The sequence below is a fragment of the Nitrospiria bacterium genome (assembly GCA_035498035.1).
Lineage (GTDB): Bacteria > Nitrospirota > Nitrospiria > JACQBZ01 > JACQBZ01 > JACQBZ01.
On record DATKAN010000044.1, the window covers coordinates 1 to 45,886 of the forward strand.

The 45,886-nt window shown below is 55.5% G+C and carries 42 protein-coding genes and 3 tRNA genes; 11 read left to right on the forward strand and 34 right to left on the reverse strand.

The features are described 5' to 3' along the window. On the reverse strand, positions 1 to 288 hold a 288-nt coding region (locus VMN77_09210; protein ID HTN43958.1), incomplete at its 3' end, for a protease pro-enzyme activation domain-containing protein. Between the two features lie 132 nt (positions 289 to 420). Here VMN77_09210 and VMN77_09215 point away from each other — a divergent pair. After that, positions 421 to 855, forward strand: a complete 435-nt coding sequence (locus tag VMN77_09215; protein HTN43959.1) for a DUF192 domain-containing protein — start codon at positions 421 to 423, stop codon at positions 853 to 855. Here the strand turns inward: VMN77_09215 and VMN77_09220 are convergent. From VMN77_09220 to VMN77_09295, 16 genes are all read right to left on the reverse strand, one after another. Next, positions 852 to 3,029 (reverse strand): bifunctional (p)ppGpp synthetase/guanosine-3',5'-bis(diphosphate) 3'-pyrophosphohydrolase, encoded by a 2,178-nt coding sequence (locus VMN77_09220; GenBank protein ID HTN43960.1) that lies wholly within the window; start codon positions 3,027 to 3,029, stop codon positions 852 to 854. The two genes, VMN77_09215 and VMN77_09220, sit on opposite strands and share 4 nt — an antisense overlap. A 1-nt stretch (position 3,030) precedes the next feature. Then, a complete protein-coding gene (gene recJ, locus VMN77_09225) occupies positions 3,031 to 4,800 on the reverse strand; it encodes a single-stranded-DNA-specific exonuclease RecJ (protein HTN43961.1) in 1,770 nt (589 codons plus the stop codon). 173 nt (positions 4,801 to 4,973) lie between these two features. Next, positions 4,974 to 6,581: a DUF4388 domain-containing protein gene (locus tag VMN77_09230; protein HTN43962.1), complete on the reverse strand. Its 1,608-nt coding sequence runs from the start codon at positions 6,579 to 6,581 to the stop codon at positions 4,974 to 4,976. 11 nt (positions 6,582 to 6,592) lie between these two features. Beyond that, on the reverse strand, positions 6,593 to 7,510 hold the full coding sequence (gene secF / locus VMN77_09235) for a protein translocase subunit SecF (GenBank protein HTN43963.1): 918 nt from the start codon (positions 7,508 to 7,510) through the stop codon (positions 6,593 to 6,595). A 106-nt stretch (positions 7,511 to 7,616) separates the two neighbouring features. Beyond that, entirely contained in the window at positions 7,617 to 9,257 is a 1,641-nt protein-coding gene (gene secD / locus VMN77_09240) for a protein translocase subunit SecD (GenBank protein ID HTN43964.1), read from the reverse strand. A 94-nt stretch (positions 9,258 to 9,351) separates the two neighbouring features. Further along, positions 9,352 to 9,702 carry a preprotein translocase subunit YajC gene (yajC, locus tag VMN77_09245; GenBank protein HTN43965.1) on the reverse strand — a complete coding sequence of 117 codons (351 nt, stop codon included), beginning with the start codon at positions 9,700 to 9,702 and terminating at the stop codon, positions 9,352 to 9,354. A 124-nt stretch (positions 9,703 to 9,826) separates the two neighbouring features. Then, positions 9,827 to 10,933 carry a tRNA guanosine(34) transglycosylase Tgt gene (gene tgt / locus VMN77_09250; protein ID HTN43966.1) on the reverse strand — a complete coding sequence of 369 codons (1,107 nt, stop codon included), beginning with the start codon at positions 10,931 to 10,933 and terminating at the stop codon, positions 9,827 to 9,829. 192 nt (positions 10,934 to 11,125) lie between these two features. Next, positions 11,126 to 12,802: an arginine--tRNA ligase gene (gene argS / locus VMN77_09255; protein ID HTN43967.1), complete on the reverse strand. Its 1,677-nt coding sequence runs from the start codon at positions 12,800 to 12,802 to the stop codon at positions 11,126 to 11,128. A 21-nt stretch (positions 12,803 to 12,823) separates the two neighbouring features. Further along, positions 12,824 to 14,062, reverse strand: coding sequence for a gephyrin-like molybdotransferase Glp (gene glp, locus VMN77_09260; protein HTN43968.1), 1,239 nt, complete (start codon positions 14,060 to 14,062; stop codon positions 12,824 to 12,826). Positions 14,063 to 14,255: 193 nt separating this feature from the next. Beyond that, entirely contained in the window at positions 14,256 to 15,947 is a 1,692-nt protein-coding gene (locus tag VMN77_09265; GenBank protein HTN43969.1) for a c-type cytochrome, read from the reverse strand. A 42-nt stretch (positions 15,948 to 15,989) separates the two neighbouring features. After that, positions 15,990 to 16,883: a cytochrome c gene (locus tag VMN77_09270; protein ID HTN43970.1), complete on the reverse strand. Its 894-nt coding sequence runs from the start codon at positions 16,881 to 16,883 to the stop codon at positions 15,990 to 15,992. Between the two features lie 93 nt (positions 16,884 to 16,976). After that, positions 16,977 to 18,110, reverse strand: coding sequence for a nitric oxide reductase (locus VMN77_09275; protein ID HTN43971.1), 1,134 nt, complete (start codon positions 18,108 to 18,110; stop codon positions 16,977 to 16,979). 163 nt (positions 18,111 to 18,273) lie between these two features. Then, the gene (locus tag VMN77_09280) at positions 18,274 to 20,199 is read right to left on the reverse strand and encodes a cytochrome ubiquinol oxidase subunit I (GenBank protein HTN43972.1); all 1,926 of its coding nucleotides are present in this window, start codon (positions 20,197 to 20,199) and stop codon (positions 18,274 to 18,276) included. Between the two features lie 568 nt (positions 20,200 to 20,767). Continuing rightward, entirely contained in the window at positions 20,768 to 21,688 is a 921-nt protein-coding gene (locus VMN77_09285) for a formylglycine-generating enzyme family protein (GenBank protein HTN43973.1), read from the reverse strand. Positions 21,689 to 21,909: 221 nt separating this feature from the next. Further along, on the reverse strand, positions 21,910 to 22,116 hold the full coding sequence (locus tag VMN77_09290) for a hypothetical protein (GenBank protein ID HTN43974.1): 207 nt from the start codon (positions 22,114 to 22,116) through the stop codon (positions 21,910 to 21,912). 94 nt (positions 22,117 to 22,210) lie between these two features. Next, positions 22,211 to 22,459, reverse strand: a complete 249-nt coding sequence (locus VMN77_09295; protein ID HTN43975.1) for a hypothetical protein — start codon at positions 22,457 to 22,459, stop codon at positions 22,211 to 22,213. Between the two features lie 424 nt (positions 22,460 to 22,883). On the opposite strand from VMN77_09295, the gene VMN77_09300 reads away from it, so the two are divergent. After that, the gene (locus VMN77_09300) at positions 22,884 to 23,015 is read left to right on the forward strand and encodes a hypothetical protein (protein HTN43976.1); all 132 of its coding nucleotides are present in this window, start codon (positions 22,884 to 22,886) and stop codon (positions 23,013 to 23,015) included. 52 nt (positions 23,016 to 23,067) lie between these two features. On the opposite strand, the gene VMN77_09305 is transcribed toward VMN77_09300, so the two are convergent. The 6 genes from VMN77_09305 to VMN77_09330 all read right to left on the reverse strand — a co-directional run bounded on the left by VMN77_09305 (position 23,068) and on the right by VMN77_09330 (position 26,991). Then, positions 23,068 to 23,970, reverse strand: a complete 903-nt coding sequence (locus VMN77_09305) for an SUMF1/EgtB/PvdO family nonheme iron enzyme (protein HTN43977.1) — start codon at positions 23,968 to 23,970, stop codon at positions 23,068 to 23,070. A 137-nt stretch (positions 23,971 to 24,107) separates the two neighbouring features. Then, positions 24,108 to 24,185, reverse strand: a tRNA-Glu gene (locus VMN77_09310). Between the two features lie 118 nt (positions 24,186 to 24,303). Beyond that, positions 24,304 to 24,379: transfer RNA gene (locus VMN77_09315), tRNA-Lys, on the reverse strand. A 48-nt stretch (positions 24,380 to 24,427) separates the two neighbouring features. After that, the gene (locus VMN77_09320) at positions 24,428 to 25,735 is read right to left on the reverse strand and encodes an adenylosuccinate synthase (protein ID HTN43978.1); all 1,308 of its coding nucleotides are present in this window, start codon (positions 25,733 to 25,735) and stop codon (positions 24,428 to 24,430) included. A 137-nt stretch (positions 25,736 to 25,872) separates the two neighbouring features. After that, positions 25,873 to 25,948: transfer RNA gene (locus VMN77_09325), tRNA-Ala, on the reverse strand. Positions 25,949 to 26,181: 233 nt separating this feature from the next. After that, a complete protein-coding gene (locus VMN77_09330) occupies positions 26,182 to 26,991 on the reverse strand; it encodes a carboxypeptidase-like regulatory domain-containing protein (GenBank protein ID HTN43979.1) in 810 nt (269 codons plus the stop codon). 406 nt (positions 26,992 to 27,397) lie between these two features. Here VMN77_09330 and VMN77_09335 point away from each other — a divergent pair, with 406 nt between their 5' ends. Then, complete coding sequence (locus VMN77_09335; protein ID HTN43980.1) at positions 27,398 to 28,033, forward strand: MarC family protein; 636 nt, start codon at positions 27,398 to 27,400, stop codon at positions 28,031 to 28,033. A 58-nt stretch (positions 28,034 to 28,091) separates the two neighbouring features. Here VMN77_09335 and folE read toward each other — a convergent pair whose 3' ends face one another. The 9 genes from folE to VMN77_09380 form a co-directional block, all read right to left on the reverse strand. Continuing rightward, on the reverse strand, positions 28,092 to 28,709 hold the full coding sequence (gene folE / locus VMN77_09340; protein ID HTN43981.1) for a GTP cyclohydrolase I FolE: 618 nt from the start codon (positions 28,707 to 28,709) through the stop codon (positions 28,092 to 28,094). An 83-nt stretch (positions 28,710 to 28,792) separates the two neighbouring features. Then, on the reverse strand, positions 28,793 to 29,098 hold the full coding sequence (locus tag VMN77_09345; protein HTN43982.1) for a 2Fe-2S iron-sulfur cluster-binding protein: 306 nt from the start codon (positions 29,096 to 29,098) through the stop codon (positions 28,793 to 28,795). Positions 29,099 to 29,125: 27 nt separating this feature from the next. Then, positions 29,126 to 30,400, reverse strand: a complete 1,275-nt coding sequence (gene nuoF, locus VMN77_09350; protein HTN43983.1) for an NADH-quinone oxidoreductase subunit NuoF — start codon at positions 30,398 to 30,400, stop codon at positions 29,126 to 29,128. A 98-nt stretch (positions 30,401 to 30,498) separates the two neighbouring features. After that, a complete protein-coding gene (locus tag VMN77_09355) occupies positions 30,499 to 30,993 on the reverse strand; it encodes a urate hydroxylase PuuD (GenBank protein HTN43984.1) in 495 nt (164 codons plus the stop codon). A gap of 633 nt (positions 30,994 to 31,626) precedes the next feature. Next, on the reverse strand, positions 31,627 to 32,994 hold the full coding sequence (locus tag VMN77_09360; GenBank protein HTN43985.1) for a sigma 54-interacting transcriptional regulator: 1,368 nt from the start codon (positions 32,992 to 32,994) through the stop codon (positions 31,627 to 31,629). A gap of 54 nt (positions 32,995 to 33,048) precedes the next feature. Beyond that, on the reverse strand, positions 33,049 to 33,990 hold the full coding sequence (gene mdh / locus VMN77_09365; protein ID HTN43986.1) for a malate dehydrogenase: 942 nt from the start codon (positions 33,988 to 33,990) through the stop codon (positions 33,049 to 33,051). Positions 33,991 to 34,857: 867 nt separating this feature from the next. Continuing rightward, positions 34,858 to 35,526: a TVP38/TMEM64 family protein gene (locus VMN77_09370; protein HTN43987.1), complete on the reverse strand. Its 669-nt coding sequence runs from the start codon at positions 35,524 to 35,526 to the stop codon at positions 34,858 to 34,860. 41 nt (positions 35,527 to 35,567) lie between these two features. After that, a complete protein-coding gene (locus tag VMN77_09375; GenBank protein ID HTN43988.1) occupies positions 35,568 to 36,023 on the reverse strand; it encodes a plastocyanin/azurin family copper-binding protein in 456 nt (151 codons plus the stop codon). A gap of 94 nt (positions 36,024 to 36,117) precedes the next feature. Beyond that, complete coding sequence (locus VMN77_09380; GenBank protein HTN43989.1) at positions 36,118 to 36,405, reverse strand: hypothetical protein; 288 nt, start codon at positions 36,403 to 36,405, stop codon at positions 36,118 to 36,120. 230 nt (positions 36,406 to 36,635) lie between these two features. On the opposite strand from VMN77_09380, the gene VMN77_09385 reads away from it, so the two are divergent. Further along, on the forward strand, positions 36,636 to 37,496 hold the full coding sequence (locus VMN77_09385; protein ID HTN43990.1) for a fatty acid desaturase: 861 nt from the start codon (positions 36,636 to 36,638) through the stop codon (positions 37,494 to 37,496). Between the two features lie 72 nt (positions 37,497 to 37,568). Here the strand turns inward: VMN77_09385 and VMN77_09390 are convergent, their stop codons facing one another. Next, a complete protein-coding gene (locus tag VMN77_09390) occupies positions 37,569 to 38,039 on the reverse strand; it encodes a DUF1844 domain-containing protein (GenBank protein HTN43991.1) in 471 nt (156 codons plus the stop codon). Positions 38,040 to 38,421: 382 nt separating this feature from the next. Here VMN77_09390 and VMN77_09395 point away from each other — a divergent pair, with 382 nt between their 5' ends. From VMN77_09395 to VMN77_09425, 7 genes are all read left to right on the forward strand, one after another. Next, positions 38,422 to 38,796, forward strand: coding sequence for a cytochrome c (locus tag VMN77_09395; protein ID HTN43992.1), 375 nt, complete (start codon positions 38,422 to 38,424; stop codon positions 38,794 to 38,796). A gap of 18 nt (positions 38,797 to 38,814) precedes the next feature. Beyond that, complete coding sequence (locus VMN77_09400) at positions 38,815 to 40,482, forward strand: FAD-dependent thymidylate synthase (protein ID HTN43993.1); 1,668 nt, start codon at positions 38,815 to 38,817, stop codon at positions 40,480 to 40,482. A gap of 14 nt (positions 40,483 to 40,496) precedes the next feature. After that, positions 40,497 to 41,084 (forward strand): DUF1802 family protein, encoded by a 588-nt coding sequence (locus tag VMN77_09405; GenBank protein HTN43994.1) that lies wholly within the window; start codon positions 40,497 to 40,499, stop codon positions 41,082 to 41,084. An 86-nt stretch (positions 41,085 to 41,170) separates the two neighbouring features. Then, positions 41,171 to 41,806, forward strand: a complete 636-nt coding sequence (locus VMN77_09410; GenBank protein HTN43995.1) for a TetR family transcriptional regulator C-terminal domain-containing protein — start codon at positions 41,171 to 41,173, stop codon at positions 41,804 to 41,806. 717 nt (positions 41,807 to 42,523) lie between these two features. Further along, positions 42,524 to 43,777 carry an NAD(P)/FAD-dependent oxidoreductase gene (locus VMN77_09415; GenBank protein ID HTN43996.1) on the forward strand — a complete coding sequence of 418 codons (1,254 nt, stop codon included), beginning with the start codon at positions 42,524 to 42,526 and terminating at the stop codon, positions 43,775 to 43,777. Between the two features lie 135 nt (positions 43,778 to 43,912). Next, on the forward strand, positions 43,913 to 45,052 hold the full coding sequence (locus tag VMN77_09420) for a citrate synthase (GenBank protein HTN43997.1): 1,140 nt from the start codon (positions 43,913 to 43,915) through the stop codon (positions 45,050 to 45,052). Between the two features lie 26 nt (positions 45,053 to 45,078). Further along, positions 45,079 to 45,561 carry a hypothetical protein gene (locus VMN77_09425; protein ID HTN43998.1) on the forward strand — a complete coding sequence of 161 codons (483 nt, stop codon included), beginning with the start codon at positions 45,079 to 45,081 and terminating at the stop codon, positions 45,559 to 45,561. A 108-nt stretch (positions 45,562 to 45,669) separates the two neighbouring features. Here VMN77_09425 and VMN77_09430 read toward each other — a convergent pair whose 3' ends face one another. After that, positions 45,670 to 45,885, reverse strand: coding sequence for a cold-shock protein (locus VMN77_09430; GenBank protein HTN43999.1), 216 nt, complete (start codon positions 45,883 to 45,885; stop codon positions 45,670 to 45,672). Between the last annotated feature and the right edge of the window lies 1 nt (position 45,886).

Sequence of the window (45,886 nt, forward strand, 5' to 3'; positions counted from 1 at the left end):
CCCGTACCGATCATTAAACTCTTCCTGGCTCAGGAAATGCTGAAAATTCGGCGAGGCGGGGTTGGAAACATCCGCAATGAAGGCCTCCAGGGCCGCTTTATGGCGCAGCTCGAGGCCGACCACGATCCCGAGGGGAAGGTCTACGGGCGCGCGGCCGAGGTCGGTGGCTTGCGCCGCCAGGGGCGACCGGGAGCCCGGTTGCAGCGGCTGGGCCATCGCCGGCGGGAACGGCAGGCCCAGAAGCCCGATCGCCATGACAGTCCAAACCAAATGTACGGAAGTTCTCATCGTGGGGCCTCCTCCTCTTTGACCTATCCCTTTGACAGATACGCCGACGATTTCTAGTACCACGCCGCCGTTGCGATTGTCAAGAAAGAAGCGTCGGTTGACATTTCAGAATCGGTATCGCATACTCCGGGAATGAGGAAATTTCTTTCCGTCATCTTCCTCCTGGCGGCGGTGGCCGCGGCCCGGGCCCAGGAGCCCGCGCCTTCCACGGTCCCCCTGACCCTCCCCGACGGAAAGGCCCTTCGGGTCGAGGTCGCGCGAACGGAGGAGACGCGGGCCCTCGGCTTGATGTTTCGCGCCGCCCTGCCGGAGGACCGCGGGATGCTGTTCGTATTCGATCGGCCCGGGCTCTACCGCTTCTGGATGAAGAACACCCTGATCCCGCTGGACATGGTCTGGATGGACGAACGGAAGCGGATCATCCATATCGAATATCAGGTCCCGCCCTGCAAGCTGGATCCCTGCCCGGTCTATGGGCCGGCGGCTGAATGCCTCTACGTGCTGGAGGTGATTTCCGGCGTGGCCTCGCGGGAGCACCTCCGGGTGGGCCAGACGGTCGCGTTTTAACCCGCGGGCCCTCCGCCCCGGACCCGCTTGGCCTGGACGACGCCGTCGACCTTCTCGATGCCCTTCAAGACCTTTTCGAGATGGGCGGCGTTCAGGATCTCCACCACGAAGTTCAGGATCGCCCGCCGGTCCGCGGTGGTCGTGATGTCGGCATGGCTGATGTTCGCCTTCGCCGAGGTGATCGCGGCCGAGACCGAGGCCAGCATGCCCGGCCGGTCGACCGTCACCACGCCGATCTTCACGGAATAGGACGCGGCCTCCTTCGTGTCCCACGCCACCTCCACGATCCGGTCCTTGTCGTAGTCCAGCTCGTCGATGTTGGGACAGTCCAACGTGTGCACCGACAGCCCGCGGCCCCGCGTGACGAAACCGATGATCGGGTCGCCCGGAACCGGGTTGCAGCACTTTGAGAGATGGACCAGCAGGTCGCCGATCCCCTTGATCTTCACCCCGCTCGGACGGCCCCCGATCCTCCGGATGATTTTGTCGGCCAGGCCTTCCTTCACGGTCGCCGCGGGCTGAAGGCGGCGGATCACCTGCTCGGTCGTGATCCGTCCGTACCCGATCGCGACCAGCAGATCCTCGGGGGTCGCGATCCCGAAGTCCTTGGTCAGCGCGTTCAGATGTTCCGGCTTGAAGGGCTCGGTGGAGCTCAGGTGGTGGCGTTGCAGGGCCCGCTCGAGCAGTTTCTTTCCCACTTCCAGGCTCCGGATCCGCTCCTCGGTCTTGATCCAGTGCTTGATCTTGGCCTTGGCCCGCGCCGTCCGGACCCACTTCAGCCAATCCTTGCTGGGGGTTTGATTCGGGGAGGTCGTGACCTCGACGGAGTCCCCGCTGTGCAGGACGAAGCGAAGCGGGACCAGCTTGCCGTTGACCTTGGCTCCGGTGCAGTGGTTTCCGACCTCGGTATGGACGCTGTAGGCGAAGTCGAGCGGACAGGCCCCCTTCGCCAGCTCCTTGACATCCCCCTTGGGCGTGAAGACGTAGATGACATCGGGAAAAAGGTCCATCTTGACCGAATCCATGAACTGCCGGTTGTCGGCCAGGTCCTGCTGCCACTCGACCAGTTGACGCAACCACCCGAAGACCCGGTCGGTCTTCTGATCGATCTGGCCCTTTTCCTTGTATTTCCAGTGAGCCGCGATGCCCTCCTCCGCCACCTTGTGCATCTCCTCGGTCCGGATCTGAAATTCGACATGAAACCCCTTCGGACCGACCACCGTCGTGTGGAGGGATTGATATCCGTTGGATTTCGGCACCCCGATGTAATCCTTGAACCGTCCCGGCACGGGCCGCCAGAGGGAATGGATCATTCCGAGGATGGCGTAACAGTTCATCTTGGTGTCGGTGATGATCCGGACCGCGGCCAGGTCGTACACTTCCTCGAACGGGATGCCCTGGCGCTCCATCTTCTGGTAGATCCCGAACAGATGCTTGGAGCGGCCCAGCACCTGGCCCTTGAAACCGTATTCGGTCAGGCTTTTTTGGATGATCTTGATGATGTCCTGGATGTAGGCGTCGCGCACCTCCTGCCGCTGCGCCACCTTCTTGGTCAGGTTGTCGAACACCTCGGGCTTGAGGTAGCGGAGGCAGAGATCCTCCAGCTCCGTCCGCATCCAGCCGATTCCGAGCCGGTTGGCCAGCGGGGCGTAGATGTCGAGCGTTTCCTGCGCGATACGCTTCCGTTTTTCCTCGGGTAGATAATGAAGCGTCCGCATGTTGTGGAGGCGGTCGGCCAACTTGATCAGGATGACCCGGATGTCCTCCGACATCGACAGCAACATCTTGCGGAAGTTCTCGGCCTGCTTCTCCTCGTGGGTCTTGAACTGGATCTTCCCGATTTTGGTGACGCCGTCGACCAGGTAGGCCACTTCTTTTCCGAAGCGTTGCTCCAGCTCGGCCGGCGGGATCCCGGTGTCTTCGATGGTGTCGTGGAGCAGAGCGGCCACGATCGAGGGAACGTCCAGTTTGAGATCGACGATGATCCGGGCCGTCTGGAGCGGATGCTGGAGAAAGGGTTCGCCCGACTCCCGCTTCTGGCCGGAATGGGCCTTGGCCGAAAAATCATACGCCTCCTGGATCGGCTGGACGTCGGCCTGGGGATTATACTGCCGCAGCGATTGAATGATGGAATGCACGGAAACCAGTTCCGTCTGCCGGAGCCGAAACGCCATGTCAGGCGCCTCCCGCGAGCCGGAGGTCTTTGACGCGCAGCTGGAGCCGCTCCCGACCCTGCCATATATTCCGTTCCGGGGTGAAGGCCAGGTCCAGCGCGGCGCCGTTCCGGAACAGGCCCATCCGATCGCCCATCCGAAACCCGATGGCGTCGACCAAGGCGCCGGACGGGGATCCGGATCCCCCCGGTCGTTTGCGAACGGAGAATTTCAGGTGGTTGGCGCCGACGATCCGTGGGCCGACCGGGATCAGGCCCCGGAGGAGCAGCGTCGGCTCCGGATTGGCCGGCCCGAAGGGGGCCAGGCTTTCCAGTTCGCCCACCAGCCCCGGGGTCAGCTCCTCCCATTCGACCGATGCGTCGATGTATTGCTTCGGCAGGAGGTCGTCGGGCTTGAGCGATTCGCGCGCGACGGAGGACAGGCGTTCCCGCAAGGCCGGGATCCGTTCCTCCCGAAGGGTCAAACCCGCGGCGGAATAGTGCCCGCCGAAGCGGATCAGGACCTCCCCGCAGCGCCTCAACCCATCGACCAGATGAAACCCCGCGATGCTCCGGGCCGATCCCTTCGCCAGGCCGTCGGAGTCGATCGCGAGGAGGACGGCCGGACGGTAATACCGTTCCACCAACCGGGCCGCCACGATCCCGACCACGCCCGGATGCCACCCACGCGAGGCGAGAACGATGCAGCCGTCATTCTGAAAATCAACCTCCGAGTCCACGCGGGCGCAGGCCTCCGCCAGGATCTTTTCCTCGATCTCCTGCCGCTGCCGGTTTTGAAGATTCAGGGACTGGGCGATCCGGCGGGCCTCATCCGGCGACGGCGTGGTGAGGAGACGGACCGCCTCCCCCGCGTCCGTCAGCCGTCCCGAGGCGTTGATCCGGGGGGCGAGGGTGAAACCGACCGTCCCGGCCTTGACCGGCGCTTCGGGAAGCCCGGCCGCCTCCTTCAACGCCCGAATGCCGGGCCGGCGGCCCTCCGTCAGTTGTTTCAAGCCTTCCTTGACCAGGTAGCGGTTCTCGCCCGTCATGGGAGAGACATCCGCGATGGTTCCCAGGGCGACCAGGTCCAGTCCGTCGGAGGGAACGCTTCCCGTCAGGGCCTGGATCACCTTGTAGGTCAGCCCGGCCGTGCACAGACCCTTCTCGGGATACCCGGCGTCCTCCCGCTTCGGGTTGAGAAGCGCCGTGGCGGGCGGAAGCTCGTCCGGAACCTCGTGGTGGTCCGTCACGATCACGTCCATTCCCAAGGAACGGGCCCGGCGGATCTCTTCGACCGACGTGGTGCCGCAATCGGCGGTAATCAACAGCGTCGTCCCCCTGTCATGGAGGGCGCGTATCGCCGCTTCGTTTAGCCCGTAACCCTCCCTCAGGCGATCGGGGATGTAGAAACCGGCCTCCAGGCCCTGCCGTTTGAAGTGATCGAGGTAGAGAGTGGTCGCGGTCACGCCGTCCACGTCATAGTCCCCGTAAATCACCACGCGCTCCGACCGCCGGATCGCCGCGCGAATCCGTGATACCGCCCGATCCATCGCGTTCAAGCGCAAGGGATCGATCAGGTCCGAGACCGACGGGTCGAGAAACGATCGCGCCGCCTCCGGCGTGCGTATGCCCCGGTTGATGAGGACGGAAGCCGTGGCGGGTTGAAGCCCAAGCGCCCCCATCAGCCGCGAATGCGCCTCTCCGTCCCCCGGCCGCTCGACCCATTGTTTGGAATTGAAGAACCCCGGCTTTCCAGCCGGGGATTCTTCGATCCGAGTTGAAAAAATATCCATTTTTTGCTCGCTAACCCCGCCCTTCCAGGCGGGGATTGCGCTCGCTTTACGGATTTACCGTCGACATAACAGCCCTATCATAGGGCCAACGGCCCCGGTTTGTCAAACCGCGACGGACTCCGGGATGGGAGGGGAAAATACCGGATCTGGAAGGAAATCGGAAGGGAACGGACCTACCTGGAGAGTTGCCGGAGCTCTTCCTTCGCCGTCTTGTTCTCCGGGTCCCAGATCAGGGCTTCTTCGAACTGGCGCTGGGCCCGCTGGGTCATACCGCTCTTTTTATACAGCAGACCCAGCCCGAGATAATGATCGACCCCGGATGGATCGAGCTCGATCGCCTTCTTGAAATGGGTTTCGGCGTCGCGCTGACGGCCCGGGACCTGGGCCAGGGTTTTGGCCAACAGCGCGTGATAACTGGCCTGCGCCGGCGCGGCCTTGACGGCGGCCTCAAAAAAATAAGCGGCCGTCTTGAAATCGCCTTTCCGGAGGGCCTGCTGTCCGGACAGGGCCTGCGCATCATGCGACGCGCCGGCGGCCTCCTCCCGCCCCTTCGCTTTTTTCATCGCCAAATTCGTGTCGTAATCCTGCCGCCTTCGGTCCATCAGCAGCGTGTCGTACGCCTCCTTAATGGCCCGGAAGAGCGCCTCGAGCTGGGGGGTGAGCTCTTCCAGTCCGGCCTGGAAATGCCGGTCGGGGTGGTACTCCTTGGCCAGGTGAAAATAGGCCCGTTTGATCTGATCCCCCGTCGCCGTTTTCTCCAAGCCCAACACTTGATAAAAATCCTGGTGCTGGAGGGATTCGTAGGCCTGTCTGATCTTCTGTTTGGTCTTCTGAGCCTCCCGGGTGTCCGTCGAAGTCTCCTCCGATTTGAAAATCTGTTCGCGACCCTCCACAACCGCTTCCTGCTGCTCCTGTTTAACTTCTTCCAAGAGTTGTTCTTCGAGTCCAGGCCCTGATTTTACGGCTCCGTGGAGATCGGGGGATGGGGAAGAAGGGGCCTCCCTCCGGGGTTCCCGCGCGGGCTCCGGGGCCGCCTGAACGGAGGGCTTCTCCGCAGGATGGGTGGCGACGACTTCGGCCAGACCGATCGAAAGAAAATAGGCGAGAAGTTTCAGGGTCTCAAACGCCGGGAGTTCGGAGGCGGCGAAGATCTCGTGAATGGTGTTTTTACCGTCGATCTGCATTAAAAGCCTCCGCTCCCTTTCCTTCAGATCGATGTCCTGAAAAAGAACGAGGGGATCCGTGGTGATCTGCAATACCGTGCTCAAAGGCGGGAGCTCGTTGCGAAGACGGACAAAGTCATTGATCCGGCGGATGCCGTCCAGGATGAGGTTCCCCGTGCTCATTTTAAGGGTAATGATCTCCTGGGTCGGCAGCGGGCCCTCTTCGAACCGATACTCCCCGTCCAGCCAGGTGAAAAGGCTCAATATGATATCTTTCACCTGAGAGCTGACCGCGGTGAAGAGGTCCTTGGCGGTGAGCACACCCTGCTCGACCAGGACCGTCCCGAAGCGCTTCCGGGTCCTGCCCGTCACTTCGGCAGCGACCTCGTACTGATTAAAGGAGATCCGGCCGGCTTTGAGCAGCGCCTCTCCCAGCCAGTCGTCCCGGTATTTGGAGGTCGCGAAAATAATGTCGCCGTCTTTGATGAAGAGCGATTTGTGCTGATCGTTCCGCCAGACGAGAAGCACCCCGGTCTTCTTTTGCCGTTGCAGGTCCGTCAGTATCTTCGGCAGTCGTTGATCCCGCAGTCTCCCCGACACGGGCACGCCGTCCGTCATCAAGGCCCTCCTCAGGCGCGTTTGAGCAGTCTTCCCCCGCTTCCTTTCCAGACCACCAGGATCGAACTGGCCACAAAGATGGAGGAGTAGTTCCCGACAATGACGCCCACCAGGAGCGCGAAGGAAAAATCATGGATGACCTCTCCCCCGAAGAAGAACAGCGCGACCAGCACGAGGACGACGGTCAACGAAACCACAATGGTCCGGCTGAGCACCTGGTTGATCCCGCCGTTGATCACCTGCTCCAACGACTCCCGGCGGCGAAACTTCAGATTTTCACGGATCCGGTCGAAAACCACGACCTTGTCCGTCAAGGAGTAACCGGCCAGCGTCAGCAGGGCCGTCACGATGAGCAGGGTGATTTCCTTGTTGACGAGAAAGAGCACGCCCAGGACGGCCAGGACGTCGTGAAACGTCGCGATCGCGGCCGCGATCCCGAAACGGAACTCGAAACGCACCGCGATGTACAGGATGATGCCGATCATCGAGAAGAGGACGGCGACGATGGCCTTTTTCTGAAGTTCCTGTCCGATCGTGGGACCGATGGCCGTGCTGCTGTCCACCACGAACTTGTTCGTCGAGAACTCTTTTTCAAACACCTGGACGATCCGGTTGGCCGCATCCTCCTGAATCGTGTTCTGCTGCTTCACCCGGACCAGCAGCCTGTTTCCGTTCGTGAACTGCTGAAGCTCGGCGTCCGGAAAACCGTTCGTCGACAGCACCCGGCGGGCGTCGTCGATCTGGATCGGCTGCTCGAATTTGAGTTGGACCGCGGTGCCGCCCGCAAAGTCGATGCCGAGGTTTGCCCGACCGCGACCGATCTGCACGACGGTAAAAAGCCCGAGCACGACGAGGATGCCGGAAAAGATAAACGCATAATTCCGTTTGCCGATGAAATCGATATTCGTTTTTCCCAAGATTTCGAACATGCAGGCTCCTATTTATCAGCGGGGGCCGTGCGGCGACACATAAAGCCGGTCCTCCGATGCCCCCAAACCCCGCGCTCGGACAGGCCAAGCCTGATCCTCGCTTAGTTTAAATGCTCAGCCGTGCTAGCTTCCAGCGGCTGTTCACAAAGTCAAAGACCACCTTGGTTCCCACCAGGGCCGTGAACAGGTTGATCGCGATGCCCAGGCTGAGGCTGACCGCAAACCCCTTAATCGGGCCCGTGCCGAACAGGAAGAGCACCGTCGCGGTGATCAGGGTCGTGACGTGGGAATCCACGATCGTGAGGAAGGCCTTGTCGTAGCCGCCGTCCACGGCCAGACGGACCGGCTTGCCCTGCCGGAGCTCCTCGCGGATCCGCTCAAAGATCAGGACATTCGAATCCACGCCCATTCCGATGGTGAGAATAATGCCAGCAATGCCCGGAAGAGTCAAGGTGGCGTTGAGCGCCGCCAGGGCGCCGATCAAGACGATCAGGTTCAGGATCAGGGCCATATCCGCGACGACGCCCGCGAGACGGTAATAAACCATCATAAACAAGACGACCATCACTCCCGCCAGGACGGTGGCCTGAATTCCCATCCGGATCGAGTCCTGGCCCAGCGAAGGACCCACCGTGAGGTCCTCGAGCGTGCGGACGGGAGCCAGAAGCGCCCCGGCCCTCAGGACGATGGCCAGGTCGTTCGCCTCCTGGGTGGTGAAGCTCCCGGTGATCTGCGCGCTTCCGCCGGCGATTCGATCCTGAATCACGGGGGCCGAATAGACGTTGTCGTCCAGGATGATCGCCAGACGTTTCTTCACGTTCTCGGCCGTGATCTTCTCGAATTGCTGGGCGCCGACGCCGTTAAAGGTGATCGAGACGTAGGGCTCGTTGAACTGCCCGATGCTCACGCGCGCGTCGGTCAACACGTCCCCGGTCATCAATGTTCGTTTCTTGATCAGATAGGGTCGCTTCCGGACCTCGCCGGTTTGTTTGTCGACGTTCCGCTCGAACAACAGCTCGTCGCCTTCCGGAACCTTGCCGGCGTATTCGGCCATGAAGGTTTCTTCATTCTGCGGGGTGATGGAGACCGGAAGGGTGCGGCCGACCGGGCTGTCTTCGTCCAAAAGCTTAAATTCCAGCAAGGCCGTCTTTCCGATCAGCTCCTTCGCCCGCTTGGAGTCCTTCACCCCCGGAAGCTGGATCACGATCTGCTTGGGCCCCTGTCGCTGAATCAACGGCTCGGTCACGCCGAACTGATCGATCCGGTTGCGGATCGTCTCGAGCGCCTGGGTGGTCGCGGTATCCTTGATCCGCGTCACCTCGCCCTCCCGAAGCGAGTAAACCAGGTCGTTTCCGGGGGTCTCCCGTGAAACGAAGTTCGGGAAGTTGGCCTCGATTTTTTTCGCGACGTCGGCCTTCTTGTCCGGCCCGGGAAGGGTCACGGTCAGCTCCGAAGGCCCGGTCCTCTTGACCGAATCCGCCGGAAGCTTGCTTTCGTTCAGAAGATCTTTAATGGACGAAGCGGTCCTTTCCACCAGGTTTTCGACCGCCTTGTCCTCCTCCACCTCCAGCACCATGTGGATCCCTCCCTGGAGGTCGAGCCCCAGCGTGACCCCGCGGCTGGGCAGATATTTTTTCCACCAGTCCGGCATTTGTTGAAAGACGGGGGTGGAGGGCAAAAAGTATACGATCGAAATCAAAACGGTCAAGCTCAACAGCAACAGTCGTCCTCGAATTCCTCGTTTCACGTCAGGCATCCTCTCCTTGTGAATGAATCGGTCTCGCGCCGCCTGCGATCTCCCAGACTTCCCTCCCCGGTATCTCCTTCGCGGGAGGCGGATATCAGGAAGCCTCTTCCGGCTCCTCCTGAAGTTCCGCGATGTACTCCCGCCGGATTTTGACCCGGACATTGTCCGCGATCTGGATCGTGACGACGTTTTTATTCAGGGCGGCCACGGTTCCCAGCAGGCCCCCGGTGGTCAACACCCGATCGCCCTTCTTCAGCGCCTCCAGCAAGGCCTTGTGTTTTTTCTGCTTGCGTTGCTGGGGAAGGATCAAAAGAAAATAGAACACGACGAAAATCAGGACAAACGGCAGGAAAGAGACCACCATCCCTCCGGGTCCGGCCGACGGAACCGCCGCGGGGGCCCCTCCCGGATCTTGCGCCCACGCCAACGTTGAGAAGATATCCATTCGTTCATCCCTCCTTTTAATCCGATTATTTCGATTCCCACAGCGCGGAGCTTGTCTCCGCGCGGAGATGAACTCCGCGCTGTATATTTTCGATAAGACGTCGCCGTAATTATGAATCAGCGCACTATGCTTCGCAACGCATGCGGTAAAACTCTTCCCGGTATTGTATCAGCCGCCCTTCGCGAATCGCCTGACGGATCTGCTCCATGAGCCGAAGATAGTAGTGCAGGTTGTGGATCGTGTTCAGGCGAAGCGCCAGGGTCTCCTGGGACATGAAAAGATGCCGCAGATAGGCCCGCGAGAATTGACGACAGGTGCTGCAGTCGCAGGCCGGGTCGATGGGCGATTCGTCCCGGGCATATTGCGCGTTCTTGATGACGACCCTCCCGAAGGAGGTAAAAAGCCATCCGGTGCGCGCATGGCGCGTCGGGATCACGCAGTCAAACATGTCGACCCCCCGCATGACGCACTCCAGCAGGTCCTCCGGCATTCCCACCCCCATCAGATATCGCGGTCGCTCTTCGGGAAGAAGCGGTACCACCTGATCCACCACCTCCCGCATCATCGCAGGGGTCTCTCCGACGCTGAGCCCACCCAGGGCGTAGCCCTCGAACCCCACCTCGAGCAGTCGCTGCGTCGCCTCCCGCCTCAACTCGGGATAGAACCCGCCCTGAACGATTCCGAACAGGACCTGATCCCGACGCCGGTGCGCCTGCCGGCTCCTCCGCGCCCATTGGATCGTGCGGTCGAGCGCATCGCGCGTCGCTTCCCGGCTGCTGGGGTAGGGAAGGCATTCGTCCAGCACCATGATGATGTCCGCCCCCAGGGCCTCCTGAATCTCGATCACGAATTCCGGAGAGAAAAAATGAAGCGAGCCGTCCAGGTGGGACTGGAAGGTCGCCCCCTCCTCCGTCACCTTGCAGAGCTCGGCCAGACTGAAGACCTGATACCCGCCGCTGTCCGTCAGGATCGGACGGTCCCAGGAAATGAAGCGGTGCAGCCCGCCCAATTCGGCGATGAGCTGATGCCCGGGACGAAGATAGAGATGATAGGCATTCCCGAGGATGATTTCCACGCCGAGCGCCTTCAGCTCCTCCGGGGAAAGGGTCTTGACCGTTCCGGCCGTGCCGACCGGCATGAAGACCGGAGTCTGGATCGAGCCGTGCGGGGTCTCCAAGCGCCCGCAACGGGCCCGCGTCTCCCCCTCTTTGGCCAGGACCGTGAAACTCATCTATTTCGTCCGCTCATATTTTTAGGGGCTCACGTCGCCACCGTTCCTAAGCGGGGGCCCGTGCGGGCTACGCTCCTCCGATGCCCCCGCGCCCCGCGCTCGGCCGGTCCAAGCCCGATCCTCGCTTTCACCAGACAAACCGGATGGAGCCTTCCCCTCCCGCCCGCCGTGCCCGCTGAGTAAATCCCCGGTCTACATCCGCTCCGGGGCCGTGACGCCGAGGATCGCCAGGGCGTTGGCCATCACCGTCCGAACCGCGCCGACCATCAACAGGCGGGCCTGGGTGAGCTCCTCGTTCGCCGAGATGATCCGGTGTTTGAAATAATAATTGTGCAGAAGGCCGGCCAGATCGAGGAGATAGAACGTCAGGCGATGCGGTTCCAGGGCGCGCGCGCCCTCCTCGATCAGCTTCGGAAAAGCATCTAGACGCTTCATGAGTTTCAACTCCTCCGGCTCCGTTAAAAGATCGAGGCGGACCTGTTTTGGATCTTTCAGGCGAATGCCCTGTTCCGCGGCCTGCCGTCCGACGCTGCACAAACGGGCGTGGGCATACTGGACATAATAAACCGGGTTTTCGTTGGACTGGCGCTTGGCCAGTTCCAGGTCGAAATCCATCGGGCTGTCGAGGCGCCGCATCAGGAAAAAGAAAAGGGCGGCGTCCTTGCCCACCTCGTCGACCACATCGCGAAGGGTCACGAATTCCCCGGCCCGCTTCGACATCGGAACCGGCTGGCCGTTCCGGACCAGCTTGACCAGCTGCCCGATCAGGATCCGGAGCCGCGTCTTGGGATAGCCCAGCGCCTGGACCGCCGCCTCCATCCTCGCCGTGTAGCCGTGGTGGTCGGCGCCCCAGATGTCGATCAACAGATCGAACCCGCGCGCGAGCTTGTCCCGATGATAGGCGATATCGGAGGCCAGGTAGGTGAACTCCCCGTCCTCCTTCCGGACCACGCGGTCCTTGTCATCGCCGAAATGGGTCGATCGAAACCAAAGGGCGCCGTCCTTTTCGTAGAGAAAATCTTTTTCCCGGAGCTCGTCCAACGCGTTTTGGACGGCGCCGCTTTGATAGAGTGACGCCTCGCTGAACCAGTCGTCAAACGTGATCCCGAAGGCCGAGAGGTCCTCCCGGATTACGCCCGTCATCTCCTCCAGCGCATGCCGCGTGAAGAACTCAAGACACTCCTCGGCGCCTCGGCCCCGATATTGATCCCCGTAGCGGTCGGCCAGGCCTTGGGCGATCCCGGCAACGTATCCGCCCCGGTAGCCGTCCTCGGGATCGGGCACCGGATGACCCAGAATCTGCTGGTATCGCGCATAGACCGACAAACCCAACAATTTCACCTGGCGGCCGGAATCGTTATTGTAATATTCCCGATGGACCCGATCCCCCGCCGCCTCCAGAAGGTTGGCCAGGGCGTTTCCCACGGCGGCCCACCGCCCGTGACCGACATGCAGCGGGCCGGTCGGGTTGGCGCTGACAAACTCGACCTGAACCCATTGCCCCTTCCCCGAGTCGACGCGGCCGAACCGTTTCCCCTGCTCCTCGATCTCGGGCAAGACCCGGCGCCACTGATCCTGCTTTAAGGTGAGATTGATATAACCCGGACCCGCGAGTTGGACATCCTCCAGAATCTTCTGCGTCTCATTCCGGAGGCAATCTTGAAGCACCTGAGCGATCTCGCGTGGGGGCCGCCTCTCGATCGGGGCCAGCATCATCGCCACGGTCGTCGCAAAATCGGCCGGAACCGTCTCCTTCGGAATCTCGACGACCACTTTATCCGGATCGGGCCGGGAACGGATCTTCCCCTCCTCGCAGGCCCTCTCCCAGGCCTTCAGGATCATCTCCTTGATCAGACGATCTTTGGTCATGGCGCGGTCATCCCCCCGGTCTCAGTATCCCGGGACGGATTGCCCAGAAGACCCTTTATCAAGCCACTGCACCTTTACCGTCTGCCCCTTCTCCATCTCAGCGGCTTCCGACGGGAAAATCAACAGGCCGTCGGCCTTGACCATGGAGGTCAGCACCCCGGAACTCTGGTTCCCCGTGGTCCAGACTTCGTGCCGGTCTCCCGCCTTTCTCAGCACCGCCCTTACGAAATGCGTTTTCCCGGGCTTCTTGGTGATCCGCTCCATCAGGACCGCCTCGATGACCGGACGGAACAAACTTGTGTGCCCCTGCATCTTCCGAAGCGCCGGGCGGACAAATTGCTCAAAGGTCACCATCGTCGAAACGGGGTTTCCGGGAAGCCCGAAGACGGGTTTGGCTTGAAGGCTGCCGAAGGCCAGGGGCTCGCCCGGTTTCATCGCGACCTTCCAGAAGGCCATCCGGATGCCCAATTGTTCCAGGACATCCTTCACGAAATCGTACAGCCCAACCGAAACGCCGCCCGAAATCAACAGAAGATCGGCGCCCAGCCCCTGCGTCAGGCGGCCGAGCAGATCCTCCCGGGTATCCTTCGCAATCCCCAAAATGACCGGCACGCCCCCCGCTTCGAGCACTTGAGCCGCCAGGGCATACCCGTTGCTGTTCATGATTTTATTCGGGGTCAATTCCTCGTCGAAATCCGCCAGCTCATTTCCCGTCGCCAATATCGCCACGCGCGGGCGCTGATAAACAAGGACCTGTGACCGGCCCAGGGAGGCCAGCAGTCCCACCTCCGCCGGCCCCACCACACTGTTTTGGGCCAGCATCACATGACCGGCCTGAATATCCTCCCCGCGAAGGCGGACATTTTCTCCTTGTTCGGCGGGACACAGGATTTGGATGGAGTCCCCTTCCAAGCGGGTATCCTCGACTCGAATCACGGCGTCCGCGCCTTCGGGCACGGGCGCCCCGGTCATGATCCGGCTGGCCTGGCCCGGTCCGATGCTCTTGGTCGGGAGGAAACCCGCCGCGATCTCCTCGATCACCCCGAGGCGAACCGGTTTTTTTTCGGACGCTCCGAAAACATCCGCATGTCGGACGGCATACCCGTCCATCGCGGAACTGTTCCACGGCGGATGATCGCGTCCCGAGAGCACCGCTTCGGCCATCACGCGTCCCATGGAATGGAGAAGGTCCAGTTTCTCGGTCCCCATCCGCTGGATCTGGTCGAGTATCAACGACCGCGCTTTTTCAACCGGGATCATCCCGACACCATCCCATTAAAATGGTGTATTATAACCCAAGGACACCGACGTGTAAAGGCGCGCGATTGTAGGTCGGGAAAATAATCCCACCAAAAATCGGAGATCCGGATCGCCGCCGGTATCGATTCACCCGAAATGCAAAAAGGGGGTGACGCGCGTCACCCCCTTTGCAAGTAAAGCCAACAAACGGCTCTTATTTTCGCTTCTGCTTGGACTCGTTGGCCTTTCGGATGATCCAGCCCTCGATTCCAAAGACCACAATCACCGCGATAAAGGGATAGATATACGCCGTCGTCGGCGTCGGCGGCTCGAGGATCGTGTAATACCAGGTTGAAATGGATGTTTTCAAACCATGGTCGCCGTTGTTTCCGTCCCAGACAAAGAACGCGGTCGGGATGTACTGGCCTTTCTCAAACTGGACCCCGTTATCCTTGTCGTCCGTTGTCAGGGCCCGCGTCAGAATCACCCGCCACCGGCCGTCTTTATACTCGGAGAATATGGCCTTGACGTTCTGGGTTGGGCGGGCATCCAGTTTTAGATCGCCTCCCATGGAGCCGTGTCCGGTGTATTCCTTCACCGTCCCGTCGGCTTCCCATTTCCAGACATCGACGGCATTTTTGGTGTCCCCAAAGATAAATCGCGGTTTCTCCGGTGGAACAAGGGATTGCCACTTGGCCGGGAACTGGATTGCGACCGCATCGTTAAACATCGGGTATTCCCTCAATGCAATCGGCTGTCCCGACGGCGGGGTTTCCTGGAAACTGGCAGCCTGAGCCAGCGCCTCCGGCGTGGCCACGCTCTTGATCCGATCGTCCCATTCAAAATACCAGGCGATTTCCTTGTCGTTAAAAACGGACTTTACCCAGACATCATCGACCAAGCGCACGAAATTCCGCGGTTTGTGGGTAATCTGTCCGGCCAGCGCGATATATTGGTTCGGAATTTTCTGCCAGATCGGGTCATCCGGATTGCTCGGAAGGTTGCCTTTGATAATGTGAGACCTCACCACCACATTCATGGCCGGATGCACGGTCTGGGGATCGATTTTTTCCTTCGGACAGAGGGATATCACAAAATTCGCCACGTCCCAACGCTGCTCGGGGGTGAGAGTATCGGCAAAGGATGGCATCGGTGTGCCGTTCAACCCGGTCGAAACTTCCCGGAAAACGTTCCGGGGATTATAAGGATCTTCACGGTTCCCGCGGAAGTTCCAGCATTTGTGCAAATCGGCCGGAAAGATCGGGAAGCCCCATTCATCCTTCTGGGTTTTATTTCCGTCTCCCCGCTCGTCGTTTCCGTGGCATTCCACACATTTTCCCTTATTCATAAACACATCTTGACCGCGTTTAATACTTTCGGCCGATGTGGGGGTCTGCTTGCCATAGTCAATTACATGAAAATCTTCATTTTCGGTGTCCTGAAAATTTCGATCCTTGACAAGATTGGTCATGACGAACGAAACCACTTGATGGCGCTGCTGGTCGGTCAATATCCCTTCCCACGGAGGCATCGCGGAACCCGGCAATCCATGGGTCACGGTCAGGAAGAGGTCGTTCTCGGTCGGAAGCTCGCCGCTCGCGGTATGCCGGATCTTAAATGTTCCCGCGTTAAAATTCCGGGGCCTGGGCCATAGACGATCGGCCGAGGGTCCATCCCCGGCGCCCTCGGGGCCGTGGCACCAGACGCATTTCTTAAAATAGATCTGCTTTCCGGCCTCGACGTCGGCCGGAGACGGCTTCGCCGGGCGGCCGGCGTTTGCGGCGGCCTTTTCGTCCTTGGTTTCGGCCATTGTGAGGACGACGCTTCCGGCCGCAACGAGTGCCACCGTGACGGCCCCCATCACGACCGCTTTCTTATAGCTCAAGAGAGATAAAATCCTGTTCATCGCTCGTGCCCCTTTCACGTCAACGGATGATTAAACCCAAGCCTAATCCCATGTCCTGGGGAAGAACTCCGTATGCCAATACTCAAACATGTTCACTTTCCAGATCTCGTCCGTGGTCAGATGCTCTTCCCACGGCGGCATGGCGGAGGCCCATGGAGCACCCTCGGTCGGCAGTCCCGGCCCCCCCTTGGCAATTCTCCAGAACACAAAGGTTTCCTGCAACTGTGCAATTGTGCCCGGATCCGAAAAGTTCGCCGGGATCGGGACAAATGCATACGCAAACATCCCGCGGCCGTTCAGGTTATCCCCGTGACAAAAGTGACAGTTTTGGAAGAATATGGCTCCGCCGTCTCTCACATTCTTCATATAAGGCGGCGCATTGGGGTCAAACGGATTCATTTTGAAATATTTTGCTTCCTGTCCCACCGGAAGATATTTGCCGTTTTCGTCCACCCTGAATGGATTTTGAGCGGTCTGCAATGTAAAGTTTTGCCCGCGCACCGTGACAGAGGCCGGCGGGGCCGGATGAACCGTCCTTAAGTCGATCGGCTCGTCATACTTAGGGACGTTGAAATCGTACGTCCCGTACCCGATGAGCAAAGGGAGAGCCACAAAGCTCACGGTTCGGATCCCTTTGTAAATCGGATTGACTGCCAGGACGGTGTTCAGGATGGGTCTTTTAAACTCGGTCCATGCCTTCTCCGTGGAAGAAATAAAGAGGAAAACGACCAGGGTCACCAACCCCATATAGGTATAAAGAAGGGCGACCGGTATAGGGGGGAACAACACAAACTTGAAGATCGAGTACGCTCCGAGCCACATAAGGATGGCTTGGGGGAAGGCCGGTATCCGTTTGCCCATCTTCGTCAAAGCATAGTTTACGCCGACGTAGATGAACGCCACCGCCGTGATGATCAGAAGTAATTCTATTGGCATTGCACCCGGAATCCACATCATTGACCTCCGAAATGATCAAATCATTCGAACCATGTAATGTTCACTGAACTTGATGGAATTGTTCCGCCCCGATTACTTTGAGGCCGATTTTCCACCGCCACCGCCGCACACCGTCGCAAACGACTCCTGCGGGGGTCCGTTCAAACCGTCTTTTTTAGCTTGATCGCAATTCTGAGCCAATAAGTAATCGGCCATCTTTTCCAATGCCCCGTAAGTGAATTTCTGGGCAAAATCCTGAATCATCGGCGAAACGGCCGGTGTGGCTTTTTGAACAAACTGAGGAACGATGAACGCATTCGGATTTACGATGGATTCCATGATATATTCTTTGGGCGTTTTGGCATGGGCCTTCCCGGCCTTGACCTGGGCCTGGTACTCCGGAGAGGCGATGCGCCTCGCCGCATTGTGACCCTCGATCAGCAGTGGCCCGATCACACCGAATTTCGCGGTGGCGATCCCCGGAATCTGGTGACAGGCGAAACAGCCCATTTTCGTTACAATCTGTTCCGGCGTATCGGAGGCCAAGGCCACAGGCGGTCCGGCAGGGGCGGCTGCCTGAGCCGCTGCCGGGGCACCCGCTTTGGGCCGTTCGGATTCCGGGATAAACTTTTCATAGGCCGCGCGAATCTCTTTCGCGGAGGGCGGTGTATTCCCTTCCCTGAAAAACAGCCAGGTATCCACCGCGATCAGCTGGTCGATCGTTAAACTGATCGGGGGCTTATGGATGGCCGGCATCGGGCTCTCTCTGTCGTTGGTGCCTTTTGTGCCAAAACCGGACACCACATAACAGGAGGGACACACGTGAGATTCGGCGATATATTCCTCGGCGGTTGTGGCCCGCCCGCTTCCTTTAAAGGACTCGGTTTGGATCGTATCGGGCTTAAGATACTTTGGATCCTTGATCCGCTCCGCGGACCGTTCGGCAATCCCAATCAGGTTCGGGGCACGGTCACCGATATCACCTTTCTTAAAGGTATGGCAAAGCGGACATTGCCCCGGACCGATGCCGCGCTCGGCAAACCCGCCGACCTTTCCGAAAATAATGCTTTCACCCATATCGGCCAATTTATCCACGGGCATGGAGTCCACCGCACCGGCCTCCATCTTTGGCGGGGGCAGGGGAACCTTACCTTCGACCTGGGGAAGCCAGTTTGAATAGGTGTCAAAGATTCCGGTCATGACCATGTAGAAACCGATGGCCATCATGATACCCCGGAGTCTTGGAAGGAAGTAACCTATCAAAAACAAAACAACAGAGGATAGCAAAATTGTGACGGACAAAACCCCTTGAGTCACGGTCGATCTCCTGTGGGTAAGAGTTGGGGGCCGGATGGAACCGGCCCCCAGAGATTAGTAATGAGGTTGACGGTTACTCCGAACCCCCGGCCATTGCGGGTTTCTTGGCGATTTCCTTCCTCGCCTCGGCAACAGCATGTTTTGAGGTCAGTTCGCCCAGCCAGAACACAAACAGCACAAACAACCAGAAGGCCATTACATTCAATGACATCATGTTGGCCGCAAACCCGATCGTGTGAGTAAAGGCCCACGGGGAGTTATCCCGAAACACCTCCATCACATGCCAGAACAAGCGCACCGAGGATCGAATATATCCCATCAAGGCCATCAACCATGTGAAGGAGACAGCCAGAGAGAACAACGCGTATTGAGAGCGGACCGATATTTTGCCCCACTCGATCGGACCGGTCAACTTGGACCCCCTCATCATCGCGATGTTGATCGCGCTACCCACAAACAAGGTGGTCAAGGTTCCGACCACTTGTGGCACCGAAAGGCCGACACGCACGTTTGCGGGAATAAAATATCCATAGATCGCGACCCACCAGTTGTTTACTAGGGCCACCGCAAACATCATCACCAGGGCCGCGTTGCCCCAAGTCTCCCATTTTACCGTTATAATTTTATTGCTCCGTTGATACATCAGGAAGGAAATGATCGTGGTCATGATCATGGTGTTCACGGCCCCGTTCTTGGCCGACATCACGCCGAAGTTTCCGATCACGGGATGCTGCTGGCCGCCGATGGCTTTCAACTCGGCCGGGCGCATCACCAAGGTATGGGGTGTCAACCAGACCAGGAAGGCCGCCGTCGTGAGGAAAAGGATATACTTGATATATTTTTGGTACCGCTCCGCGCCCCTCATCCGTTCCATGCCGTTGAACAGATAATAGTTGGTCGAAAAGAACAGCGCGCCGATCAGCACGGCCTGGATGATGAACAACCAGGCCAGCAAACCGCCCATCAACGTGATGCCCATCTGTTGACGGAAGCCGTACACTTCGCGCATAAGCCAGTAACCGGCGAAAGGCAGGGGAATCAACGCCCCGACCGCCATGAACATCGCGATGTACCCCATCCAATCGTAATAAGCCTTTTCTTCCTGGTTTTTGGCTGAAAGGAATTTGTAGGCCGCGTAGGCCGCGACGATTCCGCCGCCGAACACCATATTTCCGATGATCCGGTGGACATTGAGGGGGTTCCACAGCGCATTGTGCAGAACCGCCCAGAGATTTCCCAAATACCGACCCTTTTCATCCACTCCCGCCGGAGACATCATGAAGCTTGCCCATGAATTGGCCAGCATCATCAGGACCGATCCAAATACGTTGAGCAACACGCCCATGCTGGCATGCACCCATTTTGCGAAACCGCTGGCCATCCGGTCCCATCCGTAGTAATAGAGGTACAGGGTGCCGCTCTCGGCCAGGAACAAAAGGGCATAGATGTGCATCACGGGCTTGAAAAGGGAGGAAAGATATTTAAAGAAATCAGGATAGAGGGTTATAAAACTGAAGATGAGTAATCCACCGAGTATCGCTGTGACGGAATACGCGGTGAGGCTGATTTTGACCATCAGATGGGCCAGATCATCATATTTCTTGGCCATCACAGGGTCCTTCACCATCAACCCGACCAGCTCGATGATCATGCAGAAGATCGGAACCGCCAGGACAAAGCTCCCGAAATAGAGGTGCTGTTGTGCGACCGACCAGATGATGACTCTATTTTCGCTGAGGGGATAAGGGAGGTTATAACTCGGATAATCGGAGGCTTTCAATTCGGGAGCGGGCTGGCCGGATACGGGACCTTCTTTCTTGTAATATATATCCTTGGCCATCTCGACCTTCGGCGCGGTATCGGTCACGGCTTTGGTCGCGTCATCAGCCATCACAGGAGTTGAAAGAAGTGGCATAACAAGTGAGACCAACAACATCATCGCCACGGCCCCCAGCGAGATCAGGGACCAGACCCGGACTCTTCTGCTCATTGCCTTCATGGCTAATCTCCCTCTACGTAAAAACCCTTGTGCCGCCCCACCCCGAGGTTTTTTTAATTTTTCTATGCTCGCACACCAGCCCGGGTTTTCATTAAAAACCCGTAGTTTTCTAGGCCCTATGTAGCACCAAAGGACAATTTTGTCAAGGAAAAAATAAAGGGCCAACTTTTCCGCATTTAGCGCAAAATAAAGAAGTAATCAAGCCCTTGAATTTTCATGAAAAACCAGTCCTCCAGCTGAAAATATGCTATCCAAACCACAAGCATCACGACAAAAGCGATCACCGTCTTCATGTCAATCACCTTTCTTCAAATAAACCGGGAAAATCGTACCCAGTTTTAATTATGGTAAACCGCTCCGAACCAATAGAAGAACCAGATCGAGATAATACAGACGATGATATACAAAATCGGTCCTGCGTTCTTACGGATTTTATCCATTTCTTTCTCCTTAGGACGGACGCCCATTCGGCTTAACAACGGCAGGATTTTAGTGAATTAAAAAAAGTTTGTCAAGAAAAAAAGAATTAAAAAGGGATTGAATAATGACCGAATCGTCTTCAGGCTTATTAGGGAGGAGATCCCGACTTCGCACACCGGAACCCGATCGTCACATCGCGGTATTCCGGGGACATCTTAAAACGGATCGAGGTTTGTGCACGCTTGATCGAATCGTTCCAGGACGCTCCGCGGATGACCCGGCTCTCCCCCGACGAGACTCCCAGAGGGTTACTCACCGGAAGAATGCGATATGAATCCTGGTTAAACCAATCCGCCACCCATTCCATCGCATTGCCCGCCAGATCATAAACTCCGTACGGGCTGACGTCCTTCCTGAATTGATTTACCGGAGCTGTATATGGCGCGCCGTCGTCCCCCAATAAATTGGCATATTCGGATCGTTCCTCGTTGCCCCAAGGCCATTTTCGTTTGTCGGTCCCCTTGGCCGCCTTCTCCCATTCCGCCTCGCTCGGAAGGCGCTTTCCCTTCCATTGACAATACTCGACCGCGTCATCCCAGGAAACTCCCACAACCGGGTTCATGGCCCGGATGAAGAGCGGGATATCCTCTGTCACGCTCGCCGAAAGATACCCGGCCAGCCGGGGTTTCCGGTGCCCGGTCAGTCCGATGAATTGATAAAACTGCGCAAAGGTAACCTCGTACTTATCGATAGAAAATCCGTCGAGATAGACCATCCTTACGGGCTTCGCGTCATAGGATCCGTCGTTGCTGCCCATGAAAAACTCGCCCGCGGGGATGAAAACCATGGATTCGAAATCCTCGCCGATCTTGGCCTGTTTTACTTCAAGCTCGGCTTTCCGAGACTCCTCCTCCACCTTGGCCAGTTTGGTCGCCAGAGGCGTGTATCCCTGTTCGGTTTCCTGCCTCTCCGGCTCGTGCGGTCCGGATTTCTGGCGGATTCCGATCTGAATAATAACCAGGATCGCAATGACCAACGCCAAATAAATGCCGATCAAATATTTGCTCATGAAATATCTCGAACTCCGGACGGGTTTCAGTCTTTATTTTTGTAACGATCCCAGATGACGAACAGCCGATTCCTCCCATCCGGCAATAATGCGATGAGGCATCGATAATCGAGAGGGGGACGATCTGAAATGAATACCAAAAAAGGGAGGCCTGGAGAGCAACAGGAGCCAGAAACCGGAAAAAGGGGGAAGGATAGACGATTCTCAGATGCCCGAATTTTTCACCGTCGACGACCCGTCACGGCCACCTTGGGGTCCGCCATACCCACTTCCCCGTTCGAACCTTCACGGGATGACCAGGCGATCGTCTCGTCTCTTTTCTGTCGGGTGACCCGGGATCGGTACAGCATCTGACCGACAAAAATTCCGGCCATGAACACGGCACCCGTATAAAACAGAACATAGACCGCATAAAAGAAATGCTTCACTCTGTTCACCCCCTCAACCACTGCGGCTCGTTTATAACGAGCCGATTAAAATCGAAAGATCCGCCCCCGACCATCCGGCACTCTTGAGCCGGGCTCATCTTTTTAAGGTCAGTTCATCCGATTCGCGAACCTCCGTCAGTTCGGACTCCGACCCGTCCACCGAAGGGGCCGCTTTCGCGGAGAACCTCTCCTCCAGCTTTTCGCCGATGTACACGCCGATCATAAATACGGCCCCCGTATACACCAGCACATAGAGGGCATAAAGCTGTCCCACCAGCATGCCCGCCATGAAAACGGCGGCCGTGTAGACGCCAATCGAGACCAGAGAAAAAATACGCCGCATGAACTGAATGACCTTTCTCAGCGCTGACTTTAAACCCGCTTAAAATAGGATCGCGGAGAGGAGGCGTTGACGATGTTCCAGGCGAATCGCCGCCGCCCGGCGTTCATGGCCCTCGACGATTTCCCCAGGCGCGTTCCAACTTTTCTCCCACATACATCCCGGCCACAAAAACGGCGGCGGAGTAGATGGAAACGGAAAGGGCGTAAAAAAAGAAATGGACCATCCGAACACTCGCTCGCAAGCTCCCCAAGCCTTAGGGCATTAATTATAAAAGTATTACAATAGACCTGTCAAGCTTATCTCGAGAGCTCCCGTCCGTTCCTTGGGTTCGTTTCCCCAGCAAGAGGCCGTGTAGAAATCGCTTGACATTTGACGGATCCTTGATAGAATGGGGTGCTGTTTAATGGCCATTCGGATTCGCACCATGGATACACCGGAAACACCCGAACAGAGAAAGAGAAATACCCCCACCTTTGACTTTATCGTCCTGCTGGGTATGGTGGCAAACCTCATACTGGCCGTTTTCCTGATCCTCTATTACTTCGGTTTTTTCTAAACAGTCGTTACGCACAAAAGCGGATGGGATCGTTTCGCGGAGCCGATTTTCATCACCCGCCCGGGGGGACACCCTTCGCGCACCGAAACCCGATGACCGCGCTGGTTTGGTGCGGGGCCGCCATAAAACGCTTGGCCACTCTTGCATTAACCGAAGAATCATCCCAGGAGCCACCCCGATAGACCCTGAATTTTCCCTTTTCGGGCCCTTTGGGAACCTTGAAAGGAGCGTTTTTGTAATAGTCCGCATCATACCAATCGGCCACCCACTCCGCGACATTACCGGCCATATCGTATAGCCCATAGGGACTTCGTCCAGATTCAAAACGCCCTGGGGGGGCCAGAAATTTATAGCCGTCCTCTTCCCCCGCAAGGTTGGCCGCTTTTTCGACAAAATCATTTCCCCACGGCCATCGGAAGCTTTGGTCGCCCCCCGCCGCTTTCTCCCACTCGGCTTCGGTAGGCAACCGTTTCTCGGCCCACTGACAATAATCTTGCGCGGTATTCCACGATACACCCACCACGGGCAGTTCGGGCTTGGTGATCAAGGACAGATCCTCCTGAAAAACGGGGACCACCGGCTTGGGATATTGGGTGGCCACCGAGAATTTCGAGAATTGCGCTTGGGTGACCTCCTTCTGGTCGATATAAAAGGCCGGAAGGTAAACCGGATGCTGCGGCATTTCATCCAGATCCCCGCCCGAAGCCGGACTGCCCATTTGGAAAGGTCCCTCCGGGATCAAGACCATTTCCGAACCATCCTCCGTCGGGATTGTTTTGTACCGGCTGAAGTCCTGGAAACCGCTTTTTCCTTTTTGGGTTTGGTCTACTGGAATGCCTTGATTTTTGGAATCCGACCGGCTGGTTTTCCACGCTTCATAGATAAAGATAACGATCATGAGAATAAAAGCAGCGAAGGCGATGAGCGATCCGTAATAAAACGCATCCTTCTTCATGCCCTATCCTTTCTCAATTCCAGGATTCAAACCCGACCTGCGCGAACCTTCAAGCCGTTTGCATGAACGAAACGGCCGGCCCGTCGGCGTACCGGAAAACGCGGTCCGGCGGTCGTAATCCCGACAAAAAAATAAAGTGGTGTCCCCAAGGGGATTCGAACCCCTGTTACCGCCGTGAAAGGGCGATGTCCTAGGCCGGGCTAGACGATGGGGACACAAAAAATAAAATTACAATCTCCACTCCCACCGCTGCGCGGGTAGAGCCCTGCCAAGCGAGGGGGGATGCTCCATCCGGCTTGGCCGGTGGAGCGGGCGGCGCGAGCCCATAAAATATGGTGAGCCGCCCGGGATTCGAACCCGGGACACCCGCCTTAAAAGGGCGGTGCTCTACCAACTGAGCTAGCGGCTCTTATCTTATCAACAAAAAAGAGATACTAACAGACGGGTCGAATTCTTGTCAACGATTTTGGCCTTGAAGGGAGTATGGATCATCCAATAGGATGGCCTCTTCTCTTTTCGTTCCGGTCGATATCAGAAAAATCCGACATCCGATCCGTTCTTCCAATCGCGATAAATAATCCTTCGCCCGGACCGGCAGTTGCTCGTACCGCTGGATTCCAATTGTCGAACATTGCCAGCCTTCCACGGTCTCATAGATCGGCTCGCAGGATTCCTGAACCGTCAGACTGCTGGGCATGTCATGGAACGTTTTTCCACGAAAGCGGTAACCGACACACAGGTTGATTTCCTGACACGCATCCAATACATCCAGCTTGGTGACCGCAACCCCGATCAATCCATTAATCCGCACGGCATAACGGACCAGAAGAGCATCAAACCATCCGCAGCGACGGGCCCGCCCGGTCGTCGCCCCAAACTCATGGCCGCGCTCCTGCAGCTGCACGCCCGTGTCGTCCTTGAGCTCGGTCGGAAAGGGACCGCTCCCGACCCGAGTCGTGTACGCTTTCACAACGCCGACCACCGCCGAGATGCGGGTCGGACCCACCCCGGTTCCGGTGCATGCCCCGCCGGCCGTGGCGCTGGATGACGTTACGTACGGATACGTGCCGTGATCCACATCGAGGTGGGTCCCCTGGGCGCCTTCGAACAAAATTCGCTTGCCTTCATCAATCCATTGATTTAGGAGCACGGTCGTATCGACGATGTAATCCCGGATTTCATTCGCATATCCCATATACTCCCGGTAGACCTTCTCCAGGTCAAAACGTTCCGTTTTGTAGGTCTGCTCCAACAGAAAATTCATTTCAATCAAGTTGGCGGTCAGTTTTTCTCTGAAAAGATCCGGTTCCAACAAATCCCCGACGCGGATTCCGATGCGGGCCATCTTGTCCACATAGGCCGGTCCGATCCCACGACCGGTGGTGCCGATTCGCCGGGCCCCTTTGAGTCTCTCGCTTTCCTTATCGATCGCCTTGTGGTAGGGCATGATCAAATGGGCGTTGCTGCTCACGTGCAAGCGGCCGCGGATCGGGATCCCTCTTTTCTCCAAATGACCCGCTTCTTCGATCAGAGCGGCCGGATCCACCACGACGCCGTTACCGATCACGCAACGTTTTCCCGGATGAAGAATTCCGGATGGAATCAGATGGAGAATAAAGGTTTCCTGGCCCAACACCACGGTATGTCCCGCATTGTGTCCACCCTGATAGCGAACCACCCCGTCGGCTCGCTCCGAGAGCAAATCAACGATCTTTCCCTTGCCTTCGTCTCCCCACTGGGTTCCGATCACCACCAACGCGGGCATTTCATCCCTCACACAAAAAAGCCCTGATCTCCCGGATCAGAGCTTTCAAACGAGCGGTTCGCTGTGAAATCGTATCCCTTGTAAGCAGGAATATCGTAGGCTCTTAGAACAGATTTGTCAAGAAAGGCGTTGAATCATGGTGGAGCTGGGGGGGATCGAACCCCCGACCTCCAGACTGCCAGTCTGGCACTCTCCCAACTGAGCTACAGCCCCACTCAATTAAAGCTACTTGACTGACTTCTTCCGGAATAAATGACGGAATATACGGCTTCCCCTCAGCCCGCTGGGCGGGTGTGAACCTAAACAAGTGCCGTGGCGCATGCAACAAGTCTCATCGTATCATCGTCACAGGTGACTGTCAAGGCGGATCAACCAAAAAAAACGGCCGCATCGCGTCGGCGATGCGACCGTTGATTTTCCGCGTGTTGGAATTATTGGAATCCGTGTTACTTTGCGGCAAACGTAAAATCGGCCGTCGCTTTGCCCTTGGCCGGAACGGTCACTTTAACTTCCTGCGTACCCAAAATCGGATGGTACGCATGAAGTTCATACGTGCCCGGAGGAACGTCGTCAATGGCAAAGGTTCCATCCTCGTTGTCGATGGCATAATACGGATTCGTCACAGGCTGGAAATAGACTTCCATGTAGTTATGCTGGTCACACTGGATCTTCACATCGCTTTCCTTTTTACGGAGAATCATGGGCTTCTTGATGACCTGCCCCTTTTCAGGAAGCGGAAGATTGAAGATGGTTGAGCTACTGGCACCCACCATTTCATAGGCATGGGGGTTATGCAGCACACCCGTGGCGGCTTTCGGGTCATTCGGATCCGCATCGGTGTTTAGGATCCGGATCTCTGCTTTCTTCACCACGACCCCCGTCAAGGTCGATGGACCCCCTTGAACTTGAAACCGACAGATGTTTGTTTTGACATCCGTCCCGTTAAATTTAAACGGCTTGCCCTTCTCGATCTCTTCGATGAAGACCACCACATCCGCAAGGGCCCCGTTCTTGACGTTGACCTGCTGGACAAGCCGATGGCCCTTCCCGTCCGAATCGGCCTGTTCACAGAACTTTGGATTGGGGAATTTTGCAAAATCAAACTCCTTGGGCGCCGGTACCGCCCCTTTGAAGGAAATTTTCCCTGTAATGGTTCCGCCGTCAGGCACCGGGGCCTCATCATAGGCCGATACCATAGAGGCGCTCATCAAACCGACCACCCCTGCCATCACAATCGCAATGATAAACCCTTTCATCTTCTGATCTCCTTTCCTTGTAAAGGGAAGAGGGAAACGCCCCTCAACCCGAACTTGTTTAAATAAACTTAGCTGATTACTCTCCGCCGCTGTTCTGCCAAAGACATGCCTTTTTGGTTTATGATTTTAGAGGGTCTTAATCCACTTGATTTATGGCAGTCGTGCCTTTGAGAGGACTAAAAGAACTCCAATGAGGAAGACCCTTTGATCGTTCTACCTTCCGATGCACCTGTAAAAAACGGTATCGAAGTCTACGCCACAAATTAAACCCTGTCAAGAAAAAAATTTTACGCCCTATTAGGTGGAGTGTCAAGCTATTAAACCGACCGGTCCAACTCGTCCGGGCTTGCAAAGCGGAACGGAATCGATTATAAAAGGAATTCAAACTCGAGATCAATCCGGCCCCATGACTTCCGTCTTTCCTTTTTTCATCACAGCGTTCGTTTCGCTGTTCGCGATCATCGATGCGATCGGAAACGCGCCTATGTTTCTTTCCATCACCCCGCACAATACGCACGCCGACCGGGTCAAGATGGCCGGAAAAGCCGCGGTCGCGGTATTCATCATCCTGACGGTGTTTGCCCTCTTGGGAAATCGGATTTTTTATTTCTTCGGTATCACCATCGACGCGTTCCGCATCGCCGGCGGGCTCATTCTGCTGAAGATTTCGCTGGACATGGTGGAGGCGAAGAGTCTCCGGACGCGTCATACACCCGAAGAAGATCAGGAAGGTCTGGCCAAAGATGACGTCGCGATCATTCCGCTGGCCATGCCGATGCTGAGCGGCCCGGGGGCGATTTCAACCGTGATCGTCCTCACGGCCCAGGCCACCTCGGCCGGTTTGTGGGGGGCTCTACTTATGGCGATCGGACTTAACGCCGGTGTGGTATACATGATACTGAGTAGCTCAACCCGGGTCGTTGCCCTCTTCAAGGAGACCGGAATGCGGATATTGACGCGGATCCTTGGCATCGTCTTGGCTTCCATCGCCATCCAATTTATCCTGACCGGACTCCGGTCTTATATGACCGCCGCTCGGTAGGCAGCAAACGGGGGTCCAAAACGCCCAATTTTGTCTACCCAACGGCTGTACGTTTCCCTCATTCATGAACGTCGCGATTCCAAAGCAAAGGATCCTTTTGGACCGAACCCCGCCTGATTAGCTCCAGAAATTCTTCACGGGTTTCTCGGCGCGTTCGGAACCCTCCCAACATCGCACTGGTAATCGCCGTCGCATTCTGTTTTTCCACTCCCCGCATCATCATGCAAAGGTGCTGGGCCTCCATCACAACCGCAACTCCCTGCGGCTTGATTTTCTCCTGGATGATTTCGGCAATCTGCTGCGTCAAACGCTCTTGAACTTGGAGCCTTCGGCTGAAAACTTCGACGATCCTCGGCAGTTTGCTCAAGCCGATAACCTTTTTATCCGGAAGATATGCAATATGACACCTGCCGAAGAAAGGAACGAGATGGTGTTCGCAAAGACTGAAGAAATCGATGTCCTTGACGATCACCATTTCATCGTATTTGATGGGAAAGAGCGCGCCGTTTAAAACCCCATCAATGTCCTGGGTATATCCCTTGGTTAAAAATTGGAACATCTTGGCCACCCGTTCCGGGGTTTTGGTGAGCCCTCCGCGCGTCGGGTCCTCACCCACCAGCACCAGTACCTTCTCAATGGCTTCCTGAAGCTCTTGCGTCTTCTCTTCGGTCTTCATTGCGATTTCTTTCATGGTTTATGCCTTGCCCAAAGAACAGGCGTTATGAATGACAGACCTCCCGTTAAGGTCGGGAAGACCTCTCACGGCTCGACGGGCCTGGACTCGCTCGGAATTTGAACGGTCACATCCCCCAAGATCTTGGCCTGGCACGCCAGGCGATGGGGCGGAAGCAAGGCCGCCAAATCCATCATATCCTCTTCTTCAAATTCGATCCCGGTAAGATTCTCGTGTCCCTCGATCACCACCACCCGACACGTGCTGCAGGAGGCAAATCCGCCGCATTCATGAGCCAATGGAATCCCCAGGAGCTGGGCCGCTTCAAGCAGCGATTTTTTTTCGGGAACCTCCCCGCTCATTCCCGATGGATAAAAGGTAACCTTGGGCATAGGATCATTCCAGCCGCGGCCGCCGTCTTAGGACGCGACCTTCACGGTGCAGCGATGGGCTTTGATGTGGGATTCAAATTCCTCCGGAAAGTGCCGCAGGCTACATTCAACCGCCACGGCGGCTCCGGTAATGACGGTACAATCGCCGCGACCCTTGACGAAACCGCTGAGTTGTTGAAGCGCCCGGAGGTCTTCCGGTTTTCCGTGTCCCGTCTCAATTTTCTCAAGGATCTGATGAAGATAATGCGTCCCCATCTTACACGGAGGACACTGACCGCAGCTTTCATCCCTGAAGAAATTACAAAACTTCATGGTTTGTTCAACCATGCAATGGGTGTCATCCAGTACAATCACCCCGGCTGAACCCAGACCGGATCCGATTGCCTTGAGGGAATCAAAATCCATCGAGACGTCGATGTCCTTTGGGGTCAGAAAAGCTTGGGAAGGGCCTCCCGGATAAACCGCTTTCAGCGCTCGTCCTTCTTTTATTCCGCCGCCGAATTCCTCGATCAGTTTCCTGAGGGAAACGCCGAGTGGGAGCTCGTATACACCGGGCCGGTTAACATCGCCGCTGATTGAAAAGAGCATGGTCCCGGGACATGTTTTAGTTCCAAACGATCGAAACCAGTCGGCACCGTTGGAAACAATGGGCGGAACGTTCGACAGCGTTTCGACATTGTTGACCACGGTGGGCTTGCCGTATAATCCATAGACGGTCGGATAATAGGGCGGTTTGTGCTTGGGTTTGGCCTCGCGTCCCTGCATGCATTCGAGCATGGCAGTCTCTTCGCCAGCCACATAAGTGTCCGGACCCAAAAAAATCTGGATGTCGCACGAAAACCCCGTTCCCAAAATATTGTGCCCCAATAGTCCGTGTTTTTGAGCATCCTCGATCGCCTGTCTTACAAGCGCGACCTCTTCGGTAAAGGCCCCGTTTATAAACAGATGGGATTCTTTTGCCCCCACGGCAAACGTCGCGATCGCGATTCCTTCAAGCAGTAGATGGGGATTTAACCGAAGCAGAAGACGATCTTTGTAGGTTCCCGGTTCGTGTTCGCCGGCATTACAAGCCAGATAGCGTTCCAATTCCCGGTGGGTGGCGACCATTTCCCACTTCTTCCCGGTGGGGAAACCGGCCCCTCCCCGGCCCCGCAGCCCGGAACGTTTGATGGTTTCAATCACCTCGAGCGGCTGAGAATGTCGGAGAACGTTTTCCAAGGCCTGGTAACCGCCCTTTTTCTGGTAGGCCTCAAGGTCAACCGTTCCCTTTGTTGTATCTTTCAGCAGAATCTGCTGTGTCACCCTCGTCTCCCAATCTCATTCGCAAAGACCCAACTTGGTCCGCCTGAAATTAGCGGTTATGTTCCAACCGGGTACCACACGAGATCATCTCGGCTAAATTAAAGGTAGTGGCTTAACGCCATAAAAAAGAGCATTGGAATAGAAAGATAAAAGTTGGTACGAGATGCCAGGTAGGCTTTTCGAGCCATGGCCGCCATCTCGGCCGGCGGAGACTGTTGCTTGGCGGCGGCCTCAGCCGTCATCTGAATGATTCGCTTTTGATTCGGCCAAATGATCACCCAGACATTAAATAGCATGATGATCCCCAGTGCTCCACCGATGCTGATGGACACCTCCCAGGCCCCGCTGCCACCTCCCCATTTCCTCATGAGAATCAAAAGCCCGGCCAGAACCGTGACCAACGCGCTCCATCGAAACCACCATAACGCGGGCGGCATCAATAGAGGCACGACTTTCCCCTTGGTCCCCGCATCAAGACCTTTCATAAAATTGACATTCACCAAGTTAAAGAAATAAAGAATACCAATCCAGGTTATTCCGGCTAAGAAGTGAATCCACCGGAACAGCAACTCGAACGGATCGACGCCAGGCATGGTTCCTCCTTCGTTATGATTATTCTAACTGCAAGAATTGAATCAACTTTTCATTCAATTACACCACGGAATTAAAGAGCGTAAATCGCTTCTAAAATACACCTCCTTATTTTATATTGTCAACTCAATAATCAGAATGAATCCCGACTGGATTTGGTGAATTTTGAACCGCCTAGGTCTCTGATAGGTTGGTTCACAGGGATAATGATGGAGACAATCGGGGGAGACGTCAACGAAATACCAATCGTTTACGCGTCTTGCTCCCCATGGGCGCAGGCCGATTCTTGCGATTGGCCAGGATTACAGGATCAATGATTTCACCGCAACCAAGACAACGCCAACCGAAAAAGAATATCGCCCCTGTGTCGTCCCGAAGGTCTTCAAAGGGTTCGTGAACCATATAGCTTTCGCAACGCGGACATTTCACGACCGGCACCCTCTACTGCAATAATGAAACATCGTGTTTCATTTTTGAAATTATACCGGCCATGAGCAGCGGTTGTCAAGGCCAAATTGATCCGACCCTCTTTTCCGATGAATCCTTCACCCCGATTGATAAGAAATGGGCCGAATTTGAATGGGCCGACGGAAAATTTTTAAAAGGATTATTTGACGGGATTTATTGACAGGAGATTATTGTTCACTCGAGGATTTAACAAAAGAATAACTTATGCCATGTTCTTTGATTTTCCTCCATAATGTTGTTCGACTGATCTTGAGCCTTTCTGCCGCCTCACCGTAGTTCCAGTCGGTCTGGGAAAGGGCTTTTAATACTAATTGTCGTTCCACAATCTTAAAAGGATCCTCGTGTTTAATAGCCACATCCATGAAATCGTCCTTAACATAAAACATGTCTTTGGGTAAATGGGACGGCAAGATTGTACTGCCTGTACAGAGGACAACGGCATGTTCGATAATATTCTCAAGCCTTTGTATGTTTTCCGGATAATCGTAGTTAAGCAAGATCTCCATTGCGGCCGGCGCAACGGACTTTATTTTTTTACCCATCGATGTATTGAACCGCTTTAAAAAATGTTGGACGAGAAGGGGAATGTCGTCACGCCGTTCACGAAGGGGGGGAAGGACAATGGAAACCGTCCGAAGTTGATCAAAAAGTTCTCTGAGAAACTCGCCGTGCTCAACCGCCGAGGCGAGATCCCGATGCGTGGCTGCAAGAACTCGAACATTGGCCCTAATCTTCCGGCCGTCCCCGACCCGCTCAAACTCCTTCTCTTTTAAAAAATGAAGCAATTTGAGCTGAGCGGCAGAACTGATATAACCAACCTCGTCAAGGAAGAGCGTACCCCCATCCGCCAAATCCAAACGACCGACCCGATTCGAGACCGCACCAGGAAATGCCCCCTTGATAAATCCGAATAACTCACAGGTCACCCTCTCATCGGTCAAGCCGCCGCAGTTGACTGTCACAAACGGTTTTTCATTGCGAGGACCGTTTTCATGGATGGCATGGGCCAATAGCTCCTTGCCGGTGCCCAGTTCACCCTCGATCAGGACACTGGACTCACTTCGAGCCATCTCGGGTAACAGGGCGCAGACCCTCTGCATCCTGTGATTCTTTCCAATGATGTTCTCAAAGGAGTACTTTCCCCTCAAGGCCTCGTTTAAGGCTTCAATCTGCGAACGATCCCGGATGATCTCTACCCCTCCGATCACCCGACCGTTTTTATTTTTTAGAAGAACCGTATTGGTGCTGATGGTCACCACCTTCCCGAACTTATTTTTTAAGACAGTCTCGTAATCATGGATGTTCCTGCTGGTGGATAAGGTCTGCTCAAGAAGGCATTCGTTATCACAAGCCGCGCACCGAACCACTTGCGCGCAGGACATCTCCTTCGCCTCTTTCTTTGAGTAGCCCAGCAAACGTTCGGCGGCTTTGTTCAGGTATTTGATTTTTTTATCTAACCCGATGGTGACAACGCTGTCGTTCAAAGAATCGAGAATCACCTCGGTGTCGACTTGTTTGGTATTCAGAGATTTCATGGCTAGAAATTATTCTAGACCCGCATTCTCGCTTAGTCAACATCGAACTTCCTCTCATCCGATCATGCGGTCCACAACCGTACAGAGTTCTTTGACTCCTTCGGCCGACTTCCGGAGCCCTGCGGTTTCCTCCGAAGTCAGTTCGAACTCCACGATCGCTTCAATGCCACCGTGACCCAGCTTAGCCGGTACCCCCACGAACAGGTTCTGGACACTGTATTCTCCTTTGCAAAGGGCCGCGCACGGCAGGATCTTCTTCTTGTCTTTGACAATCGACTCAACCATCTCGACAATGGCGGCGGAAGGGGCAAAATAGGCGCTTCCAGTCTTCAGAAGTTTGACAATCTCGGCCCCTCCGTCCCGGGTTCGCTGAACAATCGCATCCAGTCGGTTTTTGGGAATCAATTCCGTCACGGACACCCCGCCCACTGTTGTGTAACGGGGGAGAGGAATCATGCTGTCGCCGTGTCCGCCCATCACGATGGCCCGGACGGTCTCGGCGGAGACCCGAAGCTCTTGGGCGATGAAGGTCGCCATGCGGGCCGAATCCAGTACACCGGCCATGCCGATGATCCGCTCCCGAGGAAACTGAGTCGTCTTGTAGGTAACATAGGTCATGGCATCCAATGGATTGGAAACCACAATGATCACGGCTTCCGGAGAATGAACAGCCACTTGCTGGGCCACGGTCTTGACGATCTTGGCATTGGTGGACAGAAGATCGTCCCGGCTCATTCCCGGTTTCCGGGGAACCCCGGAAGTGATGATAACCAGATCGGATCCCTCCGAATCGGCGTAATTGTCCGTCCCGCGGATTTGTGTGTCGTAGCCGTAAATCGGAGCCGATTCGGCAAGGTCCAGAGCCTTTCCTAATGCCACATCCTTGTTGATGTCGATCAGGACCAGTTCTTCCGCAAGTTCTTTTTCAACCAGCCGCTGCGCCGTCGTTCCTCCGACGTTTCCAGCGCCAATGACCGTGACCTTTCTCCGTTTCATTTCGGATGGCTCCTCCGCGTTTTACCGACTCCTTTTTTCATCAACAAACCCAAGATACGATAGCACACGCTGGAAACGAGGTCAAGAAAGGTCGAGCAACGATCGAAAGACCCTCGCCTCACAATCAAAGCACGGGTCGAATGGAGCCTTACCCAATATGTCCGTCGTGATCGCAACAATTTGAACGAAACAAAAAGACACATCGCCTCCCGTTACTCATGCCTCTTCTCGGACAGGACCAGTCCATGGACCAAACCTTTTGGGTTAAGAGACCGGCCTAGATGTTCGCCGGCGTCGAAGCTGTCCTGTATTTTAGGAATGGCGACATGGGCACTTTGAAGTCGGGAATAATCAAACTTCACGGCTGTGGATACCAATAAACCATCCGACACCTTGGTGCCGCGAATTTCCCCGGCCGTTGAACGGCCGAAGATATACGCCCCGGGGTAAGTGCGCTTCAATTCGTCATACCAGTTTTTTCTTTCAAATGGATGTGCCCCTGAACAACAAGACAAGATCGGCTGTTGGAATAGATCGCCTCATTGCACCCGATTCCCACCCCACCGCCTGTGTCCAAAGATCCTGTACAATTGCCGTCGTTTTTCCCCTTTTGGGCCATCAAATCTGCAGCATGATTTCAATTCAAATAAAAGAACCCGGGAACTGACTCAAATTGGAATCAGCGCTCGGGTTTCTCAAAAGTCCATGTGGAACCGGCAAACATTACTGTCTTTTTCATCCAAGAAAAGAACGGGCGGATTGGAAACGTCAGCCTGTAATTTGAATGATCATTATTACTCCAGTTATGATGACCTAATTTATCAATAATATCACAAAAAAACGGGATTACCGGTCTCCAAATTACCTTTATTTCAAAGAATGATCCCGCTTCTTCCTCCGTTTGTAAAAAATCGGAATCAGGCTCAACAAAATCAACAGGCCGATGGCCAGGGTAAATCCCCATGATCGGATGTGTGTCAGCGTGCTGCCCAGATAGACGTAGGCAAAGGTCCCCGGAATGATGCCCAGAAAGGTCCCCAGTATATAGTCCCTCGTCCCGATCTTGGAGATTCCGGCCATATAGTCCAGCGCATTGAACGGAATCAGCGGGATCAGTCGCAGGAAAAAAATGACCTCAAAACCGCGCGAAGCGGCCCGCTCATCGAGTAACCCTATGGTTTTAAACTTTTCCTTAAGCAGGCGCGTGACGAAATCGCGACCCAAGTAACGTCCCACAAGGAAGGCAAGGGTTGCACCGATCGTTGCCCCCATCACTGTAAGAATCGTTCCCCATAGGGGCCCGAAGGCCAGTCCGCCGCCGATAGTAATGATCCAACCAGGAACGAAAAAGACCGGCGCGACGCTGTAAATCAAAACATAGAGGAGAGGGGCAAGATATCCGACGGATTGGATCGAGTCCCGGATCTGCTCGGGATGGAGATATCGACCCAGATCGGTCCACCGAAATAGCACAAGGCAGATGACGATAAATATCAGGAGACCCGCAAACTTCACGGTCTGCCGGGAAAGCCCCATGGTCATCCCCGTCTTGCCAGTGGACTGTTTTTCCCGCCGGATTACGGCACAACTATGATTTTGCCCGACATGTGGTGGAAAGGGAGATGGCACATGTACAGATATTCCCCGGGCTTCGCAAAGGTCTTTCGGTATTCCTTCCGAGGAGGCAATTGCCCAACGTCGATCACACGAACATCCGGTGAAAGCTCTTTCGGATTGCAGGGGTCACCACCCCCACTGCTGATCAGGGTGTGGGTTTCATAATCCTGATTAATCCATTCCACCGTTGTCCCGGCCTTCACGTTAATGACCGCCGGATCATATGCCTTGTCACACCGACTTTGTGCATCCACCACGATCTTGATCATGACCACCGGAGGCGGTGGGGGCTGAGCCGGTTTCAAAGGAAGGGTCTCGGCCGATCTTCCGACTCCCGATCCGAGCAGGACGAAAAGAATCACTGCCGTAAGAACACCCATTTTCATTCCGATGGTCCCCTCTTGGGTCCTGATCATATTAAAACTCATGTAGGGGCGTAAACCTATGCCCCTACATGAGTTTTGCGTTCACAAGCACAATGTTCTCTATTCGAACATGACGCCGGGGAATCTAGGAGCGGATGTCTACCGCAACCATCCGGCCTTTCTCTTCTTTGTAACCGACCATCACACGATCCTTAACATTGAGCTCGTCGAGAATCGTGCCGGTGGCAACAAAGGTCACCGGTTGATTCGTTTCGGCGTCCTGGATCGTGAAAGTCTTGGCCTTCGCATCAATCGTCGTGACACGACCGACATGCGTGTTCGGTCCAGCCGATTTGCAGGCCCAGCCCGTTGTTACAGATCCGAGCAAAAAAACGGTCAAGAGTGCCACCACAACCAGATATTGATTCTTCATAATGCATCCCTCCTATTTGGTCATTTAAGGAATATTATGCCTCAAATCATTCGGGTATTGCAATACCGTATACGCCGAGCCATCCGGTCCGAAACATTAATAAAGTATTGAGACTTGACGCCTAGAGTTTGAAATGCTATATTGTATCTGGAAATAACGGAAACCGCCCTTCATGACGTTTCGGTTATGGAGGGCGGTTTTGTGTGTCTGGATAGAGAAAGGAGTCTCGAATGAATCAGGCGTTTGCCGAAACAGAAACACTTGTAAGGCCCACCGACTATCTCGCGATTGTGATGTTTTCCATCACCGTCCTCGCGGCCTTGGTCGGTGTTCCGATTTTCGGTTTCACATTTGGTTACTCAAAACTAGATTGGATCTTATTCGGGATCCTGTATGCCGTTACCGGGTTGGGCATTACAGTTGGATACCATCGCCTGATTTCACATCGGAGCTTTACCTGTTCGGATCCTATAAAGATCCTTCTCCTCATTGCCGGTGGATGGGCGTTTCAAAATTCGGCCTTGAAGTGGTCAGCCGACCATGTGCGACATCATGCCAAAGTGGACCAAGAAGAGGACCCTTACAACGCCACTAAGGGCTTCTGGCATAGCCATGTCTTTTGGTTATTTTTAAAGGACCCATTCGCCGATGATAAATATACAACCCAATTTAAAAAAGATCGGCTGGTGGTCTGGCAGGACGATTATTATATTCCTATCCTCATCTCAGGTTTCGCCCTGCCCTTCATAGTGGGATTTCTGAATGGCGGATGGGTGGGTGGATTGGGTTGTTTCCTTCTGGCCGGAGTTGGTCGGGCCTTTCTGGTGCTTAATTCAACATTCTGCATTAATTCGATCTGCCACCTGTGGGGCGACCAGCCCAACGGAACGGACAACAGCAGCCGGGACAGCTGGTGGATTTCTCTGATTACGTTCGGAGAAGGCTATCACAATTACCACCATGCCTATCCGAAGGATTATCGTAACGGTCCCAAGTGGTATAACTTCGATCCTTCAAAATGGCTAATTTTTGGTCTGCAAACCGTCGGTCTGGCAGGAAACCTATACCGGGCCTGTCCTAAAACAAAATAATCCATTCCCATGTAAAAAGGGCATCTCCAATATCTGGGATGCCCTTTTTACATCTTCTTTTGACCTTTTCGATTATGTTTTCTTTGAAATGTCAACGAATTTCAGGCGAAGGCTGTAGAGAGTCTGCTGAAGTAGCTCCGATTCACTTTTGGTCAGATTTCCCTTGGTCTTCTCTTCCAGCAAGCCTAATAGATCGATCAGTTCCCGGGCTTGCACGAGATCAACTGGCGGCGGCGAACCCGCCACCGTTGGTACACCGGGCACCCGAGCCTGGCCGATGGCCACAAGCGCCGAAGCTCCAACGGAGAGAATAAATGAGGAAAAATCCAGACGACTACCGCTATGGGAGCCGTTTCGGGGATCCATTGCAGGTCCGGACCCGGATTTCGAATTCCCTTCCTCACGAACCTCGGCAATTTCAATCTTTTTTTGCCGATCTGAACTTGCTGAAGGGGCGTCCATTTTACCTTTTTCTTTCTGCGATTTAGGCGGCTCGAGATGTTGAATTTCCAACTCGGGAAGGGTTAAGTCCAAGTCATGCAAGGGACGAGGACGGTGCTTCCCTTCTTTTGGCGGTACCGAGGTTGGTTTGGCAGGTTGCTTTGGGGGGACGGAGATTGAAGGAGCCGATCCTCCTTCCTTTCCCGGCATAGGCGTAGCGCACTGTGAACAGACGTCGCCGATACTTTCCTCATGCCCGCACGCCGGACAGCGCATAATTCCTCACATTTCCAGTCCAAAGAACGCTATTTTTTATTAATTATACATCCTTCCTTTTTTTAGCGCAATTGTCCTAACCTCAACCAGGGAAACATTCTTGACAGGCCGATAACTGACCGGTATTATGATGATCCAAAATATTGGAAATAGTATCTTTATTTATTCCATGAATGACAAATCGAAATTCCCTCGGATTGTCCGGTGGATGCCGATAGCCATCCTGACCGGCGTCTGGTTTTTACCGGGCTGCAATACGGACAAGGGCGGGAACTCCCCGGCCACCTTAACTTCCAATGTGCCAGAAGAACACGCAAAAGGAGAGGAGGCTTTTAACCGATACTGCGCAGCGTGCCATGGAAGTGCAGGGACTGGAACGGATCACGGTCCAAGCTTTATCGATCGAATTTATGAACCCAATCACCACGGCGACTCATCCTTTTTCCTTGCGCCGCGGAGGGGTGTCCGGGCTCATCACTGGAACTTCGGCGATATGCCGAAGATCGAGGGATTATCGGACGATGACCTCAAACAGATCGTCGGCTACATCCGCTGGCTGCAACGGCAAGCTGGAATCCAGTAATGAAAAAGGATCCACTCCATGTCGGATGAAACTTTAACAGCCCAAGATCGCGAAAATCTCGCCCCGTTTTTCACTAACCTAGACAGGGGCGTCTTCGGGCTTAAACTGCCCCAGGAAGTCGCGGGGGCGCTATTCTCCCGGTACAGCCGTTCGGCGAAGGATCTTCGTCGGATTTTCTTGGATGAATTTCTGGGCGAGATGGGAGCATTCCACGCGCCGACAGCCTCAGACAATACCGACGCGTTGAAAAAAGCCCGCGCTTTTTACGACCGTGTGCTGGTGGGTTACGGGGACGATTCTGTCGCCCAATTGGGAGGAGCCCATATCGCCTGCGAGGGGATCTCCAACGTCGCGGCCAATCTGATCGAAGATGCGAGGATCGGGCTCGCGCCGCTGGAAAAATCCACGCGGTACGTTCGCTTCGACAAAAAAGGTCCCAATGGCGAATACTTGTTTTACAAAGAACCCCGCATCATGGCTTCAAAACATGCCCCAAAATACTTGAACGTCATGAATCTACTTTTTCAAACTTACGCTAGCCAAATGGATCCCCTGATCAATTTCATCGCCCGGCGCCTGCCCATCACCGATATGCCATTCAAACATCCTCAAACCGGCGAGGCCTTGGCCTATGCGGATCTGGGACGAAATTCCGAATTGAAAAAATGGGCCCAGACCGCCTACCGAGCCACGATACGAGCCCACGCCTGCGACCTTCTCCGGGGCTACCTGCCGGCTTCGACAAAGACCAATGTCGGTCTGTTCGGCGTAGGCCAGGCTTTCGAATATCTATTAACTAAACTCTACTCCCATCCCTTAACTGAAATGCGCCAAATGGCCAAACAGATGCAAGAGGAATTAAATGCGTTGATTCCTTCTTTTGTCAAACGGGCCGGGTCCAACAGCTATCTCACCGAAACGTACCTAAACACCCGTGCATTCGTACAAAAGGAGACGGCCGGCATGAACCGTGCGCCGTCGGAAGCGGTCGCCCTGGTGGATTACGACGGCGATGCGGAAGAAAAAGTCCTGTCGGCCATCCTCTATCCCCACACACGGCTTCCGTTGACCCAGCTCCGGGCCGAGGTCAAGTCCTGGAATTCGGAGCGCCGGGCCCGATTGATTAGCGAATACCTGGAACGTCGAAAACACCGACGGGACAAACCGGGACGGGCCTTCGAACAGGTTTATTACACCTTCGACCTTTTGGGCAATCTCGGAATGTACCGGGATCTTCACCGTCATCGGATCCTTTCCCAGGAGCGTCAGGATTTTGATGTGGCGTACGGTTATGACACCCCCAACGAATTGGCCGAGATTGGGTTTAAGGAAAATTTCGACCGGTGCATGGCCCAAGCGGCCGATCTCTATAAACGTATCTACGCCGAGCTTCCTCATGAAGCACAATATGTCGTTCCCTTCGCCTACCGGGTTCGCTGGTATATGAAGATGAATCTTCGGGAGCTGGTCCATATCGGCGAGCTTCGCACGATGCCCCAAGGGCATTCCGATTACCGGTCCATGGTCCAGGAGATGTGCCGGAAAGCGGATACCGTGCATCCAACGCTGTTTCGGTATGCCAAGTTCGTAGATTGGAAGGAGTACCACCTGGGACGCCTTCAGTCCGAGATGCGAACGGAGTATAAAAAATCCATCCTGGATCCAAACTCCGACCGTAAGGCCTGATCGAAGAAAAATCCATGCAACGCAATAACCGCTTTGCGCTGAAAGAATGGGCCATCATCCTCAGGGCGTTGGCGGAAGGACGACAAGTCCTGCTGCTGCGCAAGGGCGGTCTCATTGAAAACACTGCTCGATTCAAGGTCGAGCATACCGAATTCTTTATCTATCCGACCTACCTTCATCAACAGCGTAGAGGAATTATTCCGGCTTGGAGGAAGTATTTAGACCAAATCCTAGCGGCCCCACCGCCGAAAGGGGAGGTTCACCTGACCCACTATGCCGTCGTGCAGCAGATGTTCAAGATCACCGAACCGGAACGAATTAAAACGCTGTCCGCCTTCCATGTGCTCAACGAGCATGAAGTCCGAAAGCGGTTTTTCTACGGCCAGGCCCCGGGACTTAATCTCGTTCTCCTGCGTGTCTTTCAACTGGCCGAGTCATTCCGGATACCGGTCCAACCCTCTTACGCCGGCTGTCGGTCGTGGGTCGATCTCGGGCAGGAAATTCCCACGTCCCGATGCCGCCCCGTTCTCGGTGATGACACTTTTGCCATGAAAGCCCGCCGCATTGCCGCGCGCCTCAACCCATCCCACCAGCCTTCCTGATCAATTGAGAAAGGACTTGACACGGTACCGGACCGATGGTATGATGTTTCTCGAAATAGACTAACCGGTCGGTTTCTTTCTACACTATGGCGAACAAAGGCGAGGTCACAAAACAAAAGGTCCTCAAAACTGCCCGGGAGTTGTTCTACCTCAATGGGTACAACAACACCAGTATCGACGATATTTTAAAGGCCAGCAAGATCAAGAAAGGGAATTTGTATTTCCATTTCAGCAGCAAGGAAGCGCTCGGATACGCGGTGATCGATAGTTACCTGGCCGAAGAGGCCGAATTGATTGACCGGATCCTGGCCGGACCGGGCCGCCCGATGGAACGGATTTACCGGCTGTTCGATTCATCCAGGCAGCATCTGAGCAAACAAGGCTGCCGCGGCGGCTGCCCTATTGGGAATTTTGCACTCGAAATGTCGGATATCCACAACGGCTTTCGGAAGAAGATCAATGAGGTCTTCGACGCCTGGTGCGATCGCCTCGAGCGACTCCTCCGGGAAGCAAAACAGAACGGCGAACTGCCCCCGTCCATCGATCCGAAGGCTTTGGCGTGTTTTATGGTCGCCGTTTGGGAAGGCGGCGTTATGCTGGTGAAGACTCGAAAAGACCCGCGAATCTTGGGCGACTGCATTAAAAGTTTGAAGGCCATCGTCGAGGCCTGTGTGCCCGGACCCGTCCGACAGGCGGGGGACCGGCAGGTTTACCGGGTCTGATTTTTTTACCCGCTTGATTGACCGACTGGTCGGTCAAAAATTAATGAAAGGAGGTGTCCGATGCGTTGTCCGCGTTGCAATGGATTAATGGTCGATGATTGGTTTCAAGATATTCGGGATGATACAGGGCGAATAAACTTTGAGGGACTGCGCTGTCTGATTTGCGGTGAAGTGGTGGATCCCGTCATTCTCCGCAACCGTCAAATCGGGCCTGAAGGGATTCCCGGCCGTCGTCGCCGGCGGTTAAGCCCGGCCGGGGTCTCCTAATGGAAGGGAAAACCAAGCGAGCAAAGTGAACGGGAGGGTTAGCGTCCATCCGGCTTTGCAGGTGGAGGGGGGCGACGCAAGCCCCAATAAATGGAAGGATGATCATGAACATAGAAGGTTATCATTCACTGATCGCAGTTAGCGTTATCGTATTTTATACGGCCGTCGTGCTGTTCTTTATCATATTTGCCCTTATGATCCGGCTGGTTCCCGCGCCGATCATGGTACCGACTGTACACCGTCCGCGTCAAGGAACCATTTTACGGCCAGGGGGAAGAAGCGGTCGAGGCGGTTGAACGGGGTTGATGTCCCGGACCGCCCCGACCTCGTCTGATCCCTTAAGACCCTCGGATTGATTTTCGGAACCGAACCCATTATATTGACGGTCGTCCATGCCGTTTTGATGGCAAGCTAGCCTTCAAACGATGACCCGAATAAAAAGACGGTTTCATGAATCAACGCTCTCGGACGTCCGATCCAATCGAAACAGCCGATGTCGTCATTGTCGGCGGAGGAACGGGCGGTCTTCTGTTGGCCCTGATTCTCGGTCGCGGGGGTCGACGCGTGACCATCGTCGAACGCCAACCCAAGCTCCAATCGATTGCGCGGGGGGAACTGCTTCAGCCAAACGGCCTTCGTATCCTGGATCGGCTCGGACTGTTGGATAGCCTCAAAATCCTTCCGTCCCATGTGGCCCACCAATTTAACTTCTTCCGCATCGGCGGTCGGAAGCTCTGCACCGTTGATTACCGGTCCCTCCCTCCCCCCTGGAATTTTACCCTGATCACACAGCCGCACCACTTGCTCGGCCTTCTTTTAGAACAACTCGAACAGACCGGTCGTGTCCGTCTCTTGACCGGAACCGACTTCGAAACGCTGTTGTTTCAGAATAAGACGATCATTGGAATCCGGGCCATTCAGAACGGCCGCCCCATTGAACTCCGCACATCGTTCGTCGTGGGCTCCGACGGCTCCTATTCCAAGGTTCGACAGGCGATGGGGGTCCGATTCCGTCTGCATGCGTATCGAGAAGGTTACCTCACCCTGGTTGTTCCGCGCCCGCCGGGATTTTCGAACGATGCACGGTACTATGTCGGTCGCGGCGAGATCCTGGGGATGTTTCCTGTTTCGGATACCGAGTTGTACCTTTTCTACATGATCCCGGCCGCTGCCAGGGAAACGATAAGGCAGCGCGGGCTTGACTCATTGATCTCGGCGATCTCAATGATCGATCTTGCGCTCACCCCGTCCCTCCGGTCCGTCACGTCTTGGGATCAGGTGGGGTACATGCCCTGCGTCCGGGTCCGGGCGGAGCGCTGGACCGCCGATGGCGTGGCCCTCATAGGGGACGCTGCTCACGCCATGAATCCTCACGTGGCCCAGGGTCGCAATCAGGCCATGGAGGATGCGGTTGTCCTCGCCGAGGTCATCCAGAACGGCTTTGCTTCCGGAGCATACCGGGAACCACGATTGGACCGTTATGAACTGGAACGACGGCCCCCTGTCGAGCGACTTCAGCGCATGGGGGATGAGCTGACCCTGTTGTGGAACACCGCCCTGCCCCCGCTCGCCTGGTTCCGGGATCGGATCTTCGAGGGGATGGCGCGCCATTCAGAGGTGCGGGAAAGGGTGGTAAAGTCGATCTCGGGCCTGGAGATCCGGCCGATGGGAATCTTCGACCGCCTGCGCGTTTTTTTGCCGTAATATCGCGTGGATTTTACCGACATGCACTACGAGCGAGGAGGGGAGGCTCCGCCAGCGGATGGGACCAGGCGAGCCGGTGCAAAATAGACCGGTTGCTTTTTACCGGTCTTGCGGATAAAATTATCCAAAAAGGAGATGCGGATGTCCGATTACTCCCCCGGTTTAGCAGGAATTCCCGCTGCAAAATCCAAGATCAGCTATCTGGACGGACAGAAGGGCATTCTGGAATACCGGGGATTTCGGATTGAGGTCCTGGCCGAAAAGAGCCACTTTATCGAAACCGCCTATCTTCTCCTCTTCGGTCACCTTCCCAACGCTTTCGAGCTCGATCGCTTCACCACGGATCTCCGTTCCCACCGACGGATCAAATACCGGATAACGGACCTGATGAAATGCCTTCCGGACCATGGGCACCCCATGGATGCCCTGCAGGCCGCGGTGGCGGCCCTCGGGATGTTCTACCCCGCCAAGAACGTACAGGACCCGGAGGTTCAATACCACTCAGCCGTACGGCTCGTCGCCAAGCTCCCGACGATCGTCGCGGCCCATGCGCGGATGCGTCACGGCGACGAGCCGATTCCGCCCCGTCTTGACTTGAATCATGGGGCCAATTTTTTATATATGTTGACCGGGAAGGAACCGGATCCGATGCTGGCCGAAGTCCTGGACATTGCCCTGATCCTGCATGCCGAACACACGATGAACGCCTCGACCTTCAGCGGCCTGGTTGCGGCTTCGACGCTGGCCGATGCTTACACCGTCGTGTCGTCCGCCATCGGAACGCTTTCGGGTCCGCTACACGGGGGAGCGAGCGAGCAGGTGGTGGAAATGTTTCGCGAAATCGGTTCCGTGGCTAATGTCCGGCCATATATCGAAAGGAAACTGGCCGCAAAACAGAAGATCATGGGCCTGGGACATCGAGAGTATAAGGTGAAGGATCCCCGGGCCATCATCCTGCAGAAACTGGTTCAGAAAATATTTGACCACTCCGGCAAGTCGCCCCTCTACGAGATCGCCCTGGAGACCGAGCGGGTGGGAACGGAACGACTCGCCAGCAAGGGCATTCACCCCAATGTTGACTTCTATTCCGGAATTGTGTATGAGAAGATGGGGATCGACCGAGACCTTTTTACACCGGTCTTTGCACTGGCGCGTGTCGTAGGCTGGTTGGCTCACTGGATCGAGCAGTTGAAGGACAACCATATTTTTCGCCCGACCGAAATTTACGAGGGCGAACGTGACCAGGCATATCTTCCACTGGATCAGCGATCATAATAAAACATCTGGCAAAGGAGGAATTCATGCCGAAAAAAAACCGGAAGTCCAAACCCAAAAAAAACAAAAAGATCACCCGTAAACCACCCAAGAAATCCGCAAGGAAACCGGCTAGGAGGACGACGGCTAAAAAGAAAACGGCCCGAAAAACGGTCCGGCCGACCCGTCGTCCGGCCGCAGTCAAGTCGGTCGGGCGCGTCAAGACGGCACCGCCGCCGATGAAACCGAAGGCCCCTCCGGCCGGTCCGATGATCGCGGAACAGCGCGTGGGCATCGTGACGCATTACTATTCCCATTTGAGCGTGGCGGTCGTTAAGCTGGATCAAGGGGCCCTTCAGGTGGGGGACACCATCCACATCAAGGGGCACACGACGGACTTTCAACAACGGGTGGGATCCATGCAGGTTGAACACCAATCCATCCAGAGCGCCCAAGTGGGCGAGGAATTTGGGTTGAAGGTCACGGAACACGTCCGTGAACACGACATCGTCCATAAGGTAATCGGGTAGGCCGCATCAAACAACCGTTGGAACGCCGGGGTGTCACCCCTGCGCCGCATTTTTAAAACAAAAAGCCCCCCGCCTATTGAGGCAGGGGGCTTTTTTTACAGGCTTATCTTATCTCGATTGAGACGACAGCCGAACGACGTTCGACGCCTGCGGGCCTTTGGGACCCTGGGTCACTTCAAACTCAACCGCTTCACCTTCGTCAAGCGACTTGTATCCGTCACCCTGAATCGCGGAAAAATGTACAAAGACATCCTTACCGTCTTCCTGGGACAGGAATCCATAACCCTTGCTGGCATTAAACCACTTCACAGTGCCTTTTGCCATT

Bases quoted from the DNA above. Each gene is read 5' to 3' on its own strand.
- VMN77_09215 (HTN43959.1), top strand. From the start codon at position 421: ATGAGGAAATTTCTTTCCGTCATCTTCCTCCTGGCGGCGGTGGCCGCG.
- VMN77_09220 (HTN43960.1), bottom strand. From the start codon at position 3,029: ATGGCGTTTCGGCTCCGGCAGACGGAACTGGTTTCCGTGCATTCCATC.
- recJ (HTN43961.1), bottom strand. From the start codon at position 4,800: ATGGATATTTTTTCAACTCGGATCGAAGAATCCCCGGCTGGAAAGCCG.
- VMN77_09230 (HTN43962.1), bottom strand. From the start codon at position 6,581: ATGACGGACGGCGTGCCCGTGTCGGGGAGACTGCGGGATCAACGACTG.
- secF (HTN43963.1), bottom strand. From the start codon at position 7,510: ATGTTCGAAATCTTGGGAAAAACGAATATCGATTTCATCGGCAAACGG.
- yajC (HTN43965.1), bottom strand. From the start codon at position 9,702: ATGGATATCTTCTCAACGTTGGCGTGGGCGCAAGATCCGGGAGGGGCC.
- tgt (HTN43966.1), bottom strand. From the start codon at position 10,933: ATGAGTTTCACGGTCCTGGCCAAAGAGGGGGAGACGCGGGCCCGTTGC.
- argS (HTN43967.1), bottom strand. From the start codon at position 12,802: ATGACCAAAGATCGTCTGATCAAGGAGATGATCCTGAAGGCCTGGGAG.
- glp (HTN43968.1), bottom strand. From the start codon at position 14,062: ATGATCCCGGTTGAAAAAGCGCGGTCGTTGATACTCGACCAGATCCAG.
- VMN77_09265 (HTN43969.1), bottom strand. From the start codon at position 15,947: ATGAACAGGATTTTATCTCTCTTGAGCTATAAGAAAGCGGTCGTGATG.
- VMN77_09270 (HTN43970.1), bottom strand. From the start codon at position 16,883: ATGCCAATAGAATTACTTCTGATCATCACGGCGGTGGCGTTCATCTAC.
- VMN77_09275 (HTN43971.1), bottom strand. From the start codon at position 18,110: ATGATGGCCATCGGTTTCTACATGGTCATGACCGGAATCTTTGACACC.
- VMN77_09280 (HTN43972.1), bottom strand. From the start codon at position 20,199: ATGAAGGCAATGAGCAGAAGAGTCCGGGTCTGGTCCCTGATCTCGCTG.
- VMN77_09285 (HTN43973.1), bottom strand. From the start codon at position 21,688: ATGAGCAAATATTTGATCGGCATTTATTTGGCGTTGGTCATTGCGATC.
- VMN77_09295 (HTN43975.1), bottom strand. From the start codon at position 22,459: ATGCGGCGTATTTTTTCTCTGGTCTCGATTGGCGTCTACACGGCCGCC.
- VMN77_09300 (HTN43976.1), top strand. From the start codon at position 22,884: ATGGATACACCGGAAACACCCGAACAGAGAAAGAGAAATACCCCCACC.
- VMN77_09305 (HTN43977.1), bottom strand. From the start codon at position 23,970: ATGAAGAAGGATGCGTTTTATTACGGATCGCTCATCGCCTTCGCTGCT.
- VMN77_09320 (HTN43978.1), bottom strand. From the start codon at position 25,735: ATGCCCGCGTTGGTGGTGATCGGAACCCAGTGGGGAGACGAAGGCAAG.
- VMN77_09330 (HTN43979.1), bottom strand. From the start codon at position 26,991: ATGAAAGGGTTTATCATTGCGATTGTGATGGCAGGGGTGGTCGGTTTG.
- VMN77_09335 (HTN43980.1), top strand. From the start codon at position 27,398: ATGACTTCCGTCTTTCCTTTTTTCATCACAGCGTTCGTTTCGCTGTTC.
- folE (HTN43981.1), bottom strand. From the start codon at position 28,709: ATGAAGACCGAAGAGAAGACGCAAGAGCTTCAGGAAGCCATTGAGAAG.
- VMN77_09345 (HTN43982.1), bottom strand. From the start codon at position 29,098: ATGCCCAAGGTTACCTTTTATCCATCGGGAATGAGCGGGGAGGTTCCC.
- VMN77_09355 (HTN43984.1), bottom strand. From the start codon at position 30,993: ATGCCTGGCGTCGATCCGTTCGAGTTGCTGTTCCGGTGGATTCACTTC.
- VMN77_09360 (HTN43985.1), bottom strand. From the start codon at position 32,994: ATGAAATCTCTGAATACCAAACAAGTCGACACCGAGGTGATTCTCGAT.
- mdh (HTN43986.1), bottom strand. From the start codon at position 33,990: ATGAAACGGAGAAAGGTCACGGTCATTGGCGCTGGAAACGTCGGAGGA.
- VMN77_09370 (HTN43987.1), bottom strand. From the start codon at position 35,526: ATGGGGCTTTCCCGGCAGACCGTGAAGTTTGCGGGTCTCCTGATATTT.
- VMN77_09375 (HTN43988.1), bottom strand. From the start codon at position 36,023: ATGATCAGGACCCAAGAGGGGACCATCGGAATGAAAATGGGTGTTCTT.
- VMN77_09380 (HTN43989.1), bottom strand. From the start codon at position 36,405: ATGAAGAATCAATATCTGGTTGTGGTGGCACTCTTGACCGTTTTTTTG.
- VMN77_09385 (HTN43990.1), top strand. From the start codon at position 36,636: ATGAATCAGGCGTTTGCCGAAACAGAAACACTTGTAAGGCCCACCGAC.
- VMN77_09395 (HTN43992.1), top strand. From the start codon at position 38,422: ATGCCGATAGCCATCCTGACCGGCGTCTGGTTTTTACCGGGCTGCAAT.
- VMN77_09400 (HTN43993.1), top strand. From the start codon at position 38,815: ATGTCGGATGAAACTTTAACAGCCCAAGATCGCGAAAATCTCGCCCCG.
- VMN77_09405 (HTN43994.1), top strand. From the start codon at position 40,497: ATGCAACGCAATAACCGCTTTGCGCTGAAAGAATGGGCCATCATCCTC.
- VMN77_09410 (HTN43995.1), top strand. From the start codon at position 41,171: ATGGCGAACAAAGGCGAGGTCACAAAACAAAAGGTCCTCAAAACTGCC.
- VMN77_09415 (HTN43996.1), top strand. From the start codon at position 42,524: ATGAATCAACGCTCTCGGACGTCCGATCCAATCGAAACAGCCGATGTC.
- VMN77_09420 (HTN43997.1), top strand. From the start codon at position 43,913: ATGCGGATGTCCGATTACTCCCCCGGTTTAGCAGGAATTCCCGCTGCA.
- VMN77_09425 (HTN43998.1), top strand. From the start codon at position 45,079: ATGCCGAAAAAAAACCGGAAGTCCAAACCCAAAAAAAACAAAAAGATC.
- VMN77_09430 (HTN43999.1), bottom strand. From the start codon at position 45,885: ATGGCAAAAGGCACTGTGAAGTGGTTTAATGCCAGCAAGGGTTATGGA.